At 60.7% G+C, this 56,481-nt stretch carries 53 protein-coding genes and 1 pseudogene (1 of these 54 only partly in view); 25 read left to right on the top strand and 29 right to left on the bottom strand.

All coding sequences use genetic code 11. The annotated features are described in order from the left end of the window. The 3 genes from IB246_RS08270 to gcbA all read right to left on the bottom strand — a co-directional run. Positions 1-551, bottom strand: the beginning of a protein-coding gene (locus IB246_RS08270; protein ID WP_008038729.1) for a protein-disulfide reductase DsbD. It extends 1,189 nt beyond the left edge of the window; the window shows 551 of its 1,740 coding nt (coding positions 1-551); it begins with the start codon at positions 549-551; its stop codon lies off the left edge, out of view. Between the two features lie 173 nt (positions 552-724). After that, the gene (locus IB246_RS29000) at positions 725-1,768 is read right to left on the bottom strand and encodes a methyl-accepting chemotaxis protein (RefSeq protein ID WP_411737528.1); all 1,044 of its coding nucleotides are present in this window, start codon (positions 1,766-1,768) and stop codon (positions 725-727) included. Between the two features lie 955 nt (positions 1,769-2,723). Next, positions 2,724-4,394, bottom strand: coding sequence for a diguanylate cyclase GcbA (gene gcbA / locus IB246_RS08260; protein ID WP_008031270.1), 1,671 nt, complete (start codon positions 4,392-4,394; stop codon positions 2,724-2,726). A gap of 315 nt (positions 4,395-4,709) precedes the next feature. Here gcbA and IB246_RS08255 point away from each other — a divergent pair, with 315 nt between their 5' ends. The 10 genes from IB246_RS08255 to IB246_RS08210 all read left to right on the top strand — a co-directional run bounded on the left by IB246_RS08255 (position 4,710) and on the right by IB246_RS08210 (position 14,429). After that, positions 4,710-5,861, top strand: a complete 1,152-nt coding sequence (locus IB246_RS08255) for a DUF2515 family protein (RefSeq protein ID WP_008038731.1) — start codon at positions 4,710-4,712, stop codon at positions 5,859-5,861. A 44-nt stretch (positions 5,862-5,905) separates the two neighbouring features. After that, positions 5,906-6,487, top strand: coding sequence for a hypothetical protein (locus tag IB246_RS08250; RefSeq protein ID WP_412548147.1), 582 nt, complete (start codon positions 5,906-5,908; stop codon positions 6,485-6,487). A 54-nt stretch (positions 6,488-6,541) separates the two neighbouring features. Further along, positions 6,542-7,048: an Hcp family type VI secretion system effector gene (locus tag IB246_RS08245; RefSeq protein WP_008038733.1), complete on the top strand. Its 507-nt coding sequence runs from the start codon at positions 6,542-6,544 to the stop codon at positions 7,046-7,048. Beyond that, positions 7,045-7,521: a hypothetical protein gene (locus tag IB246_RS08240; RefSeq protein ID WP_008038734.1), complete on the top strand. Its 477-nt coding sequence runs from the start codon at positions 7,045-7,047 to the stop codon at positions 7,519-7,521. Before IB246_RS08245 ends, IB246_RS08240 begins: the two co-directional genes overlap by 4 nt. A gap of 153 nt (positions 7,522-7,674) precedes the next feature. Next, on the top strand, positions 7,675-8,742 hold the full coding sequence (locus IB246_RS08235; RefSeq protein ID WP_008031276.1) for a DUF2333 family protein: 1,068 nt from the start codon (positions 7,675-7,677) through the stop codon (positions 8,740-8,742). Positions 8,743-8,745: 3 nt separating this feature from the next. Further along, positions 8,746-9,303: an NUDIX hydrolase gene (locus IB246_RS08230; RefSeq protein WP_008038735.1), complete on the top strand. Its 558-nt coding sequence runs from the start codon at positions 8,746-8,748 to the stop codon at positions 9,301-9,303. A 291-nt stretch (positions 9,304-9,594) separates the two neighbouring features. Beyond that, the gene (locus IB246_RS08225) at positions 9,595-9,966 is read left to right on the top strand and encodes a translation initiation factor Sui1 (RefSeq protein ID WP_008031278.1); all 372 of its coding nucleotides are present in this window, start codon (positions 9,595-9,597) and stop codon (positions 9,964-9,966) included. A gap of 217 nt (positions 9,967-10,183) precedes the next feature. Continuing rightward, positions 10,184-12,097, top strand: coding sequence for an arginine decarboxylase (gene speA / locus IB246_RS08220; protein WP_008031279.1), 1,914 nt, complete (start codon positions 10,184-10,186; stop codon positions 12,095-12,097). A 233-nt stretch (positions 12,098-12,330) separates the two neighbouring features. Then, on the top strand, positions 12,331-13,647 hold the full coding sequence (locus tag IB246_RS08215; protein WP_008038736.1) for a contractile injection system protein, VgrG/Pvc8 family: 1,317 nt from the start codon (positions 12,331-12,333) through the stop codon (positions 13,645-13,647). Continuing rightward, positions 13,644-14,429, top strand: a complete 786-nt coding sequence (locus IB246_RS08210) for a DUF4123 domain-containing protein (RefSeq protein WP_008038739.1) — start codon at positions 13,644-13,646, stop codon at positions 14,427-14,429. The genes IB246_RS08215 and IB246_RS08210 overlap by 4 nt, the downstream gene beginning before the upstream one ends. Here the strand turns inward: IB246_RS08210 and IB246_RS08205 are convergent. Both IB246_RS08205 and IB246_RS08200 read right to left on the bottom strand, forming a co-directional pair. Then, the gene (locus IB246_RS08205) at positions 14,423-15,772 is read right to left on the bottom strand and encodes an MATE family efflux transporter (protein WP_008038740.1); all 1,350 of its coding nucleotides are present in this window, start codon (positions 15,770-15,772) and stop codon (positions 14,423-14,425) included. The genes IB246_RS08210 and IB246_RS08205 overlap by 7 nt on opposite strands. Before the next feature lie 161 nt (positions 15,773-15,933). Beyond that, a complete protein-coding gene (locus tag IB246_RS08200) occupies positions 15,934-16,227 on the bottom strand; it encodes a hypothetical protein (protein ID WP_008031285.1) in 294 nt (97 codons plus the stop codon). 270 nt (positions 16,228-16,497) lie between these two features. Here IB246_RS08200 and IB246_RS08195 point away from each other — a divergent pair, with 270 nt between their 5' ends. Genes IB246_RS08195 through IB246_RS08180 form a run of 4 tightly spaced genes read left to right on the top strand, consistent with a single transcriptional unit; the run spans position 16,498 to position 18,788 of the window. Next, positions 16,498-16,800, top strand: a complete 303-nt coding sequence (locus tag IB246_RS08195) for a MazG-like family protein (RefSeq protein WP_007951009.1) — start codon at positions 16,498-16,500, stop codon at positions 16,798-16,800. Beyond that, positions 16,800-17,549 (top strand): methyltransferase domain-containing protein, encoded by a 750-nt coding sequence (locus tag IB246_RS08190; protein ID WP_008038741.1) that lies wholly within the window; start codon positions 16,800-16,802, stop codon positions 17,547-17,549. The genes IB246_RS08195 and IB246_RS08190 overlap by 1 nt, the downstream gene beginning before the upstream one ends. Before the next feature lie 12 nt (positions 17,550-17,561). After that, the gene (locus IB246_RS08185) at positions 17,562-18,176 is read left to right on the top strand and encodes a DUF4136 domain-containing protein (RefSeq protein ID WP_008038742.1); all 615 of its coding nucleotides are present in this window, start codon (positions 17,562-17,564) and stop codon (positions 18,174-18,176) included. Positions 18,177-18,230: 54 nt separating this feature from the next. After that, complete coding sequence (locus IB246_RS08180; protein WP_008031292.1) at positions 18,231-18,788, top strand: DUF4136 domain-containing protein; 558 nt, start codon at positions 18,231-18,233, stop codon at positions 18,786-18,788. Between the two features lie 140 nt (positions 18,789-18,928). Here the strand turns inward: IB246_RS08180 and IB246_RS08175 are convergent, their stop codons facing one another. The 4 genes from IB246_RS08175 to IB246_RS08160 all read right to left on the bottom strand — a co-directional run bounded on the left by IB246_RS08175 (position 18,929) and on the right by IB246_RS08160 (position 23,421). Continuing rightward, complete coding sequence (locus IB246_RS08175; protein WP_008038745.1) at positions 18,929-20,917, bottom strand: sensor histidine kinase; 1,989 nt, start codon at positions 20,915-20,917, stop codon at positions 18,929-18,931. Then, on the bottom strand, positions 20,914-21,096 hold the full coding sequence (locus tag IB246_RS08170; RefSeq protein ID WP_008038747.1) for a hypothetical protein: 183 nt from the start codon (positions 21,094-21,096) through the stop codon (positions 20,914-20,916). The genes IB246_RS08175 and IB246_RS08170 overlap by 4 nt, the downstream gene beginning before the upstream one ends. 115 nt (positions 21,097-21,211) lie before the next feature. After that, the gene (locus IB246_RS08165; RefSeq protein WP_008038748.1) at positions 21,212-22,066 is read right to left on the bottom strand and encodes a MaoC family dehydratase; all 855 of its coding nucleotides are present in this window, start codon (positions 22,064-22,066) and stop codon (positions 21,212-21,214) included. Between the two features lie 2 nt (positions 22,067-22,068). Then, a complete protein-coding gene (locus IB246_RS08160) occupies positions 22,069-23,421 on the bottom strand; it encodes a 3-oxoacyl-ACP reductase (protein WP_008038750.1) in 1,353 nt (450 codons plus the stop codon). A 261-nt stretch (positions 23,422-23,682) separates the two neighbouring features. Here IB246_RS08160 and IB246_RS08155 point away from each other — a divergent pair, with 261 nt between their 5' ends. Together IB246_RS08155 and IB246_RS08150 are read left to right on the top strand one after the other, a co-directional pair. Then, on the top strand, positions 23,683-24,960 hold the full coding sequence (locus IB246_RS08155; RefSeq protein ID WP_008038753.1) for an acetyl-CoA C-acetyltransferase: 1,278 nt from the start codon (positions 23,683-23,685) through the stop codon (positions 24,958-24,960). 196 nt (positions 24,961-25,156) lie between these two features. Next, positions 25,157-25,948 (top strand): AraC family transcriptional regulator, encoded by a 792-nt coding sequence (locus tag IB246_RS08150; protein ID WP_008031304.1) that lies wholly within the window; start codon positions 25,157-25,159, stop codon positions 25,946-25,948. A 104-nt stretch (positions 25,949-26,052) separates the two neighbouring features. Here IB246_RS08150 and IB246_RS28995 read toward each other — a convergent pair whose 3' ends face one another. Together IB246_RS28995 and IB246_RS28990 are read right to left on the bottom strand one after the other, a co-directional pair. Then, positions 26,053-26,781, bottom strand: coding sequence for a methyl-accepting chemotaxis protein (locus IB246_RS28995; protein ID WP_371850912.1), 729 nt, complete (start codon positions 26,779-26,781; stop codon positions 26,053-26,055). Between the two features lie 129 nt (positions 26,782-26,910). After that, positions 26,911-27,999 (bottom strand): annotated as a pseudogene (locus tag IB246_RS28990) (cache domain-containing protein); the annotation flags it as partial. Positions 28,000-28,443: 444 nt separating this feature from the next. Here IB246_RS28990 and IB246_RS08140 point away from each other — a divergent pair. Next, positions 28,444-29,337 carry a PA4780 family RIO1-like protein kinase gene (locus IB246_RS08140; protein ID WP_008038756.1) on the top strand — a complete coding sequence of 298 codons (894 nt, stop codon included), beginning with the start codon at positions 28,444-28,446 and terminating at the stop codon, positions 29,335-29,337. Between the two features lie 190 nt (positions 29,338-29,527). After that, a complete protein-coding gene (locus IB246_RS08135; protein ID WP_008038757.1) occupies positions 29,528-30,778 on the top strand; it encodes an MFS transporter in 1,251 nt (416 codons plus the stop codon). Here IB246_RS08135 and cueR read toward each other — a convergent pair. From cueR to IB246_RS08120, 3 genes are all read right to left on the bottom strand, one after another. Continuing rightward, entirely contained in the window at positions 30,732-31,145 is a 414-nt protein-coding gene (cueR, locus tag IB246_RS08130; protein ID WP_008031313.1) for a Cu(I)-responsive transcriptional regulator, read from the bottom strand. The two genes, IB246_RS08135 and cueR, sit on opposite strands and share 47 nt — an antisense overlap. Beyond that, on the bottom strand, positions 31,142-33,535 hold the full coding sequence (locus IB246_RS08125; RefSeq protein WP_008038758.1) for a heavy metal translocating P-type ATPase: 2,394 nt from the start codon (positions 33,533-33,535) through the stop codon (positions 31,142-31,144). The genes cueR and IB246_RS08125 overlap by 4 nt, the downstream gene beginning before the upstream one ends. A 189-nt stretch (positions 33,536-33,724) precedes the next feature. Next, entirely contained in the window at positions 33,725-34,108 is a 384-nt protein-coding gene (locus tag IB246_RS08120; protein ID WP_008038759.1) for a hypothetical protein, read from the bottom strand. A 147-nt stretch (positions 34,109-34,255) separates the two neighbouring features. Here IB246_RS08120 and IB246_RS08115 point away from each other — a divergent pair, with 147 nt between their 5' ends. After that, entirely contained in the window at positions 34,256-34,453 is a 198-nt protein-coding gene (locus tag IB246_RS08115) for a cation transporter (RefSeq protein WP_008031318.1), read from the top strand. 221 nt (positions 34,454-34,674) lie between these two features. Continuing rightward, positions 34,675-35,871 carry a multidrug effflux MFS transporter gene (locus IB246_RS08110; RefSeq protein WP_008031320.1) on the top strand — a complete coding sequence of 399 codons (1,197 nt, stop codon included), beginning with the start codon at positions 34,675-34,677 and terminating at the stop codon, positions 35,869-35,871. An 8-nt stretch (positions 35,872-35,879) separates the two neighbouring features. On the opposite strand, the gene IB246_RS08105 is transcribed toward IB246_RS08110, so the two are convergent. From IB246_RS08105 to IB246_RS08095, 3 genes are all read right to left on the bottom strand, one after another. Continuing rightward, complete coding sequence (locus IB246_RS08105; RefSeq protein ID WP_008038760.1) at positions 35,880-36,050, bottom strand: hypothetical protein; 171 nt, start codon at positions 36,048-36,050, stop codon at positions 35,880-35,882. Between the two features lie 134 nt (positions 36,051-36,184). Next, entirely contained in the window at positions 36,185-37,198 is a 1,014-nt protein-coding gene (locus tag IB246_RS08100) for a zinc-binding alcohol dehydrogenase family protein (RefSeq protein ID WP_008038761.1), read from the bottom strand. A 29-nt stretch (positions 37,199-37,227) separates the two neighbouring features. Continuing rightward, positions 37,228-37,521: a putative quinol monooxygenase gene (locus IB246_RS08095; protein ID WP_008038762.1), complete on the bottom strand. Its 294-nt coding sequence runs from the start codon at positions 37,519-37,521 to the stop codon at positions 37,228-37,230. Positions 37,522-37,639: 118 nt separating this feature from the next. On the opposite strand from IB246_RS08095, the gene IB246_RS08090 reads away from it, so the two are divergent. After that, the gene (locus tag IB246_RS08090; RefSeq protein WP_008038763.1) at positions 37,640-38,569 is read left to right on the top strand and encodes a LysR family transcriptional regulator; all 930 of its coding nucleotides are present in this window, start codon (positions 37,640-37,642) and stop codon (positions 38,567-38,569) included. Between the two features lie 316 nt (positions 38,570-38,885). Then, positions 38,886-39,620 carry an ArsR/SmtB family transcription factor gene (locus tag IB246_RS08085; protein WP_008038764.1) on the top strand — a complete coding sequence of 245 codons (735 nt, stop codon included), beginning with the start codon at positions 38,886-38,888 and terminating at the stop codon, positions 39,618-39,620. Positions 39,621-39,743: 123 nt separating this feature from the next. Here IB246_RS08085 and IB246_RS08080 read toward each other — a convergent pair whose 3' ends face one another. The 6 genes from IB246_RS08080 to IB246_RS08055 form a co-directional block, all read right to left on the bottom strand. Beyond that, entirely contained in the window at positions 39,744-40,697 is a 954-nt protein-coding gene (locus IB246_RS08080) for an adenosine deaminase (RefSeq protein ID WP_008031333.1), read from the bottom strand. A gap of 81 nt (positions 40,698-40,778) precedes the next feature. After that, positions 40,779-41,744 carry an isopenicillin N synthase family dioxygenase gene (locus IB246_RS08075; protein WP_008038765.1) on the bottom strand — a complete coding sequence of 322 codons (966 nt, stop codon included), beginning with the start codon at positions 41,742-41,744 and terminating at the stop codon, positions 40,779-40,781. Between the two features lie 141 nt (positions 41,745-41,885). After that, the gene (locus IB246_RS08070) at positions 41,886-42,968 is read right to left on the bottom strand and encodes a BMP family ABC transporter substrate-binding protein (protein WP_008038766.1); all 1,083 of its coding nucleotides are present in this window, start codon (positions 42,966-42,968) and stop codon (positions 41,886-41,888) included. A gap of 351 nt (positions 42,969-43,319) precedes the next feature. Then, a complete protein-coding gene (locus IB246_RS08065; RefSeq protein ID WP_008038767.1) occupies positions 43,320-44,678 on the bottom strand; it encodes an 8-oxoguanine deaminase in 1,359 nt (452 codons plus the stop codon). A gap of 259 nt (positions 44,679-44,937) precedes the next feature. Next, positions 44,938-45,624: an SDR family oxidoreductase gene (locus IB246_RS08060; RefSeq protein WP_008038768.1), complete on the bottom strand. Its 687-nt coding sequence runs from the start codon at positions 45,622-45,624 to the stop codon at positions 44,938-44,940. Between the two features lie 25 nt (positions 45,625-45,649). After that, on the bottom strand, positions 45,650-46,000 hold the full coding sequence (locus IB246_RS08055; protein WP_008038769.1) for a MerR family transcriptional regulator: 351 nt from the start codon (positions 45,998-46,000) through the stop codon (positions 45,650-45,652). 82 nt (positions 46,001-46,082) lie between these two features. Between IB246_RS08055 and IB246_RS08050 the strand changes: the two genes are divergently transcribed. Continuing rightward, positions 46,083-46,514, top strand: a complete 432-nt coding sequence (locus IB246_RS08050; protein ID WP_008038770.1) for a hypothetical protein — start codon at positions 46,083-46,085, stop codon at positions 46,512-46,514. Positions 46,515-46,563: 49 nt separating this feature from the next. On the opposite strand, the gene IB246_RS08045 is transcribed toward IB246_RS08050, so the two are convergent. The 6 genes from IB246_RS08045 to IB246_RS08020 form a co-directional block, all read right to left on the bottom strand. Then, entirely contained in the window at positions 46,564-47,490 is a 927-nt protein-coding gene (locus IB246_RS08045) for an ABC transporter permease (RefSeq protein WP_008031350.1), read from the bottom strand. Next, the gene (locus IB246_RS08040) at positions 47,490-48,596 is read right to left on the bottom strand and encodes an ABC transporter permease (RefSeq protein WP_008038771.1); all 1,107 of its coding nucleotides are present in this window, start codon (positions 48,594-48,596) and stop codon (positions 47,490-47,492) included. The genes IB246_RS08045 and IB246_RS08040 overlap by 1 nt, the downstream gene beginning before the upstream one ends. 11 nt (positions 48,597-48,607) lie before the next feature. Then, on the bottom strand, positions 48,608-50,173 hold the full coding sequence (locus IB246_RS08035; protein ID WP_008038772.1) for an ABC transporter ATP-binding protein: 1,566 nt from the start codon (positions 50,171-50,173) through the stop codon (positions 48,608-48,610). Between the two features lie 530 nt (positions 50,174-50,703). Then, the gene (locus tag IB246_RS08030) at positions 50,704-51,285 is read right to left on the bottom strand and encodes an IMPACT family protein (RefSeq protein WP_008038774.1); all 582 of its coding nucleotides are present in this window, start codon (positions 51,283-51,285) and stop codon (positions 50,704-50,706) included. Positions 51,286-51,292: 7 nt separating this feature from the next. Further along, positions 51,293-51,943 carry a TetR/AcrR family transcriptional regulator gene (locus IB246_RS08025; protein WP_008031358.1) on the bottom strand — a complete coding sequence of 217 codons (651 nt, stop codon included), beginning with the start codon at positions 51,941-51,943 and terminating at the stop codon, positions 51,293-51,295. A 206-nt stretch (positions 51,944-52,149) separates the two neighbouring features. Beyond that, positions 52,150-53,070: a LysR family transcriptional regulator gene (locus IB246_RS08020; protein ID WP_008031360.1), complete on the bottom strand. Its 921-nt coding sequence runs from the start codon at positions 53,068-53,070 to the stop codon at positions 52,150-52,152. A 124-nt stretch (positions 53,071-53,194) separates the two neighbouring features. On the opposite strand from IB246_RS08020, the gene IB246_RS08015 reads away from it, so the two are divergent. Together IB246_RS08015 and IB246_RS08010 are read left to right on the top strand one after the other, a co-directional pair. Continuing rightward, the gene (locus tag IB246_RS08015) at positions 53,195-54,544 is read left to right on the top strand and encodes an aspartate aminotransferase family protein (RefSeq protein WP_008031362.1); all 1,350 of its coding nucleotides are present in this window, start codon (positions 53,195-53,197) and stop codon (positions 54,542-54,544) included. 64 nt (positions 54,545-54,608) lie between these two features. Further along, positions 54,609-56,102, top strand: coding sequence for a CoA-acylating methylmalonate-semialdehyde dehydrogenase (locus IB246_RS08010; RefSeq protein ID WP_008031364.1), 1,494 nt, complete (start codon positions 54,609-54,611; stop codon positions 56,100-56,102). The last annotated feature ends 379 nt before the right edge of the window (positions 56,103-56,481 follow it).

Genomic DNA, 56,481 nt, shown 5'->3' with positions numbered 1-56,481 from the left:
AGCATCGGCAGCACGCAAGGGGTGAAGGTCAGGCCAAGGCCCGCAAGGAAGAACAATGCCAGTTCCCGCCAGCTCCAGCTCGTGGTTGTGCCGCCACTGCCGTCGATACTCAGGCGTTCGGTCTCGGGCGGATAGCACAGGCCTTTGTCGGCACACCCTTGATAGGTCACCGCCAGCGTGAAGGCGCGTTGATCGCTGCGCGGCAGTTCTACATCGAGAATCCCGTGGTAAACCTCGACGTCGCCGAAGTATTCATCGTGTTTCTGCTCGCCTTTGGGCAGCTGTGCCGGGCCGACTACGATCTCGGCAGGGTCGGCGCGAAACTGAAAGCGATGGCGGTAGAGGTAATAACCCTCGGTGGCGACGAAACGCAGCTTGATCGATTGTGGCGTGCTGTCTATCAGGCTCAGTTGAAAGGCTTCGCGCACCGGCAGGAAGTCGGCGCTGTTGTTGGTCGAGCCCAGTGTGGAACTGGGTCGACTCTCCAGCAAACCGGCGGCGGTGGCCGGCAGGGCGAGCACTAAAAGCAGCAGGCAGAGCAAACGGCGCATGACGATCTCGCGTATCGGAATTGGGGGCATGATAGCGGACAGTCGATTGGATTGCTTTTATGGGTCCTGTAGGAGCGAGGCTTGCCCGCGAAGAACGATGACACGGTTCGCCTGATAAACCGTGTCGTTTGGTTCGCGGGCAAGCCTCGCTCCTACAGGTATGTGGCGGTCTGTCAGACGCGGAATGCCTGAACGGCCGTATGCAACCGCCCGCCCAATACCAACAAATGCTCGCCTTGCTCACGCCCCTCACCGATACGCAGCAAGTTATCCCCGCCCAATTGGTGAATCCGCTCACTGTGATCGCGGATTTCGCTGACGGCTCCGCTCTGCTGAGCCGTGACATCGGCGATGCGTACGGCGGTGTCGGAAATCGTCTGGATCGCCCCGACGATTTTATCCAGCGCGCCATCGGCCGCCTGGGCCTGGTTGGCCGTCGCCTCCGCGTGTTCAACCTGCGCGCGCATGCCTTCCACCGACTCTCGGGCCGCTGTCTGCAGCCCGGCGATCAAGTTCTGGATCTCCGCCGTAGCGCCTGCGGTGCGCTGCGCCAATGACCGAACCTCTTCCGCCACAACGGCAAACCCGCGTCCCATTTCCCCGGCGCGGGCCGCTTCGATGGCGGCGTTCAGGGCCAGCAGGTTGGTCTGGTCGGCAATCGAGCGGATCACCGTCAGCACGCCGCCGATGGTGGCGGACTCCTCGGCCAGGTGTTCGATCATCTGTGCATTGCTTTGTACTTCGCCCACCAGCGCATGCAGCCCGGTGAGGCTCAAACCGATGACTTTCTGTCCATGTTCCACCGCCAATCCAGCATGGCGGCTGGCGTCGGCAGCCTGGCTGGCATCGCCGGCGACTTGTTGAATGGTCGCTTCCAGCTCGCCGAGGGAGTCGCGGATCAGCGCGGTGTCACCCGCCTGATGTTCGGCGCCGCTGTGCAAATCATTGCTCAACTCGGCCAGGGTGCGGCTGCTGCCGGCAACCTGCTCGGCGTTGAGGCGAATGGTTCCGACCAGATCGACGAGGTAGGCGCGCAGTCGATTGAGCGAGGCCTGGATGTCATGCAGTTCGCGATTGGTCTTGCCCAATTCGATGTCGCGGCTGAAGTCGCCTTCGGCCCAGGTCGAGAGTGCCGGCGCGAGGTTGGTCAGCGTCCGGGCCAAGCGCCGCTGCAGGGTATCGATGAGTAATGCGATCAGCAGAATCAGGCCGATCATCACCCCTTGCATCAGCCGCACTTCGCTCTGGATCTGCCCGTGCTGGGCACGGACCACCGGTTCCAGCCCGGCGATGGACTGTTGCACGGCAGCGATTTTCTGGTGAGTCGCGGCGCTGAGGTCGGCGCGTTTCTGGATCTGCTCGCGGGTGCGCGCCAGCTCTGCGGGATAGCGCGTGAGCAGGCCGTTGAGCTCGCGCTTGAGGCCGACGCCGGCATCTTCCGCAACGGTTTTTTCGGTGTTCTCCAGGCCCATCATTGCAGCGAAATCGTCGGTGCCCGATTCACTTTTACTGGTCACGCCCAAGAGCGGCAAGGCGTTCAGAAGCTCGGCTTGCGTGCGGATGTTGGTGACTTCGCGCTCGACATCGGCGGCCAGTTCGCTGCGACCGCTGCTGACCAGTTTGTCCCGCGCCAAAGAGAGTTTGCCCAGGTGTTGGGAGGCTGCGAGCAATGGCGTCAGATAGTTCGCGTTGCTGCTGGCGTATTGACTCAACTGGTCGAGGCTGGCGCCGAGTTCGCGTTCGGCTTGCAGCAACAACGCCTGAGGATCGCCCGCAAGTTTGCCTGCGGCCAACAGGTCGGTTTTGCTGAATTCATCCAGGTTCGACAGGCTCGGGCGCAAGCTGTCGGCCAACGTCGGCGGTAACTCGGCGAGTTCCTTTTGCAGGCCGTCGATGGCTTGGCTGGCGCTGCTCAGGCGCAGCGCATCGCCGCTGGCCAGGTAGTCCTCGATGTTGCGCGCCACTTCATTCTGGAATTGCTGGGACAACCCGAGGTAGCGCTCCATCAATAGATAGGGGCGCTCCAGGGCTTTTTGCGACCACCAAAGCGTGGCGCCGAGGGCCACGCACACGGCGACTAAAAGGAGGGTGTTGAGATTGGTCAGCAGCTTCAGGCGCATCAAGGGACTACCAACGGCGAAATGGTAAGTGCCTGAAGTTATTGCGTTTCTGTTACAGGGTTATGACTGAATGGGTCGATTCCGATGAAAAAGTGGCACTTTGCTTTGACGTCCGTGCGGCTTGTACACGGTTGCGTCCGGCATGCTTGGCACGGTACAGCGCCTCGTCCGCCTGACTGGCCATCATCAGGCCGTCGGAGTCTTCGCACAGCTCGACCACCCCGGCGCTGAACGTGCACCAGAGGTCCTGGGGCTGAGCGGGGTAATGGATTTCGGCGAAGCGCTGACGGATTTCGTCGAGGACTTTACAGGCCGCTTCGATATCGGTGTCCGGCATGACGATGGCAAACTCTTCGCCGCCGTAGCGGCCGATGAAATCGGTCTTGCGCAATCGTTGCTTGAGAAACAGCGCCAGGCTCTTGATCACACGGTCGCCCATGGGGTGCCCGTGGCTGTCGTTGACCCGTTTGAAGTGGTCGATGTCGAGCATCGCGAAGCTCAGCGGCTTGCTCTCGCGGCGGGCGCGGAAGCTGCAGTCTTCGAGCAATTGCAGAATGTGCGTGTGGTTGTACAGCCCGGTGAGGCTGTCGCGGACCATCCGCGCTTTCAGATTGCGCGCCCGCGCCGCGCGGTTGCGCACGGTGGTGATCAGGTGCCGGGGCTTGATCGGTTTGGTCAGGAAGTCGTCGCCGCCCTCGCTCATGGCGTCGAGCTGCTTGTCCAGGTCGTCTTCGGCCGACAGGTAAATGATCGGCACGCTGACATAGCGGTCATTGTGGCGGATCACTTTGGCCAGTTCCGTACCGGTGCAGGCCGGCATGTACATGTCGAGAATGATCAGGTCGGGCTGGAAATCCGCCAGTTCGGCCATGGCCTGGATCGGCTCGATCAAGGTGCGCGTGACGATCCCGGCGCTGTTGAGCAGGCGCTCGGTGTGCAAGGCCTGTGCGCGGGAATCGTCGATGATCAGCACTTTATAAGGTTCGTACTGCGCGACGCAGGTCAGGACTTCGATTTTCTCCAGCAGGCTCGAGGCTTCGAGGGTGCCGGTGAGAAATTCCTGGCCACCGGCACGCACGGCGGCGAGGCGGGTCGGGGTGTCGGTTTCGAGCAGGCTGAAAAACAGCAGCGGCAACGGTTCATCCAGACCGACCTGGGCTTCGGCGGCCAGTTTCAGGCCGACGCCGGGGCCGCTGAAGTCCACGTCCATGACAATCGCGGCAGGCAAACGCTCGACCATCGAGGAGCGAAACGCCGACACGCTGTCGAGGGACTGGGCGCTGAGGCCGAAAAATTCCAGTTGTTTGGCCAGTCGCTCGGCACGGTCGTGATCCTGCAGCATCACGTAGATCGGCTTGCGCAACGGCGGCAGGAAGGTTTGTTCGAGCTGATCGCCATGGCGCAGGCCGGTACGCGACAGGCGCTGCATCAAGCGATTGAGGTCAGTGATCAGGCCGCTGCTGAGGCGTCCGCGATTGGCGTCGACAGCCTCCAGCGACTGGCCGATGTGGCGTGCCAGTTGCGTGTGTTCCGGTTGTTCGAAGCGCTCGGCGAAACGCAGCAGGCGCAGGTTGGCTTCACTCAGTTCCGATAAGTCGGTGGTGGACCACTCACTGCGTTGCAGGCGCTGCCAGATCTCAAGAATTTGACGTGCCTGATGAATTACCCGCTGGGCAAAGTGGTGCTTGAGGCGCTCACGGCTGGGGTCTTCTGGCTCGGTCATATCCTGACTACTAGTTAGGGTGCATGCTGAGATCGACTGGTGGCTCTATGCTAGCACCTCTTTTCAGTCGCATGAGTGTCGTATGTCAATAATCTGCAATGCGACGTCATTCAGTTTCTGACTGGCGGGTCTGAAAATGTGTGTCGGTGATCTGACATTACCCATGATCAGGGCCTCTCCTGTCTGTTTTCGCGAATCGTCTGTCATCCCGGCGAGCGTTACTTGTCAGGGAGTTCTGATTTTTCGCCGGCAGACTTGAACCGGATTTTCGGCTGGTAGGGTGTCAGGGAAACCCTTAGATGCCATCGGCCCATTATGACCCAGTGTTTCAAAGAACATCCCAGCGACGAGCAGCGCCTGAATCAAAACAGCACGCCCGTTGCTGATTGTGAATGCAAAGAGGAACTGCTTTATGGGAGCAAGACGTTTGTTACCGACGTCCCGATTCTGACGTGCGCGGGCCTATGGCGGCACTATCAGCGGGAGGCGGAGGACATCGTCGCACCTGGAGGGGTATTGATTGCCGACCCTGTTGAGCGCAACCGCGTTATCAACGCTGCGTACGCTCGACTCTGGTTGCACGATTCCAGGTTTCAGTGGGCCGGGCTGGCGGCGTTTGCCTCCAAGCAGGTTGGCTGCGGACTGCTCCATGCGGCGGACAGTGTCGAACTCATCCGTGATGAGAATGAGGCCAGGCAGCGATTGAGAGGCAGTCGTCGTGAGTACGGTGTGTTGACTCCGGCGCGGATGCCCGAGCAGGCCGACGCATTGCGTGACTATAGAGAGGCCGTTGCACGTAATCCTGTTCCCTCGGTGGACGTACGCTTTTCGGGGGAGGACCTATCACTGGTACAGGAGCAATTTGGGCATGTGCGCAACATGATGGCGCTGGGAAATACCACGCTGTTTCTAGACATTTTTCCACTACATGCTTTTTATATTAAACGTGGATTGAAAGAGCTGAAGAGGTGCCTGAAGGCACGGTCGGAGATATATGGGCATCCGAGATTTCCTGTGATCTGGCCGGTAGGGCAGGAAAAGCTCAAGTTCGGATTGCTCTATGACGAAGTTTTTCAAGCGTTTGAAGCAATTGACGCAGGGGCGGTGGCCTTAAGCGTTAAGCATTTGGCCGATCATGAGCAGCGAAATATCTTGCAGCCGACTATCTATGAGGATCGGCAACTCGTGGCATTACTGCGGAGTAATCATGCTTCTTTCGTCACGGGCTTTCCCTCAGGCGTGGCCCAGGCCATCGAGCTGACGCTGGCCAACCAATGTGAGCCATTGCAGGATGAACGCACCATTGGTTTTGGCAACAGCCCGCTGGCTAACCTTGCCGATGTTGAGCAGCGTATGACTTTTGTACTTCGGGCTGCCAATCGTTTCGATGAGCTTCTAGGCAATGACAACCGTTCCAAGATAGAGCAATCGATCCGGGAAATTGCCGCCGGCGGCGCACCGCCATGAATCTCCGGAGATGGCTTGATGGATGGCGTTTCGTATTGCTGACTGTGTTGACGGTGGCATTCGTGCGCTGGGCGATTGAAGCAATGTTGGACGATTTCGAAGTGTCCCTGGTTATCAATGAGCCTTGGGAGCACATGCGCCTGCGTTCAAGAGCCGCGATTGGACCTGAACCACCGGGTAACGTCTGGTCCAACCAATCCAAGTCGGGCGTACGCCTACATTTCAATGATCCTGAATATGGGTTTTTAACGCCGCTGGCGCGGGACTTCACCATTAGGACTCGAAATGAGAGGGTGAAAAGCGTTCGCCTGTCTCCTCAGACGGAGCCGCTGTCTCTAGATGATGCACTAGAAGTCGTTCTGGGCTTGCATGGTCAATTGCACAAAAAAGGTTGGGTGGCTGCGCAAGTGCTTGATGATCCTGCCATTGCCGACACTCCCGAATGGCGAGCTTGGTTTCGCAACAAGACTCGACATGCCATGTCGCTCTGGCTGGCTGGCGACAGGTATCAACTGATGCTCGAACTGGAGCCTGTTAATCGTCCTCGTCGTCCGACCGACGAGCGTTACTCGATCATCCTCAGTATTGATGAACCCTGGTTATTTGATCAGACGGGATCTCATTGAGAGGTCACAGCTGTTTCATCGTTGCCGTACCCCAAATAAAAAAGGAGCCCCACCATGCCAACTCCCGCCTTCATGACCCTCGACGGCGAACACCAAGGCCTGATCAGCGAAGGTGCATTCACCGAGGCGTCGGTGGGCAACATCTATCAAAAGGGGCGTGAGGACCAAATCATGATCCAGGCCCTGAGCCACGGTATCTTCGTACCGAAAGGGTCGGGCGCAGGTCGTCGGATGCACAAGCCCTTGATCGTCACCAAGGCCATCGACAAAGCGACACCGCTGATCAACAACGCTTTATGTTCTGGAGAATTGCTAAAAATATGCCGCGTCGAGTGGTATCGCACCTCGGCTCAGGGAATCCAGGAACACTTTTATACGATGGAACTGGAAGACGCGGTGATCATCGGCGCTGAAGTGCTCATGCCGCATTGCCAGGATCCCGGTACCGCTCACCTCACTCAAGTGGAGAAAGTCCATTTCAGTTACCGGCGCATCTACTGGCGGCATGAAGTCAGTCGAACCATGGGTTCCGATGAGTGGAGCACTGAGGTGTCGGGATGAGGTTGGTCAACGAGCTCGATCTGTCCGAATGGGAGCGTCAACATGCCTGGCCCAGTGAGCAAGCGCTGGAGCTTGTGCGCCAGGCGCTGCAAGATCGGCAGCTTATCGATGGAATGGACGAGTTGCGTGCCGGCCTGTTGATCGATATCGAGAGCGAGGTGCTCGACCCGATCGAGCGGGGAGAATGGTGGCTGGTCGGGCCTGAAGCCGATTACGCTGACTGGATAATGCCGGAGCGGGCGTTTGATCCAAAGATAATGGAGCTGATGCAAAATCCGCCCGTCCAGCCCACAAGATCGCCAAGGATCTTTCGCCTCGTAGACAGCGTAACGGGTGAGCCGCTGGCGCTTCATCACTACATCGCGACGGTGGATGGGAACACGGCGCCACGCAGGACCGACGGCAAGGGCATTGCGCATCTTTTTATTTCGGCTGAAGTCCAGCAAATTTCAATGAAGGTCGCTGGCGTTTAACCCTGGCAGGGCGACTAGAATTCATCGGCGCTCGGTTGTCACAGACCTGACGCTAATTTCTGCGGATAACCCGACGACGGGTGCCGGGCAAAGGCACGTTGTTGTATGGTTGTGGTCGAACCGATGAACTCAAGTGATTGAAAGGATATCGCCATGCTGGACTGGAAGAACCGCGCGGGCAGCGCGCCTGAACGTGCCGCTGAACCGAAATCGGCTACCCGCAGTTACATCGGTGGCCTTTTGTTCAGTCGGGCGCTGGCCACGCTGATCGGCCTCTATCTGATTGTGGCCTTTGTGCTTGGCTGGTACTGGAGCCAGGAGCCGGCGCTGTTCCCGGTACAACAGAATGCTCAAGTGGCGGCCGAGAAAGAAGGCAAGCAAATGGTCATCGGCTACACCACGGTCGAAACACTCAAGACCGTCGCCGATACCTTGCTGACCAAACCGGGCGGCTACATCTCCAACGACCGTTTCCCGCCGGGCCTGTGGATGGACAACACGCCGAGCTGGGAATATGGCGTGCTGGTCCAGGTCCGCGATCTGACGCGGGCGCTGCGCAAAGACTTCGCCCGTTCGCAGTCGCAATCGGCCGAAGACGCCGATCTGGCGAAAGCCGAGCCGCGTTTCAACTTCGACAATAAAAGCTGGGTGCTGCCCTCCAGCGAGTCCGAGTATCAGGAAGGCATCAATTCCCTGAGCCGCTATCAGGCGCGTCTGTCCGACCCTTTGCAGAAAAACGCGCTGTTTTATGCTCGCGCCGACAACCTGAACAACTGGCTGGGCGATGTGGGCACCCGTTTGGGTTCGCTGTCGCAACGCCTGTCGGCCAGCGTTGGCCGGGTCAAACTGAACACCGCGCTGAAGACCGAAGTGGTCGCGCCGGGTCAGGTGCCACAGGTTGACGAGGAAATCGTCGAAACCCCGTGGATGCAGATCGACAACGTGTTCTATGAAGCTCGCGGTCAGGCCTGGGCCTTGTCCCACTTGCTGCGTGCCATCGAAGTCGACTTCGCCGATGTGCTGGCGAAGAAGAACGCGACCGTCAGCGTGCGCCAGATCATTCGTGAACTGGAAGCGTCGCAGGAACCGGTCTGGAGCCCGATGATTCTCAACGGTAGCGGCTTCGGCGTACTGGCCAACCACTCGCTGGTCATGGCCAATTACATTTCCCGGGCCAACGCCGCAGTGATCGATTTGCGTCAACTGCTCAATCAGGGCTGAGTCATGGTCGATAACGCCAGAGAGGCCGCCCATCGCGCGGCCTCGGATGCCGAACAGATCGCCTGGGTCGACGAGCAGGACAACCTGCTCGGCGCACTGGTCCGCTCGGACCTGCGCGAGCGCGGGCTGATTGGGCGCGGCACCTACATCATGCTGTTCAATTCGGTTGGCGAACTCTGCGTTCACCGGCGCACCCTGAGCAAAGCGATTTATCCGGGTTACTGGGACGTGGCGGCGGGGGGCATGGTGCTCGCCAGCGAAACCTACGCCGAATCGGCCGCCCGCGAGCTTGAAGAAGAGTTGGGCGTGAGCGGCGTGGAACTGACCGCCCATGACCATTTTTTCTTCGAAGACACCGGCAATCGTTTGTGGTGTTCGGCGTTTTCGGCGGTGTGGGACGGGCCGTTGACCCTGCAACTGGAAGAGGTGCTCGAAGCGCGCTTTTTGCCAATCGATGAAGTGCTTCGGGAAATCGACGAAAAGCCTTACTGCCCGGACTCTCTGGCCGCGTTGAAGCGCTATCTCCGGGCTCGTGGCGGGGACGTCGCAAAAGAGGCATAAATTGGCGCCGATTGGCTCTTAGCAAGTCGGCTTTTTGCCGTTACACTGCGCGACCTTTTCAAGCTGAACCGTATTGCTCTTTGTAGGAGCGAAGCTTGCTCGCGATGGACGTTAACGATAACGCGTGCATCCAGATTGTACGCATCGTCCTTGCGTTCTTCGCGAGCAAGCTTCGCTCCTACAGGGTTGTTTCGGTTCAGTAGCGCTGCCCCTGCCTGAGTGGGGCTTCGCGGTCGATGGCACCTGCCCAGGTTGCCGCGACCAGTCTTTGTCCTCCCAAGAGGATTGCCGGTGGCCAAAAAAGCCGCATCCTTCGCCGCCCTTGGTGGCCTGGTATTTTCCACCGACGCAGGTCGTCATTGCCCGGATTGCAGTAAGCCGGTGGACGCCTGTATCTGCAAACAGACCGTTATCCCGGCCGGCGACGGCATCGCTCGCGTGCGTCGCGAAAGCAAGGGCCGTGGCGGCAAGACGGTGACCACCATCACCGGCGTGCCGTTGGCTGAAGACGCGCTCAAGGACCTGGCCACCACGTTGAAGAAACGCTGTGGCACCGGTGGGGCGTTGAAAGACGGAATCATTGAGATCCAGGGCGATCATGTCGAGCTGTTGTTGGGCGAGCTGATCAAACTCGGTTTCAAGGCAAAGAAGTCCGGCGGCTAGCAGCCTCTGTGAAAACCACCCTCGGCTTGACCCGGTCCTGACTTCTTCTGGCCTGGCGTCGCCTACATGGTTTTCACAGAGCCTGTTCTGACCGGTTTCTAAACTCACTGCGGTCAGCGAGGTCTATCCCCTCGTTGACGAACCGTCATTTTCATCCTTTAGACTGCGCCGGCCTGAACCCAGGCGACGCTCTATGACTTCTTTATAGGGGACTTCAATGTCCGTACGACGCACACGCAAAGACGATGGCAGCCAATGGACAGTTGCGGACAGCCGCAGTGTTTACGGGATTCGCCATTGGGGGGCCGGGTATTTCGCGATCAATGACGCCGGTCGCGTCGAAGTTCGTCCGAACGGTCCGGCCAGTTCGCCTATCGACCTGTTCGAGCAAGTCGACCAGCTGCGTAAAAGTGGCTTGTCCTTGCCTCTGCTGGTGCGTTTCCCGGACATTCTGCAAGACCGCGTGCGTCAGCTGACCGGCGCCTTCGATGCCAACATCGAGCGCCTGGAATACCAGAGCAAGTACACCGCGCTGTACCCGATCAAGGTTAACCAGCAAGAAGCGGTGATCGAAAACATCATCGCCACGCAGAACGTGTCCATCGGCCTGGAAGCTGGCTCCAAGCCTGAGCTGCTGGCCGTGCTGGCACTGGCGCCGAAGGGCGGCACCATCGTGTGCAACGGTTACAAGGACCGCGAGTTCATTCGACTGGCGCTGATGGGCCAGAAGCTTGGCCACAACGTGTTCATCGTGATCGAGAAAGAATCCGAAGTCGGCCTGGTGATCGAAGAAGCCGCCTCGCTGAAGGTCAAGCCGCAGGTCGGCTTGCGCGTGCGCCTGTCGTCCCTGGCTTCGAGCAAGTGGGCGGACACCGGTGGCGAGAAATCCAAGTTCGGTCTGTCGGCGGCGCAACTGCTGTCGGTGGTCGAGCGTTTCCGCGCGGCGGGTCTGGACCAGGGCATTCGTCTGCTGCACTTCCACATGGGCTCGCAGATCGCCAACCTGGCGGACTACCAGCACGGTTTCAAGGAAGCGATTCGTTACTACGGCGAACTGCGCAACCTCGGCCTGCCGGTTGACCACATCGACGTCGGTGGTGGTCTGGGCGTCGACTACGACGGCACGCACTCGCGTAACGCCAGTTCGATCAACTACGACATGGACGATTACGCCGGTGTCGTGGTCGGGATGCTCAAGGAGTTCTGCGACGCGCAGAGCCTGCCGCACCCGAACATTTTCTCCGAAAGCGGCCGTTCCCTGACCGCCCACCACGCCATGCTGGTGGTGCAAGTCACCGACGTTGAAAAACACAACGACGACGTGCCGAAGATCGACAACAAGGAAGAGCTGCCGGAAACCGTGCAGTGGCTGGTTGACCTGCTCGGCCCGACCGACATCGAAATGGTCACCGAAACCTACTGGCGCGCCACTCACTACATGAGCGACGTGGCCACCCAGTACGCCGACGGCAAGCTGACCCTGGCGCAAAAAGCCCTGGCCGAGCAATGCTACTTTGCCGTGTGCCGTCGCCTGCACAACTCGTTGAAGGCGCGTCAGCGTTCGCACCGTCAGGTGCTCGACGAACTCAACGACAAGCTGGCCGACAAGTACATCTGCAACTTCTCGGTATTCCAGAGCCTGCCGGATACCTGGGCCATCGGCCAGGTCCTGCCGATCCTGCCACTGCACCGTCTCGACGAAGAGCCGCTGCGCCGCGCGGTGCTGCAAGACCTGACCTGCGACTCCGACGGCAAGATCAAGCAATACGTCGACGAGCAGAGCATCGAGACCAGCCTGCCCGTGCACGCTCTGAATGAGGGTGAAGACTACCTGCTGGGGATCTTCCTGGTCGGCGCTTACCAGGAAATTCTTGGCGACATGCACAACCTGTTCGGTGACACCGACTCGGTGAACATCTACCAGAATGCCGACGGCAGCGTGTACCACGCGGGTATCGAAACCCACGACACCATCGAAGACATGCTGCGTTACGTGCATTTGTCGCCGGAAGAGCTGATGACCCACTACCGCGACAAGTGCGCCAGTGCGCGCATCAGCGCGGCCGAGCGCACCCAGTTCCTCGACGCCCTGCGTCTGGGTCTGACCCGTTCGTCTTACCTGTCTTCCTGAGGTAAGTCGCCGTTCTCGCCAGGTTGTCTGAAAATGTTCCGCGCGCTGCGGAAATTTCAGATGACCTGGTGCGGCGGTTCTCTGTTTTCAAGCGAAACGTCCCACACTCCCGGCTATCAAAGCCATATGGTCTTCTTTTCGCGTAGGCCATTTCCTAAGTTGTACTTCGGCACTCTACTCGGCCATGTCTCTCGGCGAGAATCCCCGGCCGCCCCTCCTGTAGAGAATCGCCGATGTTCGATCCAGTCAACGAACCTTCATTTCGTCTGGATGTAGCCGGTCTGCCCGACCCTTTCGAAGTCCTGGCCTTTACCGGTAGAGAAGCGATCAGCGAGCCCTTTGTGTTCGATGTGGATCTGCTGATCAATGACCCGAAGCTGGACCTCGCGAGCCTGCTGTACCGTCCGGCCGTTTTGCATTTCGGGCCAGAGGGCAGCGCTTTCCATGGCCAACTGCATGAACTGGTCCAGCGTGACCATGGCCCGAGCGTCAGGCTTTGCCACGTGCGTCTGGGGCCGAAGCTGACGTGCCTGTCCCAGCGTTTCAGCCAGCGGATTTTCAGTACGTTGTCGGTGCCCGAGATCCTCAGCCAGGTGCTCAAGGAACACGGCATTACCGGTAAGGACCGACGCTTCGAATTGACTGGCGATTACCCGCCCCGTGATTTCTGCACGCAGTATCGGGAATCGGATCTGCAGTTTCTCCAGCGTCTGTGTGCCCAGGAACGCCTTCACTACCATTTCGAGCATCAGAGCGATGGGCATTGCGTGGTGTTCGGTGACGGCCACGGGCATTTTCGTCTCGGCGAAAACGCGGTGTTCGCGGTCGGGCAAGCTTCTCCTGCAGTGCGCCGGTTTCAGCTTCAGGCAGAGCAACGCACCGCGCAAAGTGCCGAAGGCTGCACGGACCTGCCGACGCTGCGCAGCGGTCAGTTGATGCCCTTGTCTGGCCATCCGGTCGCCGATTGGAATCATCTGTGGTTGCTGACCCATGTCGACCATCAGGGCAGTCAGGATCCATTGGCCCCGTACAGCAACCAGATCCGTGCGATTCACTGGGAGTTGCCTTTCGTCTCGCCGCATTGCGCGGTGAAACCACGGATGCACAGCCTGCAACGAGCCTGGGTGGTCGACGTGGATGAGCCACGGCCCGATCCTTCCAGACCGATTGCTGTGCAGTTTGACTGGCTCTATCAGGGTGAAGGCGCGACGCCCAGTCATTGTTGGCTGCCGTTGGCGGCTGAGCTGGAAGGGCCGACCGCCTCGCCGCTGAGCGAAGGGACCGAAGTGGTGGTGAGCTTTATCGAGGGCGATCCGGATCAGCCGCTGATTTGCGGGTTTCTTCACGCGCCGTCGTCGCTCGAAGAGGTTGAGGAGCCCAGCCCGACTGAGGACGGATCACCCCATGACGGCTTGCTGGAACTCCTGCGCTCGGGCGAGCCCTTGGTGGTGTTGTGCCTGTTGCCCGGCGGCGGCAGCTTCAGTCACTGCCCGCAGGCGCTTTGCACCTGCCGGGCGGCGACGCTGTTTGGCCAGAGCGGTGCGGCATGATTGGCGCAACCCCGCAATGGCTGTTGCTGGATGTCCCGAGTGCAGCTCAAGCGAGCGCAACACTGCATCAGGTGTTCGCGCAGGCCCAGTGGTTCTGGTTGTTCGAGGGCACCGAACTGCAGGCACTGCGCGAAGACGGCCCGGTACTCATCGACCTTCGAACGTGCCCGGCACTGGCCGAGTTGTGCTACAGCCAAACGCAGGTCTGGCGTGGCTTGCTGATCGTCAGCGAGGTGTCGTCATCGCAGTTGCTGGAGCATTTGCGCCGCATGCTCATCGTCTCTTGCGGGCTGCACCATCGGGCCTTGTTGAGTTATTACAACCCGAACACCGCCAGTTACTTTTTCGATGCCTGTGATGCCCGGGAACTGAGTCGTTGGCTGGGCCCGATCAGCCAGTTGCACTGGTTCGGCGGGACCTGGGCCGATCACGCGATCGGCAGCGAGGGCTGGCAACAGTTGCTCAACCCGGGGCTCGCCGTCAGCCCGCTGGCGGTCGAAGAAAGCCTCAGTTCACGTCAGCGCGAAACCCTGCAAACCTGCCTGCTGGAGCAGCATGCCTGGCACTGGAGCCAATCCATCGGGGCCGATTTCAGCAGCCTGTGGTCCCATGTGCAGGAAGGGCTGGCGCTGGGTTTCAGCGAGCGGCCGGTACTCGATGGCTGGTTATGGCTGCGCCTGCAGAACCCCCGAGCTTCGCTGGTGCAGCCGTTGTCGGGGCTCACGCAGCAGGAGCGCCTCGATAGCCTGCGCAAATGCTGGCAGAACAATCAGCCTCAATGAACCCGACCCGCGAACCAGCCATCGTTGTTGCGCAGCACCCAGGCGATTGTGCCGAGGGTCGCGCTGCGCAACACCATGAACAACAGGAAAGTTATCCACAGCCCGTGGTTGCCCAAACCTTGCAGCGCCCAGGCAAATGGCAGCAGCAGGATCACGGTCAGCAGCATGCCGTTGCGCATTTCCCGGGCGCGGGTTGCGCCGATGAACAGCCCGTCGAGCAAATAGCTCCAGACCGCGATCAACGGCAGCGCGGCGAGGTAGGGCAGGTAGATGAACGCCGTGTCGCGTACGTTCTGAATGTCGGTCTGCATCTCGATGAACAAGTGCCCGGCAAACAGGAACAGCACGGCAAACCCCAGGCTCGCCAACAACGACCATCCGCAAGCGACGACCAATGAACGGCGCAGGGCGTCCCGGTCGCGGGCGCCAATTGCGTGCCCGCACAGCGCTTCCACGGCATGGGCCAACCCGTCGAGCGCGTGGGCCGTCAGCAGCAAACCATTGAGCAGCAAAGCGTTGGCGGCGACCGTGGCGTCACCCAGCCGCGCACCTTGTACGGTGATCAGGAAAAACACCGATTGCAGCAACAGGCTGCGGATGAAGATGTCGCGGTTCACGGCCAGGAGTGGTCGCCAACTCTGCCACAGCGCCAACGCGGCCCAGACGATGTGACCGGGGTAGGCGCGCAGTGCCTTGCGGGTCATCAGCAGGCCGATCAGCGCGCCGGTCCATTCGGCGATCACCGAGGCCCGGGCCGCACCGACCACGCCCCATTCCAGGCCGAGGACGAACCACAGGTTCAGTGCAATGTTGACCAGGTTGGTGCTCAGTAAAATCGCCAGCGGCGCCCGGGCGTTTTGCGTGCCGAGGAACCAGCCGACCAACGCGTAACTGGCCAGCGCCGCAGGCAGACCGAACAATCGCGTGTGGAAGAATTCGCGGGTCAGTTGATCCAGTTCCGCCGAAGGTTGCATGAAGTGCAGCGCGACACCGCTCAACGGAATGCCCAGCGCACCCAAGGCAATGGCCAGTCCCATGGCCAGCAACAGGCCTTGCAACAGGATCTGCCGCAACGCCGCGCCATCCCCGCGTCCGGCGGCCTGGGCGGCAAACCCGGTGGAACCCATGCGCAGAAAGCCCATGGCCCAGGCGAGAAACGTGTACAGACTGGCCCCGACCGCGACTGCGCCCAACTGATGGGCGTGGGGCAAGTGACCGATCACCGTACTGTCGACCAGCGCCACCAGCGGCACGGAAATGTTCGAAAGAATCATGGGCGCGGCGAGCGCCCAGACCCGGCGATGGGTCGGGCGGTCGCGCCAGTCGGCAATCAGGTTGGACATGCAGGCTCCTTGGGGAGCGGGCATTGTAGCGATACATCCGGCATCTGCGCCGATCCATTGTGGGAGCGAGCCTGCTCGCGAATGCGGCGGGTCAGTAAACATTTTTATCGCCTGACACACCGCCTTCGCGAGCAGGCTCGCTCCCACAGGGAACTGAGTTGTTAATGAATTATCCAGCTAAGCAACCACAATCCCAGCAGCAACCAGATGATCCCCATGATGATCGATGCATTCATGAACGCCCGGATCGCCGACCACAACAGCATCAGCCCCAGGATCAGCGCGATGATGCTGATGATCGACGTGTCCATGCCCAGCGCGCTGGACAACCCTTCGACGAAGTTGCTACCGGCGTTGCTCAACTGATTGAACAGGCCGCTTAGGGCGTCAACGATAAAACGGATGACCGAGCCGAGCGCCTGGCCGAGCCATTCGAAAAAACTGTCTACCTGCATGTCGTTAACGTCCTGATGTAAGTGGTTGAGCCTTGGGCCAGTCATCGCAGCGCCGAGTTCCCCGATACGGCAATCGTATGAGTATGACGCAAGATTCTGCTTCGTTGATGCACTTGTAGGAGCAGAGCTTGCTCGCGAAAGCGGTGGAACATCCAACATAAATGCCGCCATTTACACCGCCATCGCGAGCAAGCTCAGCTCCTACAGGAGCTAACGCCACTTGCCATCCCCGGCCATCCCCCCGAAGCTATACGCCTTCAGGAGAGCCCGATGAACCTTGTTGAACTGACCGAACGCCTGCACGCCATCCGTGACCGCAATGACTGGCGGCAATTTCACAGCCCGAAAAACCTGGCCATGGCCGCGAGCGTGGAAATGTCCGAGCTGGTGGAGATCTTCCAGTGGCTGACCGAAGACCAGTCGCGCCAGTTGCCGGCGGACAAACTCGCCCATGCCGGGCAGGAAGTCGGCGACATCGTGCTCTATCTACTGCTGCTGTGCAGCGAGTTGGGGTTGGACATGAATGAAGTGGTGCGCAGCAAACTCGCGGACAGTGAACGGAGGTTCAGCTGATGAGCGACCGTCATTTCGATCAACTGGCGACCCGCTTCGCCGAAAAGATTTACGGTGGTGCCAAAGGTGCGATCCGTCTGGCGGTGCTTCAGGCCGACCTGGCGGAAACCCTGCCGGACCGCCCCTTGCGCGTACTCGACATTGGCGCCGGCCTGGGCCACATGTCGTTGTGGCTGGCCCAGCGCGGGCATGACGTGACACTGGCCGAACCTGCCGAACCCATGCTTGAAGGGGCGCGCCAGCGCTTTGCCGATGCAGGCCAGACGGCCACTTTTATTCAGGCGCCGTGGCAGGACCTGCTCGGTCAGCTCACCGAACCCTACGACCTGGTGCTGTGCCATGCCGTACTGGAATGGCTGGCCGAACCTCACGCGATTCTGCCGGTGCTGCATCAACTGACGAAGCAGGACGGCTGGTTATCCCTGGCGTTTTACAACCGCGATGCACTGATCTACCGCAACCTGCTCAAGGGCCACTTCCGCAAAATGCGCAAGAACGACATGGCCGGCGAAAAGCAAAGCCTGACGCCGCAACAACCCCTTGATCCGCGTGAATTGGCGGTGCAACTTGAAGGTCTGTGGCAGGTCGAAACCCAGAGCGGGGTTCGGGTTTTTCACGACTACATGCCAGTGGAGTTTCAGGCCCGCGCCGAACTGGTGGACTTGCTCGAAATGGAACTGGCCCACCGGCGTCACCCAAGTTTTGCCGGGCTTGGACGCTACCTGCACTGGATCTGTCGGCCGGTCTGATCGGAGCGCGAAATGAAACGTCGTACCGGGTTATTGGTGATCTGCCTGGGATTGGCTGCCTGCCAGGGCAGCAACCCTTATGTGGCGACGTCCAACCCCTTGCCGCCGGCACCGCCCGAGGCCGCCAACACGTTCGACCGCAGCGCCTATCCGGCCCCGCCGCGTGACTATGGCCGCTACCGCAGTTGGGCCTGGCTCAATGGGCAACTGCCGCCGGGTTCGGCGTGGGCGGACTCGGCGCAAGTCGCCGAAGCCGTGAGCAACGCCCTCGATCAGCGCGGCTTGCGCCCGCTGCACGACAATCGTCCGGCGGACCTGTTCGTCAGCGCCAATCTGCATCTGGAAACCCGCTTGCGGCAGGTTCAGGACGACTACGGTTACTACGGCGGCGGGTATGGCGGCTACAACCGCTACGGCAGCGGTTATGGCATGTACAACACGGTGCCGATCGTTCGCACCTATTCGGAACAGGTCGTGGTGGTACAGGTGGACATGTTCGATGCTCAAAGCGGTCAACCCGTCTGGAGTTCGAGCGCCGAAACCAGCAACAAAGGCAGCCAGAGTGCACGCGCCGATGCCATTCGGGAGGCTGTGGAAAAGGCCATGTCGGCGTATCCTCCTAGTTAGCTTCTGTAAAAAAGAAGCGTTTCACAGGTTCATGTCTTCAATCGGAGAATCATCATGTTCCGCCGTCTCGTTTTACTGGCAGTGGCCGCGCTCCTGACAGCTTGCGCCGCCAACCAGGTCAATCATGACTTCGACGCCAGCCGCGATTTTGCCGCCTATCGCAGCTGGAGCTGGAAAGACCCCGCCCTGCAATATCGCCCCGATGACCCACGGATCAAGAGCGACCTGACCGAACAGCGCATCCGCCAATCGGTGGCCGATCAGCTGGACCAGCGTGGCCTTCGTCCTGCCGCTGCGGGCAAAAAGGGTGATGTGAGCGTGCAAACCTACCTGATCGTCGAAGACCGTCAGCAACAAGTGACCACCAACTACGGCGGCGCTTGGGGTAACCCGTGGAATGGCTACTGGGGCGGGCCGATGTACAACGAAACCCGCAACATCAGCTACAAAGTGGCGATCATCCAGATCGACCTGCTCGACGGCAAGGACGGCAAACTGGTGTGGCGCGGCAGTGACGAACAAATCCTCAGCCGCACGCCGAACCCGTCGGACCGCAGCACAGCAATACGTGAGACGGTCGGGCGGATACTCGCCAATTACCCACCCAAATAAACCTGTAGGAGCCGGCTTGCCGGCGATGGCGATGCCAAATTCAACATAGATGTTGAGTGTTGACCCGCCATCGCCGGCAAGCCGGCTCCTACAGGGGTTTTGTTGTCTGGGCTGGCAGTTGGCAGCCAGAAAGACAAAGCCTATCCGGTGATCCGATCATCTACAGCTATCGGCAACTCAATACAGAACCGAGCGCCCTCGGCCGAGTTGCTCGCACGCAGTGTTCCACCCATGTTCTCGATGATGCCAATGCTCACCGACAACCCCAGCCCCGTACCCACACCCACCGGTTTAGTGGTGAAAAACGGTTCGAAAATCCGCTCCAGCAACTGCGGATCGATACCGCCACCGTTGTCCTCGACCCACAGTCGCACTGAATGCTCGTCACGTTCGGTGTGCAGCGAAATCCACGGTTTGAAATCCCCATCCGTTTCGCATTTGCTCAGCAATGCATCCCGCGCGTTGACCATCAGGTTAATCAGCACCTGTTCCAGCTGATCGACATTGCCACGCACCTGAACCTGGAAACCGGTCTCGCTGACCCTGAGCTCGACGCCTTTGCCTCGCAACTCCTCGGCCAGCAGCGACAGCGTGCCCCCGATGGCGTCAACCGGATTGAAGGGATGCTGCTCGGCCTCCGAGCGGCGGCCGAATACCCGCATGTGATCCACCACCCGAGCCGCACGCTGGACCTGGGCATCGATGCGGTTGAGTTTGTCGATCAGGTAGTCGACCTGCACTTCACCGCTGTCCAGGCGCTTGAGCACGTTGACGATGGCCAGACGCATCACGTTCAGCGGCTGGCTGATTTCATGCGCCAGGCCCGTGGCCATTTCGCCAAGGGTGGCCATTTTCGCGCTCTGGGCCGTCGCGGCGTCCTGTTGCTGGTTTTTGATGTCGCTGATGTCGAGCATGAAACCCACCAGCCGCCGGTCTTTGCCGACGCCCATGGCTTGCCCTTGCAGGCGATACCAGGTCGGCGTGTCGGGGTGATGCAGGCGCACGCAGAGCAATAAAGGTGTGCCGTCGTCCTGCAAGTCTTGCAGGCGACTGCGCAGCGCTTTGCGGTCGGCAGGGTGGACTTGCTCGAGCCAGGCGTGCAGCGGCATGCGTGTGCTGATCAGGTTCAGTGTGTTGGCCAGCGACGACGCCAATTGCACCTCGGCGCTGTCGCTGAAAATTTCCCACCATCCGCTGCCGAGCAAGGCTTGCAGCGATTCCAGTCGCTCCAGTTGCAGATGGTGCTGATGCTCACGCAAACGCTCCAGCAATGGCCCGGCGAGCGCGGCGGCGAGCTGCAGCCAGTCGCGCTCTCCGACGTCGGGTGCACGTTGTTGCACCGGGTAAAAACCACAGAGCAACCACGCGACCACGCCTTGGGCATCGTGGTAAGGCACCGCAAGCCCTTCGGCATTACCGAAGAGGCTGTGCAGGCGCGGGTGCTCGCCGAGGGTCAAATGCTGCGGGGCGGAGCCGTTCAAACTGTCGAGCCCGGTGCCCAGGCGTTGACCGTTTTGCCACAGCCGGGGCGCATCAAAGGCCGCGTAATGTTGGTGGATCTGCCAGCCGTCTTCCTGTTCATCCAGCAACGCCACGGCCATGCACGGGATTTGAAAACGCCGAGCCAGATGTTGCAGTTGTTCCAGCAGTACGTCGGGCAGGCGCGCCAGGCTGCACAGGCGCAACTGATCGCCGATCTGTGTCGCGAGCAACTGACAGAGTTCGCGGCTGCGCGCTTGCCGGCGTTCGTACAACAAATCGCCGATATCCAGTAACTGCAACAGCCAGGCATCGGCCAACGGCTGCACCCAGCCGCGCAGGTGCAAGGGGTGCCCGCTGAGGCTGAAAAAGTCCAGATCCAGACTTTGTCCTTGCCAGTCGGCCGGTGAGCCTTGGACGGCGAGGCTGCTGTGCGGCATGAGGTAATCGTGTAGAAGCGGCGCCTGCGCGGCGGGGTGCTGCTGGGCGAGGCCATGGCGCAGCGGACCAGCCAGATGAATGACCCGGCCTTCGGCGTCCAGGCGCATCTGTAAGCCGACACCTGGCACGCTCAGGGTGCTGGGGACTTCCGGTGGCGGCGGTGGATGGCGGTTGAGCAGACGCCCGAACAGCTTGTCCCCGGAACTCAAGGTTGCAGGCTCGAACGGGCGGCAAGGGTCGCCGGCAGATCAGGGAGCTTCAATATCCCGCCCACATAAGTGGCGCGGGAGAGATTGAAATTCAGCTCGGCGGGAATCCAGTCCAATTGCCGGCTCGGTTCCGTGGTGGCCACGGCATTTGTTTGCTTGCGGGGGAGGTTTGTTTTCATGAGTGCGTCTACCCTGACTATCACTATGTAATGTCAGCATAGAATCATTCAGCCAAAACGGACGTTTTTTACCCGATACAGTGCTTTGTCCTACTGATCAGGCTGATGCGAACGATCAGGCAACCGGTCGCCAATGCCCGATCATATGCTCCAGATCACCTGCGCCCAGCAGCTGAAAATCTCCACTGGACCCCGCCGCACTGGCGAGCAGTGTCACCTCGCCGGGCAGGCGTACCGGTTTGCGAAACTGCACGGCAATCTCGACGTTCGCCGTGGGCAAATGATCGGCAAGCGCAGCCAGCGTTCGCGCCTTGTTCCATAACCCATGGGCAATGGCCGTCGGGAAGCCGAACAGTTTGGCGCTCACCGCACTCAGGTGAATCGGGTTGTAGTCGCCGGACACTTTGGCGTATTGCCGACCGATGTCCGCCGGCGCTTTCCAGCGGGTGACTTCGCTCAACGGCAACGTCGGTGTCAGCACGTCCTCGGCCGGTTCGCCTTCGAGTTTGACCCCGCGACAGAGCATCCGGCTTTCAGCCTCCCACAACGGCCCCAACTGATCATCGAGCGTTGTCAGCAGCTCGAACGTCGCGCCCTTCGCATGGGGTTGCAGATTCTGCACCTGCACGCTGATGCGCGCGCGGTTCACGCCGCCCATGGGCCGCAAGACGCGAATGCGGTTGCTCAGGTGAATCAACCCCAGCAGCGGAAACGGAAAATCCCTGGCGGTCAGCAGTTGCATCTGCAGCGCGAACGCCAGGATGTGTGGATAAGTCGGCGGCAACAAACCGTTGTCGGCAAACCCGCAGACGTTGCGATAGGCCGCCAGGCGTTTCGGGTCAACATCGACCCAGCAACGCAAACCCGCATCGGGCAGCGTGGTGCCGGTGATCTTGCGGCGCGTAGCGGCCTGCACATACAACCCTGGCAGGCTCGGTTCGCGGTTGAGTGTGTGCCAATCGGTGATCATCGCTAAGCCCCCAAGACACTTTGTCCACAGACCCGCAGCGCTTGCCCGGTGAACGCGCCGGTGCCAGGCTGCGCCAGCCAGGCCACCGCTTCGGCAACGTCCTGCGGCAGGCCGCCCTGGCCCAGCGAACTCATGCGCCGGCCGGCCTCACGCAAGCCAAAGGGAATGTGCGCGGTCATCTGTGTTTCGATGAATCCCGGTGCCACCGCGTTGATGCTGATGCCGCGCTCATTGAGTAGAGGCGCCCAGGCTTGGGCCAGGCCGATCAAACCCGCCTTGCTCGCCGCGTAATTGGTTTGCCCGCGATTGCCGGCGATGCCGCTGATGGACGCCAGCAGAATCACCCGGCCGTTATCGTGCAAGGTGCCGCTGTCGAGCAGAGCCTTGGTCAGCACTTGCGGTGCATTGAGATTGACCGCGAGCACCGCATCCCAGAATTCCGGGGTCATGTTGGCCAGGGTTTTATCGCGGGTGATGCCGGCGTTGTGCACCACGATATCGACGCCGTCAGGCAACTGCTCGATCAACTGCGTGGCGGCGTCTTCGGCGCAGATGTCCAGGGTGATGCTGCGTCCGCCGAGGCGTGCGGCGAGGGCGTCGAGATCGGTTTTCGCCGGTGGCACGTCGAGCAGGATCACGTCGGCGCCGTCACGGGCCAGGGTTTCGGCAATCGATGCTCCGATGCCACGCGCCGCGCCGGTGACCAGCGCCTTGCGCCCCGACAACGGACGCGTCCAGTCCGTCACGGGCGTGGCGCAGGGGTTCAGGTGAATCACTTGCCCGGAGACGAACGCACTTTTGGGCGAAAGGAAAAACCGCAGCGGGCCTTCCAGTTGATCCTCGGCGCCTTCGCCGACGTGGATCAGTTGCAAGGTGCCGCCGCTGCGCAGTTCCTTGGCCAGCGAACGACTGAAGCCTTCCAGGGCTCGCTGGGCGCTGGCGGCAAACGGATCGCTCAACGTCTGCGGTGCGCGCCCGAGAATGACCAGATGCGCACAGTGATCGAGGTTTTTCATCAGCGGCTGAAAGAACTCGCGCAGTTGCTTGAGCTGATCGGTTTGCACCAGATGACTGGCGTCGAACACCACCGCCTTGAGTTTCGGGCCGTGGCCGGGAATCCACGCGGTGGCGATCGAAGGTTCGCTGCCGTAGCTGTAAATCGCATCGGTCAGGCGGTTGGCGAAGGCGCTGACTTTTTCCGCCAGCGGCCCGCCGCCGATCAGCAGCGCCCCCTCGACAGGCCGTAGCCGGCCCGCCTGCCAGCGTTCCAGCCGAACCGGCGACGGCAGCCCCAAGGCCCCGACCAGACGATGGCCGATGGATGAATTGGCGAAGTCGATATAGCGGTCAGACATGGAACGCGCTCCAGCAGCTGGGGTTCAAAGTGTGGACCACGAATGGCAATCAGTCGTTCGATCCACGAGATAAGGCCTACGCTTGGACATTGCAGATTGGTTTTATCCCGGGATTTTTATGGCGCGATCCTTGTAGGAGCGAAGCTTGCTCGCGAAGGCGGTATATCAGCTACATGGATGTCGACTGACCCAACGCCTTCGCGAGCAAGCTTCGCTCCTACAGGGGTGGCGCGCATTTGGATTTTCATCAGGAGCTTTTTCATGACTCAGCTGCGCCGCGTCGCGATCATCGGCGGTAACCGGATTCCCTTCGCACGCTCCAACGGGCCGTACGCCACCGCGAGTAACCAGGCGATGCTCACCGCCGCACTCGAAGGCCTGATCGAGCGTTTCAACCTGCACGGTTTGCGCATGGGTGAAGTGGCGGCGGGCGCGGTGCTCAAGCATTCCCGGGACTTCAACCTGACCCGCGAATGCGTGCTCGGCTCGCGGCTGTCGCCGACCACGCCGGCCTATGACATTCAGCAAGCGTGCGGCACCGGGCTGGAAGCAGCGTTGCTGGTGGCGAATAAAATCGCCCTGGGCCAGATCGAGTGCGGCATTGCCGGCGGCGTCGACACCACGTCCGACGCGCCCATCGGCATCAACGAAGGTTTGCGCAAAATCCTCCTGCAAGCCAACCGCGCCAAGACCACTGCCGACAAAATTAAAACCTTTTTGCAGCTGCGACCGGGTCATCTCGTCCCGGAATTTCCGCGCAACGGCGAACCCCGCACCGGCCTGTCGATGGGCGAACACTGCGAACTGATGGCGCAGACCTGGAACATTGCGCGCGCCGAGCAGGATCAACTGGCGCTGGAAAGTCATCAGAAAATGGCGGCCTCCTATACCGAAGGCTGGCACAACGATCTGATGACGCCATTCCTCGGCCTGACCCGCGACAACAACCTGCGCCCGGACCTGACCCTGGAAAAACTCGCGTCGCTGAAACCGGCGTTCGAGAAAAGCGCCAAAGGCACGCTGACCGCCGGCAACTCGACGCCGCTCACCGACGGCGCGTCGCTGGTGCTGCTGGGCAGCGAAGAATGGGCGAAGGAACGCGGCTTGCCGATCCTTGCGTATTTGCGCGATGGCGAGGCGGCGGCGGTGGATTTCGTCAACGGTGCCGAAGGGCTGTTGATGGCGCCGGTGTACGCGGTGCCGCGTTTGCTGGTGCGCAATGGCCTGACCTTGCAGGACTTCGATTACTACGAAATCCACGAAGCCTTCGCCGCACAAGTGCTCTGCACCTTGAAGGCCTGGGAAGACCCCGAGTACTGCAAAACCCGTCTCGGCCTCGACGCACCACTGGGTTCCATCGACCGCAGCCGGCTCAACGTCAAAGGCAGTTCACTGGCGGCGGGGCATCCGTTTGCAGCGACGGGCGGGCGCATTGTCGCCAATCTGGCCAAGCTGCTCGACGCTGCCGGAAAGGGCCGGGGGCTGATCTCGATTTGTGCGGCGGGCGGGCAGGGCGTCACCGCAATCATCGAGCGCTGAAGATTTAACTGAATAAAACCGGGAACCTGTGGGAGTGAGCCTGCTCGCGATGGCGGCGTGTCAGCCAAGAGTTTGTCGACTGACACGCCGCCATCGCGAGCAGGCTCGCTCCCACAGGGGATCACCGATATTGAATAGATGAGTGACATGGCATAACGTCCGCCTAATCAGCAACCTCGCGACACAAGGCCAGTCAATGCCGACTAACGGACAACAATCCCTCGAACGGACCATCCCGGCCCTGACCGTGTTGCCGCGTCCGTTGTACGCACGTGCCGAAAGCCTCAACGCCGGTTCATGGACGCCGTCTCACCGCCACGACTGGGTGCAATTCTCCTACGCCATCAGCGGCGTCCTCGGTGTGCACACCGCCGAGGGCAGTTTTTTTGCGCCACCGCAGTGGGGGATCTGGATTCCGGCGGATCTCGAACATCAGGTCGTGACCTCGATGCGCGCCGAAATGCGCAGCCTTTACGTGCGTCGCGAGGATTGCCAATGGGCGGACGGGCGTTGCCGGGTGCTGGAAGTGACGCCGCTGGCCCGGGAGCTGATCAAGAGTTTTTGTGCGCTGCCGGTGGAATATCCACAGGGCGACAGCCCGGAGGCGCGGCTGGTGAATGTGCTGCTGGATCAACTGGCGAATTTGCCGGAGGTCGGTTTCTCGCTGCCCCTGCCGCGCCATGAACGCTTGCTGGGCTTGTGCAACGAATTGATCGAAAACCCGGAACACAACGTGACCTTGCAGGAATGGGCACAACGATTGGGTACGTCGGAGAAGACCCTGATGCGCTTGTTCCAGCGTGAAACGGGGTTGAGTTTTCGTGGTTGGCGGCAACGGATGCGGCTGCTGTCGTCGTTGAATTTGCTGGAGGCGGGGGACAGCGTGACGAATGCGGCGTTGGCGTGTGGGTATGACTCGACGTCGGCGTTTATTGCGGCGTTTAGAGGGTTGTTCGGGTTTACGCCTGGAGAGTTGTTCAGACAGTGACGACCTCTTCGCGGGCAAGCCTCGCTCCTACAAAAACAGCGCAAAACCCTGTAGGAGCGAGGCTTGCCCGCGAATGGCCGCGAAGCGGCCACCGAGGTTCTGGATCAGGTACGGAAACGGCGAACCAACCCATCCAGCTCATTCGACAACCCGGCCAGGCTCTGCGAATCCAACCGCGCCGAGTTCGCCAGTTCTGCCACCAACTGCGCGTCGCCATGAATCTGGCTGATGTGCCGATTGATGTCTTCGGCCACCTGATGCTGCTGTTCAGCCGCCGTGGCGATCTGGGTGTTCATGTCGCGGATCACGTCCACCGATTCACGGATCTGCCCGAAGCTGCTGCGCGCCTCACCGATGCGAGTCACCGACTGCTGGGACACTTCCAGGCTCGCATGCATCTGCTGAGTCACCTGGCTGGTGCGCTTGGCGAGGTTGCCAAGCAGGCCGTCGATTTCCGCTGTGGAGTCGGCGGTGCGCTTGGCCAAGGCCCGCACTTCGTCCGCCACCACCGCAAAACCGCGACCTTGTTCACCGGCCCGTGCGGCCTCGATGGCAGCGTTCAACGCCAGCAGGTTGGTCTGTTCGGCGATTGAACGGATAGTCCCGAGAATCGACTGAATGTCGTTGCTGTCGCGCTCAAGTTGTTGCATCGACTGCGCCGACTGTTCGATTTCCTGGCTCAGGCGATCAACGCTGGTCACGGCGGCATCAATCTGTTGCTGACCTTCGCGTGCCTGGCGCTGGCCACTGTCGGCCGACTCGGCCGCCTGGCTGCACGAGCGCGCGACTTCGTTGGCGGTGGCGACCATTTCGTGGAACGCGGTCGACACCATGTCCACGGCTTCACGCTGACGTCCGGCCGCTTCGGCCATGTCGCTGGAGACCTGGGTCGAGCTCTTGGAGGTGGCGAGGATTTTGGTCGCGGCGCCGCCGATGCTTTGAATCAGGTTGCGGATCGCCGCCAGGAACTGGTTGAACCAGTTGGCCAGTTGCGCGGTTTCGTCGCTGCCACGGATTTGCAGGTTCTTGGTCAGGTCGCCTTCACCTTGGGCAATGCCTTCCAGGCCATCGGCCACACTGCGGATCGGACGCACGATGACGCTGGCGAAACTGGCGCCGACGACGGCGAAGACCACGGCCAGCACGGCGGCGATGATTGCGATCAACCAGGTCAGTTGGGTCGCGGTGCTCATCACATCGCTCTGCTTGATCAGGCCGATGAAGGTCCAGCCCAGTTGCTCGGACGGCCAGACGTTGGCCATGTAGCGCTCGCCATTGAGCTCGACTTCGACCAGGCCTTTGCCGGCCTTGGCCAGTTGCGCATAACCCTCGCCGAGGCTGCTCAGTGCCTTGAAGTTGTGTTCCGGTTGTTTCGGATCGACCAGTACGGTGCCGGAGTTTTCCAGCAGCATCAGGTAGCCGGTTTCGCCGAGCTTGATCTGTTTGACCAGTTCGGTGAGCTGTTTGAGCGACACGTCGATGCTGACCACGCCACCGTTGGTGCCCAGCTTGTTGTCGATGGTGCGTACGGTGCTGACGTAGGACGTATCATTTTCGGCCCAGTAATAGGCCTCGGTACGGAACGGCTTGCCCGGTTTGGCCTGGGCCGCCTTGTACCACGGACGCTGGCGCGGGTCGTAGTTGGCCAGCTTGGCATCGTCCGGCCACGACACGTAACCGCCGGCCGCAGTGCCGAGGATCGCGTAGGCGTAGGACGGATGGGCGTTGCCCAGGTCCTGCAGGAAGCCGAAGACTTTTTTGTCCGCCTCGCCTTGGGGAACGCTGGCGGCGTCGGCCTTCATGTAGGTCTTGAGGCTGTCGTCGGAGTTTGTGATCAGCGGTTGCTTGGCCAGGTATTCGACGTTCTGGCTGATGCCGTCGAAAAACAGTTGCATGGCATTGCTGACCTGACGGATTTCACGACCGCTGTTGTCGACGAACTCGTCCTTGGCATCACTGCGCAAGTTCAACACAACGAGGGTGGCGACCAGCACCACGGGCAGGCAGGCGATGATTGCAAACGCCCACGTCAACTTCTGTTTGATGTTCATCCGCGCTCCAGATTTTCTTGTAGGCCCACGCAGTGCAGATGACTCGCGGATTTATTGGCAGCCGTAAACGTTTTGTTGAACCCGATCCCTTGGGCACGCCATCGTTTTCTGTCGGAACGATCGTCGGACAATTCACTTTGTTACAGATGACTTCGGCTGCTAAAGGAGGAAATTGAGGGCTGTTGAAAAAAATCTTGCGAGCGGTAGGGACCGGTATGTCGGATTCTGTCGCAAATCCCCTCGCATCCCTTCTCCAACAAGTGCTGCCGGCTCGGCTATGATCCTTGGCGGTCGATGAGCATCGGCGGGTTTGCCGGGTTTTTTCGGCACATTGTGTGCATCCGCAACGTTCATAGGTCGGTAACCCCTCCCCCGAATGAGTGGATTGCCGTATAACGAATGACTTTCGCGTGTTTGGTAATAAAGGACCCACAATAAAAGCTGATGAAGACTCCAAAACGCATTGAACCCCTGATCGAGGACGGTCTGGTCGACGAGGTGCTGCGCCCACTCATGAGTGGTAAAGAAGCAGCTGTTTATGTGGTGCGCTGCGGCAACGAGTTGCGTTGCGCGAAGGTCTACAAGGAGGCGAATAAACGCAGTTTCCGCCAGGCGTCCGAGTACCAGGAAGGTCGCAAGGTACGTAACAGCCGTCAGGCTCGGGCGATGGCCAAGGGCTCCAAGTTCGGCAAGAAAGAAACCGAAGACGCCTGGCAGAACGCCGAAGTGGCGGCGCTGTTTCGTCTGGCCGGTGCGGGTGTGCGGGTTCCTCAGCCTTACGACTTCCTTGAAGGTGTGCTGCTGATGGAACTGGTGGCCGACGAGTACGGCGATGCCGCCCCGCGTCTGAACGACGTGGTGCTGGAGCCGGACCAGGCGCGCGAATATCACGCATTCCTGATCTCGCAGATCGTGCTGATGTTGTGTACCGGCCTGGTGCACGGTGACCTGTCCGAGTTCAACGTACTGTTGACGCCAACCGGCCCGGTCATCATCGACTTGCCGCAAGCGGTCGACGCGGCGGGCAACAACCACGCGTTCAGCATGCTGGAGCGTGACGTGGGCAACATGGCGTCCTACTTCGGGCGATTTGCCCCGGAGTTGAAAAAGACCAAATACGCCAAGGAAATGTGGGCCCTGTACGAAGCCGGCACCTTGCACCCGGCCAGTGTCTTGACCGGCGAGTTTGACGAACCGGAAGAGTTGGCCGACGTCGGCGGGATCATGCGCGAAATCGAGGCGGCACGCCTGGATGAAGAACGCAAACAAGCGATACGCGCAGCAGACGATGCGCCACCGAGCAAAACCGAAGAACCGCCTCCACCGTGGATGCAGTGATCGGTTGATGAAAAACCCGGCTTCGGCCGGGTTTTTTTGTTCGGGATGAAGACTCGGGACCGCGTCGTTTGGTTCGCGGGCAAGTCGGATCGCCGCACCGCTCGCTCCTACAGGTTCAACGCTGTCCTTGTAGGAGCGAGCGGTGTGGCGATCCGACTTGCCCGCGAAGACGTCAACCCAGGCAACCCAAATGTGTCATACCCACCACACTCAAGGATTGAATGTGAACACCTCCACCCGCAACGCCCGACTGATCATTGCCGCCCGTCTGGTCTCGGACTTCGGCGCGTTCCTCAACATGGTCGCCCTGGCCACCTACGTCTACCTGCTCAGCAACAGCGCCATGAGCGTCGGTATCTTCCTCGCCAGTCGCGTGGGCGGAGGGATTTTCGCCAGCCTGATCGGCACGAGTTTTTACCGCCGCTGGGCCGGGCGCTTGCCGTTGATCGCGTTCGACCTGCTGCGCGCCGGATTGCTGGGCCTGCTGCTGGTGTTGCCAGTCAGCCAGCAAGCGCTTTTGCTGCCGGTGATCGCTTTTGGCCTGGGCTTGGGCAATTCAATGTTCGCCATCGGCCTCAACAGCCAGTTGCCGCACTTGATCGATGGCGAGCAGTTGCTCAAGACCAACGCCTGGATCACCTCCGCATCGTCGGCGGCGATGGTCGGCGGAAGTCTGGTGGCCGGCTTGTTGGTGGCGGCCTTTGGTTTTGAAACGGTCTTTGCGCTGAACGTGGTCACTTACCTGCTGGCCGCGTTATTCATCCTGCCGCTGCGGTTTGCCGGACCGTCTCCCAGTGCCGGGCCCGATCATGAACGAGGCGAATGGTCAGCGCTGCGCCAAGGGCTGCGCACCACACCGGTGGTGGCCGCGATGCTCGCGGTCACCATGGCCGATACTCTGGGCAGCGCTGCACACAACGTGGGTTTGCCGATCATTTCAAAACTGCTGACACCCGAATCGGCCAGCACCACGTTGGGCCTGATGCTGGCGGTCTGGGCCAGTGGAAAATTGATCGGCGCACGGATTGCCAGTCGCCTGAAAGGCTCGGACAACGTGAACCTGGAGCGACGGTTTTTCTTCGGCGTGTTGCTGATGTCCTGCGGCTTCATCCTGATGTTCCAGCAGCAAACGCTCTACGGTTTGTTGCTGTTCTCACTGCCGGCGGGGCTGGGTGACGGCTTCTCGGAAGTCGGCCTGATGTCGCGTCTGCAACGTGAACCGGACAACCTGCGCCTGCCGATTTTCAGCTTTCTGACGTTGCTGCAAATGACCGGGTTCGGCATTGGCATGCTGGTCGCCGCGCCGTTCTATTCATGGTGGACGCCCGGCGCGGTGGTGCTGTTGTTCCACGGCATTCCCCTCACCACCTTGTTGATGGTGAAGGTGCTCGCGATCAGGGGTGAGCGGGTACGGCGCAGCAACCCGACTCAAGATTTTTGAGGATCGGGCAGTCCGGGCGGTGATCGCCCTGGCAGTGCTCGACCAGGTCCTGCAACGTGTCGCGCAACTGACCGAGTTCAAGGATTTTCTGGTTCAGCTCGTCAATGTGCTGACGAGCCAGCGCTTTCACATCGGCGCTGGCGCGTTGGCGGTCCTGCCAGAGGGTCAGCAGTTTGCCGACCTCTTCCAGGGAAAACCCCAAATCCCGCGAACGCTTGATAAAGGCCAGCGTGTGCAAGTCGTCAGCGCCGTAAACCCGGTAACCGCTGTCGGTGCGATGAGCCGCCTTGAGCAAGCCGATGGACTCGTAATAACGGATCATCTTCGCGCTCAGGCCACTTTGGCGGGCTGCTTGGCCGATGTTCATCGGTTGTCCTCCAGATCCTTGGGTTTCCAGGTTTTCAACAGTAACGCATTGCTCACCACGCTGACGCTCGACAGCGCCATCGCCGCGCCGGCCAGCACCGGGTTGAGGAAACCGAATGCGGCCAGCGGAATGCCGATCAGGTTATAAACGAAGGCCCAGAACAGGTTCTGACGAATCTTCGCGTAGGTCTTGCGACTGATGTCCAGCGCTGCCGGCACCAGTCGAGGATCGCCGCGCATCAGGGTGATGCCCGCTGCGTGCATGGCGACGTCGGTGCCGCCGCCCATGGCAATGCCGATGTCGGCGGCGGCCAGGGCCGGGGCGTCGTTGATGCCGTCACCGACCATCGCTACCACGCCGGTCTTTTTCAGTTCCGCGACAGTGGCGGCTTTGTCGGCCGGCAGTACTTCGGCGTGCACGTCGGTGATACCCAATGCCTCGGCGACCACTTTGGCGCTGCCGCGATTGTCGCCGGTCAGCAAGTGGCTGCTGATGTGGCGGGCGCTGAGTTGTTGCACCGCTTGCAGCGCGCCTGATTTGAGGGTGTCACCGAAGGCGAACAGACCCAGCACCGTCGGCGTGGGGCTTTGCTCGATCAGCCAGGACAGGGTCCGGCCTTCGGTTTCCCATGCGGTAGCAGCGTCGGCCAATGGGCCCGCGCTCAACCCGCTTTCTTCCAGCAGGCGACGATTGCCCAGCGCCAGGCGCCGACCCTCGAGATTGCCGGCAATGCCGCGCCCGGTCAGGGACTGGCTGTCGCTGACATCGGCCACGGTCAAACCGCGTTCGGCGCACGCATCCAGAACCGCCTTGGCCAATGGATGCTCACTGCCGCGTTGCAGCGCGCCGGCCATTTGCAGCAGGGCGGCTTCGTCACCGTCGATGGCGTTCAAATGGGCGATACGCGGTGCGCCCGAGGTCAGCGTGCCGGTCTTGTCGAACACCACCGCGCTGACTTCATGGGCACGTTCCAGTGCTTCGGCGTCCTTGATCAGAATCCCGTGACGCGCCGCCACACCGGTGCCGGCCATGATCGCCGTTGGCGTGGCCAACCCGAGGGCGCAAGGGCAGGCGATCACCAATACCGCGACGGCGTTGATCAGCGCGGTTTCCATCGGTGCGCCGTATAGCCACCAACCGATCAGGGTCGCCAGTGCGATCAGCAGCACCGTCGGCACAAACACCTGGCTGACTTTATCCACCAGTTTCTGGATCGGTGCTTTCGCCGCTTGCGCGTCTTCGACCAGGCGGATGATCCGCGCCAGTACGGTTTCCGCACCCAAGGCCTGGGTGCGAACCAACAAGCGACCTTCACCGTTGATGGCGCCGCCGGTGACCTTGTCGCCGGGTTGTTTCGGCACCGGCAGGCTTTCGCCGCTGATCAGTGCTTCGTCGGCATGGCTCTGGCCTTCGACCACTTCGCCGTCCACCGGGAAACGTTCGCCGGGTTTGACCAGCACCAGATCATTCAGGCGCAAAGCGCTGATCGCCACGTCCTGCTCGCGACCGTCGATGACTTGAATCGCCCGCTCCGGGCGCAAGGCTTCGAGGGCGCGAATGGCACTGGCGGTCTGGCGTTTGGCGCGGCTTTCAAGGTATTTGCCCAGCAGCACCAGCGCAATCACGACGGCGGAGGCTTCGAAATACAGGTGCGGCATGCGCCCGGCGGCGGTGGCCCATTCGTAGAGGCTCAAGCCATAACCGGCGCTGGTGCCGAGGGCGACCAGCAGGTCCATGTTGCCGGCACCGGCGCGTACGGCTTTCCATGCCGCCACATAAAAGCGTGCGCCGAAGATGAATTGCACCGGTGTGGCCAGGGCGAACTGCACCCACGCCGGGAGCATCCAGTGCACGCCGAACGGTTGCAGCAGCATCGGCAATACCAGCGGCAAGGCGAGGGCGATCGCCATGATCAACACCCAGCGTTCGCGGTGCAGGCGCTGATGTTGTGAGTCGGTTGACGGGTGTTCGACTTCCCAGACGCTGGCGTTGTAACCCGCCTTGGTCACGGCCGCGATCAGGGTTTGCGGATCGATCTGCCCGAGCAGTTCGAGGTGGGCACGTTCGTTGGCCAGGTTGACGCTGACGCTTTTGACGCCGGGCACTTTGGCCAGCGCCCGTTCGACCCGACCGACACAGGACGCGCAGGTCATGCCGTCGATGCTCAATTCCAGGCTCTGCTGCGGCACGCTGTAACCGGCTTGCTGCACCGCGTCCATCAACGCCGGCAGGCTGTCGCTGGGCGCTTGAACCCGCGCCTGCTCGGTGGCCAGGTTGACGCTGACCGCCGTGGCGCCGATGACTTTGCTCAAGGCACGCTCGACACGCCCGGCGCAACTGGCGCAGGTCATGCCGGCAATCGGCAGATCAAACGTGGTGGATTCGGACATCGGTCGCACTCCCTGTAGTAGATGTCTACAGGATCAACCTTGCCATGCTGGCAAGGTCAAGCGCAAAGATTGGCGTGGTGATATTTGTAGGAGCGAGGCTTGCCCGCGAAGGCGTCGTATCAGTCGACAAGGATGTGTCTGAAATACCGCCTTCGCGGGCAAGCCTCGCTCCTACAGGATCGTGGTGGATCAGTAGTCGAGGGCTGTCGGCTTGAGGTACATCCCTTCCTGCGTCATCGCAATCCGGAATTTCAACACATCCCCGGCCTTGAGGCTGATGTTCTGCGAGCCCGGCGCCAGCATGCCTGGGTTGCAGCCCGGCGCCTGGCCCGGCAGCAATTTCAGGCGCAGCGAAACGTTGCCTGGCGGCAGGTTGAAGGAGGTGCTTTGTTCCTGAAACAGCCGCGCCGACAGTTGATCCTGGATGTACACGCCGATTTCGCAGTTGGTCGACACTTCCAGGCGCTCGCGGGAAATGATCAATACGCCGTAATCCTCCCCGGCAGCATTGACCGAGGGCACGGCGGCGAAAAGGCTGAGGAAGCCAAACAGGCTGAGAGCTGACCAGCGCATGGCTGAATCTCCTGAAATCGAGTCATAGATGCACGCAGCTTGGCCGAGCGCGACGCCGATTGCCAGCCCGGCAGCTCACTTCAGAACTTGACCTTGCCATGGTGGCAAGCTCGAGACTGTTCGCAACCTCACTAAAGGAGTCATTCCATGCAAGTGTTCAACGTTCAAGGCATGTCCTGCGGTCACTGCGTCAAAGCCATCACTCAAGCGCTGCAAGCCAAGGATCCTGCGGCCAGCGTGCGGGTCGATCTGGCGGCAAAGGAAGTCGGCGTCGAAAGTGCGTTGACCGCGGATCAAGTGATCGCCGCGATCAGCGAGGAAGGCTACGAAGTGAAAGTCGCTTAAGGCCTGACAAAAATCCCTGTAGGAGCAGAGCTTGCTCGCGAATGCGGTGGGTCAGACGACTTTGATGTGGCTGACCCACCGCATTCGCGAGCAAGCTCTGCTCCTACAAGGGCCGGTGTTTTTTCAGGGGTTTTTAATAGTTAGCGAGCTATCGGAATGTTCAAGGCGTCGATGCGCGGCTAGACTGTGTGCCCGCCGACCTCCGTCCCACTGGATACCCGATGAACTTCCGTACCATTTTGATTCTTGGCGCACTTAGCGCTTTTGGCCCGTTGGCAATCGATTTCTATCTGCCGGCGTTTCCGGCCATGGCGCTGGCGTTCGGCACCGATGAACAGCACGTTCAACTGACGCTGGCGGCGTATTTCCTCGGTTTGTCCATCGGTCAGCTGATGTACGGCCCGGTGGCGGATCGTTTTGGTCGGCGTATTCCGTTGCTGACGGGTGTCGGTCTGTTCACCGTCGCGTCCCTGGCGTGCGCCTATGCGCCGAACCTGGAATGGCTGCTCGGTGCGCGGTTCGTCCAGGCGCTGGGCGGTTGTGCGGGGATGGTGATTTCAAGGGCGATCGTCAGTGACAAATGCGATGCGGTGGGCTCGGCGAAAGTCTTTTCACAACTGATGCTGGTCATGGGCCTGGCACCGATTCTCGCGCCGATGCTCGGCGGGTTGCTGGTCAACACCACGGGCTGGCAGTCGATCTTCCTGGTGCTGACCGGTTTCAGTGCATTGGCCGGGCTGGCCGTGGCGCTCGGCTTGCCGGAAAGCATGCCGGCGAATATGCCACGTCAGCCCTTGTCGGGAGCGCTACGTCAGTACGGTCGGCTGTTGTCGGACCCGGTGTACCTCGGCCACGCCCTGACCGGTGGTATTGCCATCGCCGGGATGTTTGCCTACATCGCCGGTTCGCCGTTCGTCTTCATCAAACTCTACGGCGTGCCGGCCGAGCACTTCGGCTGGTTGTTCGGCACCAATGCGGCGGGGTTCATTCTGGTGGCGCAGGTCAACGCACGGTTGCTGGCCAAGCGTGGCCCGGCGTTCCTGCTGGCGCGCACCGTATGGATCTACCTCGCGGCGGGCCTGACGCTGCTCGCGGTCAGTTCGCTGCACACCGAGCAATTGTGGCCGCTGCTGATTCCGCTGTTTATCTGCATCGCCAGCCTCGGTTGCATCCTGCCCAACGCCTCGGCTTGCGCCATGAACGGGCAGGGCGCGCGCGCCGGCAGTGCGTCGGCAATGCTCGGTTGCCTGCAATTCAGCGTCGCCGCCGGAGCCGCGTCGCTCGTGGGTATTTTGTACGACGGCAGCGCCATGCCGATGGCCATGGTCATCAGCCTGTGCGGAGTTCTGGTGGTGAGCATAGCGATGCTCACCCGGCGTCTGCAAAATGCCCGGGCATTGGTGAAAGCCCAGGTGTGAGGAAGGTCTCAGCCGGCAGCGCGTTGCTGCTGGACGGGAATCTGATGAGGGGCGTGCAATCGTGCTTCGAGGGTTCGGGTGAACTCGCGCGCTTCGGCTTCGCTACGGAACGTCACCGCGTGTTGGTCCAGGCGGACCTGCCACTGGGATTTTGCCAATTCTTTTATCAGGATCTTCATTGCTGACCTCCTCGGTTAAAAGATTGCATCGCAGAGGACACGATTGTAGACCCGAATACGACCACAATGATGACAGCGGTCAACCTTCGGACTGACGGTGTCGTCCATTCGGACGACACTTGTATCAATCTGTTTCAGAAGCCTTCGAGGACAATCTTGCCCTTGGATTTGCCGCTCTCCAGCAGCTCATGCGCACGTCGCAAATTCGCCGCGTTGATCGTTCCGAAGTGCTCGCCCACCGTGGTTTTCAACGTCCCGGCATCGATCAGCGCTGCCACGCGGTTGAGCAGTTTGTGTTGCTCGATCATGTCCGCGGTTTCGAACAGCGAGCGGGTGTACATGAACTCCCAATGCAGCGACAGGCTCTTGCGCTTGAGCTTGGTCACGTCCAGCGCCTTCGGGTCATCGATCAGCGCCAGTTTGCCCTGCGGCGCCAACGCCTCGACCAATTGATCCAGATGCTGATCGGTCTGGGTCAGGCTGGCGACGTGGGTCACCGAGTTCACGCCTGCACGTTTGAGCTCTTCGCTCAGCGGTTGGCTGTGATCGATCACCAGATCGGCGCCCAGCTCACGCACCCAACTTTGGGTTTGTGCACGGGACGCGGTGCCGATGACCTTCAGCCCGGTGAGCTGGCTGGCCAGTTGCGTAAGGATTGAACCGACACCGCCGGCCGCACCGACGATCAGCAAACTCTGGCCTTCATCGGTGTTGCCTTCGCGCACTTGCAGGCGTTCGAACAACAATTCCCACGCGGTGATCGCGGTCAACGGCAGCGCGGCGGCTTCGGCGAAACCGAGGGTTTTCGGCATGTGGCCGACGATCCGCTCGTCCACCACGTGCAGCTCGCTATTCCCGCCGGCGCGGGCGATGGAGCCGGCGTAGAACACCTTGTCGCCGGCCTTGAACAACGTCACTTCACTGCCGACCGACTTGACCACACCGGCCACGTCCCAGCCCAGCACTTTGGCCGCGCCACCTTCAGGCTGCACATTCTGGCGGACTTTGGTGTCCACCGGGTTGACCGAGATGGCTTTGACTTCCACCAACAGGTCGCGCGGGCCGGCAACCGGCTCTGGCAGTTCGATGTCTTGCAGGGAGTTGGTGTCGCTGATCGGCAACGAGGCGTAGTAGGCAATGGCTTTCATGAAAGGCTCCGCAAAAGTATTTAAGAAAATCAGGCCACGACGCGCAGGCGTTTGAGATCGAAATGCTCGATCAGGTCGCCGGCCGTGGCACGAAAATGCTGGATGTGTGCACTGGCGTCATGGGCTTGCAGCGCTTCGTCGCTGCTCCACTGCTCGATCATGTAGAAGGCCTGCGGATTGGCCAGGTCCTGATGCAGATCGTATTGACTGCAACCGGCTTCGGCGCGGGTCGGTTCCAGCAGTGCACGCAGGTGCTGTTCGAGGGCGTCTTGCTGACCGGTTTTGGCGATCAGGGTGGCAATGGCGGTAAACGGCTGGGACATGTTCGACTCCGATAACGGGGTGATTTCGATGGGGCAGATGATTGGCTATTTCTCTGCAAGATAAAACCCGCTAAAAGAGCAGTCTCTTTCAATATTTTTTTGATAATCGAGGCTGGAAATGCTGCGTTTCGATGACTTGCAGTTGTTTGTCCGGGCGGCGGACCTGGGCAGTCTGTCGGCGGCGGCGCGGGGGATGGACATGTCGGCGGCGGTGGCCAGTGCGGCGTTGAAGCGCATCGAACAGCAACTCGGTGCGCGGTTGCTCGCCCGCTCCACCCGCAGCCTGCGCCTGACCGCCGAGGGCGAGGGGTTTCTCGAATACGCCCGGGCGGCCCTGAGCAACCTCGATGAGGGTCGCCGCTTGCTGGCCAGCGGTCAGGACCAGGTCAGCGGAGTGTTGCAGCTGTCGGCACCGTCGGATTTCGGTCGCAACCTGTTGCTGCCGTGGCTGGACGAGTTCCAGCGCGAGCATCCGAAGCTCACGGTGCGCCTGCTGCTGGGCGACCGCATCGCCGACCTGTTCCGCCAGCCGGTGGACATCGCTCTGCGCTACGGCGAGCCGGAAGACTCAAGCCTGGTGGCGCTGCCCATCGCACCGAACAACCGCCGCGTGCTGTGTGCCGCGCCGAGCTATCTGGCCCGACACGGCGAGCCGCGGCAACTGGAGCAACTGGCGCAGCACAATTGCCTGCTGTTCATGCTTGGCAGCCGGGTTCACGATCACTGGAGTTTTCACGATGGCAAACGCGAAGTCAGCCTGACCGTCAGCGGTGACCGTTTCAGTGACGACGCCGATGTGGTGCGCCTGTGGGCCGTGGCGGGCGCCGGGATCGCCTACAAATCCTGGCTGGATGTTGCCGCCGATGTGTTGGCCGGTCGCTTGAAAGTGCTGATGCCGGAGCTGATCTGTGAGCGCGCACCGCTGAATTTGCTGTGCGCCCATCGCGCACAATTGAGTAAGCCGGTGAACCTTTTGCGGGAAATGCTCGCCAGCCGATGCGCCGGTTTAAGTAGTCAATTTCCGGTATTGGCGGTCACCGATCATTAGTCGCAGGTAAAAAGCGAAATTTCACTCAGGAACTATCACCACCAAGGGTTTTCAGAGGGCAGGAACCGACGGTTAACACGCATATACTAGCGCTCGCCTCAGGTACGCACGGTCGATCTCGCCTTGGCGAGTCCGCGTTCGAGTCGGCCAGGCCCGCAGTCGATCGCCGAGCCTTTGCAAAACCCTCAAGGCAATGGCTTGTGTGAGTGGGTGGCTTTGCCCGGGTTGTCGCGGTTTCCGCGTCTTGGCCGACGACACATTACTGGTCAAGATGTCTCTGAGCAGTAGACGAAACGATTCAACAGGGAGTGAATACATGGAACATGCACCTTGCATCAGCCAGATCGCCACGTTGCTGGCTGACCCAAAGCGCAGCGCAATGATGTGGGCCTTGATGGACGGCTCTGCGCGACAAACCGAAGAGCTGGCCTTGCTGGCCGGCCTGTCACCGTCTTCGGCCAGTGCACACCTGGGGCGTTTGTCCGCCGGAGGTCTGTTGAAAGTCGAAACCCGTGGCCGCAAGCGGTTTTTTCGCCTGGCCGCGCCCGAAGTCGGCGCTGCGATAGAAGCACTGGCCAGTGCGACGATTGCCAGCACGCCCCGGGGCATGCCGGACGTTTTCAAACGCGCCGCACCTCTCTCCAAACCTCAGGCGGCACCTTCGTCGCTGTTGCGCGCACGACTCTGCGACGATCATTTGGGGGGCACTTTGGCCGCCGATCTTTACCAGCGTTTGCTGGATACGGGCTGGATCGAACAGTTCGAGCAGCGGGTGTCGATCACCCACAAGGGCGCCACGCAATTGGCCAAGCGCGGTGTGTACGTCCAGGCGCTGGCGCACAGCACCCGTCGAGCCGCTTGCGCTTGCCCCGACTGGAGCGAAAGACGTCCGCACATGGGCGGTTCACTCGGCGCGGCGTTGCTGCAATTGTTCATGCAGTCCGGTTGGCTGAGTTTGCCGAACGATTCGCGAGCCTTGCACGTCACCGCGACGGGGCAGCGTGAAATCCATCGCTTCGCCAAGGAAACCGAGCTGGAAATGGCGTTGTAGTACACCAATGTGGGAGCGAGACCGGCTTGCCGGCGATGGCGGCGTGTCAGTGGACAAATTCGTGTCTGACACATCGCCATCGCCGGCAAGCCGGTCTCGCTCCCACAGGGGAACTGCGGAGTTTTACGGTTTGACCAACCGCGCATCCAGGCTGTTTTGCGCCAGGCGTTTGGCCTGATCCTGGGTCATGCCCAGATCGGTGTACAGCGCATGGAAGTTCTCGGTCACATACCCGCCGAAGTACGCCGGGTCGTCCGAGTTCACCGTGACTTTCACGCCGCGCTCAAGCATGTCGAGAATGTTGTGCTGGGACATGTGATCGAACACGCAGAGCTTGGTGTTCGACAACGGGCACACGGTCAACGGGATCTGCTCGTCGATGATCCGCTGCATCAGGCGCTCGTCTTCGATGGCGCGTACGCCATGGTCGATGCGCTGGATTTTCAGCAAGTCGAGGGCTTCCCAGATGTACTCGGGCGGGCCTTCTTCACCGGCGTGGGCGACGGTCAGGAAGCCTTCGTGGCGGGCGCGATCAAACACGCGCTGGAACTTGCTCGGCGGGTGACCCATTTCCGAACTGTCCAGGCCGACGGCCACAAACGCATCGCGGAACGGCAGCGCCTGATCGAGGGTTTTCTGTGCTTGTTCTTCGCTCAAGTGACGCAGGAAGCTCAGGATCAAACCGCTGGTGATGCCCAGTTGCTGCTCGCCATCCTTCAGTGCGGCGGCGATGCCGTTGAGCACCACTTCGAACGGGATGCCACGGTCGGTGTGGGTCTGCGGGTCGAAGAACGGTTCGGTGTGAATCACGTTCTGCGCCTTGCAACGCAGCAGGTAGGCCCAGGTCAGGTCGTAGAAATCCTGCGAAGTGCGCAGCACGTCGGCGCCCTGGTAATACAGGTCGAGAAACTCTTGCAGGTTGTTGAAGGCGTACGCCTTGCGCAGGGTTTCGACATCGCTCCACGGCAGGGCGATCTTGTTGCGTTCGGCCAGGGCGAACAGCAACTCGGGCTCCAGCGAGCCCTCCAGGTGCAAGTGCAGTTCTGCCTTGGGCAGGGCGTTCAGCCAATCGTACATTGTTGAAATCTCATCAGGTGCAATGCCGGCATTCTACAGGTGCTGACTGCAACAATTGGTAAAACCTGACCAAGAGGTTCATTACCCCGCCTCTTGCTCTCGCCGATAAGCATAGGTGTCGGCGAAGCGCGAGAGCAGGAATTCGGCGCAGGTGGTGGCCGGGTATTTCGCCGGGTGAAGGGCATCCTGACAACCGGGCAGGCATTCGATGCGCGTGTCGGGGTGCGGCTCGGCGAAGAACGGCATCGAATAACGGTCCACACCCAGCGGGCTTATCACCCGGTGCGGCGTCGACAGATAACGGTCGTTGCTCCAGCGCGCCATCATGTCGCCGAGGTTGACCACGAAAGTGCCTTCGATGGGCGGGGCGTCGATCCAGTCGCCTTGCACGTTACGCACTTGCAGGCCACCGGCCGCGTCCTGATACAGCAGGGTGATGCAGCCGTAATCGGTGTGGGCGCCGGCGCCTTGCTGATCTGCGGAGCTGGCGGTGTGGCGCGGCGGGTAGTGGATCATCCGCAGCACGCTGACCGGTTCATGGAAGCGCGTGTCAAAGAAGTCGCGCTCGATGTTCAGCGCCATCGTCATCGCGCGCAACAGGGTTTGAGCCAGCGCCTGCATGTCGACGTAATGCTGCTCCATCAGCGCTTCCCAACCGGGCATCGAGGGATGACGGTTGGGGCCGCGCAGCGGTTTTTCTGCCAGCACTTGCGGGTGATCGGCCGGCAGGTGCAGGCCCATGTCGAAGGTTTCTTTCAGGTCGCTGGGCTTGTTCGGGTCGAGCTGTTCGGTGGCGATGGCGCCGTAGCCGCGATGGTGTCGGGTCTGGGTGATGTCGATGCTGAGCTTTTCGGCGGCGGGCAGGGCGAAGAAGCGTCGGGCGTGATCAAGCACGGCGTCGATGCGTGCGGCACTGATCGGGTGACCCTTGATGTAGAAAAAGCCCCACTCGCGGCAGGCGCAGTCGATGCGTGTGGCGACGGATTGCCAGGCGGTCTGGTCATCGCTGTAGAGCGGGGCGATGTCGATGATGGGGAGGCTGTTCATACTGCGTTCCTGAGATGGAATGAGCTTTTGTAGGAGCTGGCTTGCCAGCGATGGCGGCGTCCTGTTCAACATTGATGTTGAATTTTATGGCCTCATCGCCGGCAAGCCGGCTCCTACAGGGGGGGGTGTTGGGCTTGAGGGTTACTTCGGTATCTCGGCCTTCATGCCTTCAACGTAGTAATTCATCGAGGCCAGTTCCGCGTTGCTCGCCGTCGCGCCCGCCGCAATTTTCTCCACGCCCGCCTGATCCTTGATCGGCCCGGTAAACGGATGCAGCGCACCGCTCTTGATGTCTGCGATGATCTGTTCGGCCTCGGCTTTCACCGGCGCCGGCACGAGGTCGCTGATCGGTAGTTCAACCGTGCCTTCCTTCAAGCCGCCCCAGTAATCCTGCGACTTCCACGCATGCTCGATCACGCTTTGGGTCGCCTGAATGTAGTGCGGAGCCCAGTCGTTGACGATCGAGGTCAACACCGCTTTCGGCCCGAAGTGCGCCATGTCCGAAGCGTAGCCCACGGCATACACCCCGCGACGCTCGGCGGCCTGGATCGGCGCCGGGCTGTCGGTGTGCTGGAACACCACATCCACGCCTTGATCGATCAACGCGTTGGCGGCGTCGGCTTCCTTGCCCGGGTCGAACCAGGAATTGACCCACACCACTTTGATCTCGGTACCGGGGTTGTATTTGTTCAGGGCCAGTTGAATGGCGTTGATGTCGCGGATCACTTCCGGAATCGGGAACGAGGCGACGTAGCCGATCTTTTTGGTCTTGGTCATTTTCGCCGCGAGGAAGCCGCCGACGTAGCGACCTTCATAGGTGCGCGCCAGGTAGGTGCCGAGGTTCTTGTCCTGCTTGTAGCCGGTGGCGTGCTCGAAGGTCACCTTGGGAAACTGTTTCGCGACTTTCAGGGTCGGGTTCATGTAGCCGAAGGAGGTGGTGAAGATCAGGTCGTAGTTGTCCTTGGCCATGTTGCGGATCACCCGCTCGGCGTCGGCGCCTTCGGCGACGTTTTCCACGTACTGGGTGGTGATCTGCGAGCCGAATTTTTCGGCCAGCGCCTTGCGTCCCTGTTCATGCTGATACGTCCAGCCATGATCACCGATCGGGCCGATGTAGACGAAGCCGACTTTCAGCGGGTCAGCGGCGCTGGCGGTCAGGCTGGCGCTCAGACCGAAGGTTGCAGCGACGGCGCACAGCAGCTTCTTCAACGGACGTTTATGCATGAATTCCCACTCCATTTTGTTTTGAGGTTGGAGGGGGTAATGCAAATTACTGACCAACAGGACAACAAATATCCGAAGCCGTGCGATGGCCTTCGCGGGCAAGCCTCGCTCCTACAGGTCGGCGTTGCTTTTGTAGGAGCGAGGCTTGCCCGCGAAGAGGCCCGCAAGGCCAATAAAGTGCACAGGCCAAACCGGCTGCCATCCACTGGTGCGCTGAGGTGTCACGAAACGCCCGCAGTCAGTCGGTGGTCAACATCACCATTGGGGCTTTAAAAAGCATCGCCGGCAAGCCGGCTCCTACAGTTATCGCGCATAACCTGTAGGAGCCGGCTTGCCGGCGAAGGCGTCCGATCAGACGCCAGCGATCAACTGCCGGGCCGCCTGGCTGTGATCGGCGATCAAGCCTTTGAGATCCAGCCCCTCAACCTGCCCGTCGATCACTCGCCACTTGCCTCCCACCATCACCCGATCCGCCCGATCCGCACCACACAACAGCAATGCCGAAACCGGGTCATGGCTACCGGAAAACCGCAGCTCATCCAGCTTGAACAACGCCAGGTCCGCCTGCTTGCCCACCGCCAGTTCACCGATATCGGTGCGCCCGAGCAAACTCGCCGAACCCTTGGTCGCCCACCCCAATACCAATTCCGGCGTGATCTTCTCGGCGCCATAACGCAGCCGCTGGATGTACAGCGCCTGACGGGTTTCGAGCATCATGTTCGACGCATCGTTGGACGCCGAGCCATCCACGCCGAGGCCCAGCAACGCGCCGGCGGCGGTCAGCTCCAGCGTCGGGCAGATGCCGGACGCGAGGCGCATGTTCGAGCTCGGGCAATGGCAAATGCCAGTGCCGGCCGCGCCGAGGCGGGCGATTTCATCCGGGTTGAAGTGGATGCCATGCGCCAGCCACGTGCGCGGGCCGAGCCAGCCGACGCTGTCCAGATAATCCACGGTGCGCAGGCCGAAGCGTTGCAGGCAGAAGTCTTCTTCGTCGAGGGTTTCCGCCAGGTGCGTGTGCAGGCGCACGTCGAGTTTGTTCGCCAGTTCGGCGCTGGCCGTCATGATTTCCGGGGTCACCGAAAACGGTGAGCACGGCGCCAGGGCGATCTGGATTTGCGCGCCATCGCCACGCTCGTGGTACTCGGCGATCAGGCGCTGACTGTCATCGAGGATCACTTCACCTTCCTGTACGGTCTGCTGCGGGGGCAGGCCACCGTCCTTCTCGCCCAGGCTCATGGAACCGCGCGTCAGCATGGCGCGCATGCCAAGGTCGCGGACGCTTTCGACTTGCACGTCTATGGCGTTTTCCAGGCCTTTCGGGAACAGGTAATGGTGATCGGCTGCGGTGGTGCAGCCGGACAGCAGCAACTCGGCCAGCGCGACTTTCGTGGCAAGGGCGAGTTTTTCAGGGGTGAGGCGTGCCCAGACCGGGTACAGGGTTTTCAGCCAAGGGAACAACGGTTGATTGACCACCGGCGCCCAGGCGCGGGTCAGGGTTTGATAGAAGTGGTGATGGGTGTTGATCAGCCCCGGCAGGATCACATGCTCGCGAGCATCGAATACTTGTCCACAGGGGGCGGACGGTTGCTGGCCGGCGGCGAGCACTTCGACGATCAAGCCGTCTTGCACAACCAGGCCGCCACGGGCATCGAGGCCATTGGCAGTGAAGATCGCGAGGGGGTTTTTTAACCAGGTACGGGTCGCAGGCATGTTGGCCGGCTCCTCTGAAAGTTGGGTTCAGGTTAGCCAGCTCAGTGATTACCCTGTCTGCTGATCCAGGGTCGCCGCGAGGACGAGGTACGCAGTGTCAAACAAAACCCAGTTGCAGGCAAGTCCGGCCAGACGACTGAACCTCGTGTGGAACGCGCACCTGTGGGAGCGAGCCTGCTCGCGATGGTGGGTCAGCTGCATCGGCGTAGACTGACACTCCATCGCGAGCAGGCTCGCTCCCACAGTGGATTGACGGCGTTTACCAGGGAATGTTTTCACCCCTGTAGTTCACGAAGTGGTGCCCGCCCTTGCCGGTGTAAGCATTCACCTGATCCACCAACCCGCGCACACTGGTTTCCACGTCGATATCGGCGCCTTCACCGCCCATGTCGGTTTTCACCCAGCCCGGATGCAGCGACAGCACCGTCAGTTTCTGATCGCCCAATTGCGTCACAAAGCTGTTGGTCATCGAGTTCAATGCCGCCTTGCTCGCCTTGTACAACGCCAGTTCCGGCGCGTCCGGCATGGTCACGCTGCCGAGCACCGAACTCATGAACGCCAGCACGCCGCTGTCCGGGCGAATCTGCCCGACAAAACGTTGTGCCAGGTTGATCGGCGCCACCGCATTGGTGAAGAACAACTGACCCACTTCAGCCAGCGTCGCACCGCCCGGCGTCTGCACGTCAGGGCCTTTTACCCCGGCATTCACGAACAACAGATCAAACACTTCGCCCTTGAGTTGCTGACTCAGGGCAATGACGGCCTGCTGATCATCCATGTCGAGTTTTTCGATCCGCACCTTGCCCAGCGCCTGCAAGGCGTCGGCGTTCTGCGGGTTGCGCACGGTGGCGGTGACTTGCCAGCCGTCGGCCAGCAGGGTTTTCACCAGACCGAGGCCCAGGCCCCGGGAGGCGCCGATGATGAGTGCGGTTTTTGCCGTGGACATGTGTGGCTTCCTTGATGAATGAGGATCACGGATTTAATGGACAACGTTGCCCGAGCCGTTGCTGCAACTCGTTGCGCAACGCGCCGAGTTCGTCCATTCGGGTTTCGATCAGTTTGAGTTTGTCTTGCAGCAATTGCGTGACGGCGCTGTCCGGATCGGGCGACCGCCACAACGCGGCGACGCTGTTGCCGATCTCGCCGAGGGTAAAGCCCAGCCGTTGAGCGGTCTTGATGTAGAGCACCAGTTGCACCATGTCATCCGGATATTCGCGATAACCGTTGGCGCTGCGTTGCGCCGCGATCAATCCGCGCTGCTCGTAGAAGCGCAGCGTGTCGCGGCTGACGGCGCTGGCCTGGGCTAATTCACCGATGCGCATGTTGATGTCTCGAGAGGGCTTGACCCTGGAGCATACTCCAGGCTTTAGGCTTGTTGCTCCCTGAATTTATGGAGCAGTGCCGATGTGGACTTCAACGCAATATCGCCGCGTGGTGCGGGGCAGCGCCTGGTATGACTTGATCGTGACGGCGGCGTTTGTCACGCCGTGGAGTTTTACTGCGTTGCATGGGTTGTTGGCGGGTTTGAGTCAGGCTTTGAATTTGCCCGGCGAACTGCCGGCGTTTGAGCCGATGCACATGTTGATGGCGAACCTGTTGGGCTCGATCGTGTGCGTGTGGTCGGTGCTGCGGATTCGTGATCCGCAGCAGGTTTATGGCCGGTATGACGCGGTGGGCAGATTCCTGTTCTCTACTTGGCAGCTCTATGCCTTGCTCCATGGCGCCAGTTCGCTGTTGGTGATTTTTCTGGTTTTTGAATTGGCGTGGGGCGTGGCTCAGGTGTTGCCAGTGCGGACGCCTTCGCGGGCAAGCCACGCTCCTACAGGATTTGCATAACACCCGTAGGAGCGAGGCTTGCCCGCGAAGGGGCCGGAGCAGACAACCCCTAATGCCCACCCTGCCAAGGCTGCCCCAACGACACCGGCGCATACAACCGTGTGCGCACGGCATCCCGCGACAGCAGCACCAACACCACAATCGTCGCGACATACGGCAGCATCGCCAGCAGACTCGACGGGATCGCCAGCCCCAACCCCTGCGCCACCAGGTGCAGGATGCTGGCGAGCCCGAACAGATACGCCCCCAGCAGCAATCGCCACACCCGCCAACTGGCAAACACCACCAGCGCCAGGGCAATCCAGCCGCGACCGGCGCTCATGTTCTCCGCCCACATCGGCGTGTAGGCCAGCGACAGATACGCCCCGGCCAAACCCGCCATCGCGCCGCCGAACAGCACCGCCAGCGTCCGTACGCCCAACACCGGCAAGCCCATCGCACTGGCCGCATCCGGGTTTTCGCCGACGGCCTGAATGATCAGCCCGACACGACTTTTCACAATCACCCACGCCACCAGCGCAAACAACGCGAACGACAGATACACCAGCAGATCCTGTGCAAACAGCATCCGCCCGATCAGCGGGATCTCGCTCAGTAAAGGGATCGCCACCGGCTCAAAACCCGCCAGCGGTTTACCGACCCACGCCGCACCGACAAAGGTCGACAGGCCCACACCAAAGATCGTCAGCGCCAACCCGGTGGCCACCTGATTGGCGTTGAACACCAGCGCCACCAACGCAAACAGCGACGACAGCAACATTCCGGCGAGCATCGCCAGCAACACGCCCAGCCACAGGTTGCCGCTGTTCAGCGCGACGATAAAACCGATCACCGCGCCAAACAGCATCATGCCTTCCTGGCCGAGGTTGAGGACGCCGCTCTTCTCACAGATCAATTCACCCAGCGCCACCAACAGCAACGGCGTGCCGCAGCGCACCATGGCGTAGAAAATATTGCTCAACAGATCGATATCCATCACAGCGCTCCTGCTTGTACGACGGTGGCTGATGCACGACGCGTCCAGCGCAAATGCAAACGCGGTCGGTAGAGAATCAGCACGTCACTGGCCAGCAGGAAAAACAGCATCATGCCCTGGAACAATTGCGTGATCGCTTGCGGCAGATTCATGCTCATCTGCGCGTTCTCGCCACCGATGTACAGCAATGCCATCAACAGGCTGGAAAACAGAATGCCGATCGGATTGAGCCGCCCGAGAAATGCCACGGTGATCGCGGCGTAGCCATAGCCGGGCGAGACTTGCGGCACCAACTGACCAATCGGCCCGGTGACTTCACACACGCCGGCCAGCCCCGCCAATCCGCCGCTGACCAACAGCGCCAGCCAGATCAGCCGTTTCTCGCGGAACCCGACAAAACCCGCCGCACGCTTGTCCAGCCCGAGCACTTTGATCTGGAACCCGACAAAGCTTTTCTGCAGCAACACCCACACCGTCACCAACGCGAGCAGGGCAAAATAAACGCCGGCATGCACCCGACCGTCCTCCATCAACAACGGCAAACGGCTGGCATCGCCGAACATCGCCGACTCCGGAAAGTTGAACCCGGCCGGATCCTTCAGTGGCCCGTGCACACAGAACAGCAGCAGGTTCAGGGCAATGTAATTGAGCATGATGCTGGTGAGGATTTCATTGGCGTTGAAGCGCGTGCGCAGCCACGCCGTCAGCCCGGCCCACGCCGCGCCGGCCAGCGTGCCGACGAGCAGGATCAACACCAATGCCCAGCGACTTTGCAGACCGATGATGTTCACCGCCAACGCACTGCCGGCCAGCGCGCCGAGCAGCAACTGGCCTTCGGCGCCGATGTTCCAGATCCGCGCCTGATACGCCACGGCCAGACCCAAGGCGCAGAGCAGAATCGGCAACGCCTTGACCAACAATTCGGAGACGCCATACAAGTCGCTGACCGGGGCGATCAGTAAGGTGTGCAAGGTCAGCAACGGGTCATGGCCTAGCGCGAGAAACAGCAGCGAGCCGCAGGCCAATGTCAGGGCCGCCGCCAGTAACGGCGAGCACCACAGCATCAAGCGCGATTGCTGGCCACGGGGTTCGAGGGAAAGCAGCATGTGAAACTCCGTTAAACCGTTGCGGGGGCAAGTGATTGAGGGGCGTCGAACTGGCCGGCCATCCAGCCGCCGACGTCGATCAGTCGGGTGTCGACGGTCGCCCTGAGCGGCGACAAGCGTCCGCTGCACAAGGCGCCGAGGCGGTCGCTGATCTGGAACAGTTCGTCGAGGTCTTCGGAGATCACCAGGATCGCTGCGCCGGCATCGCGCAAGGCAATCAGCGCTCGGTGAATGGTCGCGGCGGCGCCGACGTCCACGCCCCAGGTCGGGTGTGCGGCCACCAGCAGTTTCGGTTGCTGAAGAATCTCCCGACCGAGGATGAATTTCTGCAAGTTGCCACCGGACAGACTGCGGGCCGGCGTTTGCGCATCGGGTGTCTTGACGCCAAAGCGGCGGATGATTTCTTCGGCCAGTGCTTTGACCTTGGTCCGCCGAACCAGCCCGTTGCGCACCAGGCCTTGTTGAAAGGCGCTGAGCAGGGCGTTGTCGGCCAGGCTCAATTCCGGCACCGCACCGTGCCCCAACCGTTCGGCAGGGACGAAGGCCAAGCCGAGTTTTCGGCGGGCATCCGGCGGCAAATGAGCCACCGCTTGCCCGCCAAAACGCAGGGTTGCACCGTCATTGCGGTGCAGGCGTTGTTCGCCACTGAGCAGCGCCAGCAGCTCATCCTGGCCATTGCCTGCCACCCCGGCGATGCCGACGATTTCGCCACGGCGTACGTGCAGGTCGATGTCCTTCAGCGAGCAGCCAAACGGATCGGGGTTGTGCCACGACAATGCGCTCACGTTCAAAAATGCATCACCGCCCACGACCTTCGGATAATCGGTGATCAGATCGGCCGCTTCCCCGACCATCAACTTCGCCAGTTGCTGATCCGAGCACTGCGCCGGCACGCAATGCCCGGCCACACGACCGCCGCGCAGCACCGTGGCGCTGTGGCACAACGCGCGCACTTCACCGAGCTTGTGGCTGATAAACAGGATGCTGCAGCCCTCGGCCGCGAGCCGGCGCAGGGTGACGAACAATTCGTCGGCCTCTTGCGGGGTCAGCACCGAGGTCGGTTCATCGAGAATCAGGAGGCGGATGTCCTGCATCAGGCACCGAATGATTTCCACCCGCTGGCGTTCGCCTATCGACAGGCTGTGGACCAGTCGCTCCGGTTCCAATGCCATGCCGTAGCGCCGGGACACTTCGCGAATTTTTGGCTCAAGTTGTTTCGGTGTACCGGCGGCCGCGCCCATCGCCAGCGCAATGTTTTGCGCCACGCTGAGGGTTTCGAACAACGAGAAGTGCTGGAACACCATGCCGATTCCCAAACCGCGAGCCTGAGCCGGGTTGCGCATGGTCACGTGCTGGCCTTGCCAGATCACTTCGCCAGAATCAGCGTGGGTGACGCCGTAGATGATTTTCATCAGCGTACTTTTGCCCGCACCGTTTTCGCCGAGCAGCGCATGGATTTCGCCGGGCGCAATGCTCAGGTCGATGGCATCGTTGGCCAGGCAACCCGGGTAGCGTTTGCTGATTCTGCGCAGTTGCAGGCGAGGCGTTTGGTCGGGGATCGGCACGGGGTTGGGCATGACAGGCTCGGGTCGATGGAGTTGTGCCTGTGGATAAAGCAATTTCCTGGCCATTGAGTCAGGAAAATTGAAAATGCTTGCCGGCCAAGGCATCGGGCGCGCCGCTTCGCCACATTTCGATCCCGACGCAGCACCACATAAGGGCGAAGCAGTAGATCAGGCTCCGGTTTTGCGCAGGCCGATTTGGTCAAAAAACGAGCAACCCTTTGCAAGCCATGCCGGATATGGGGTCGCGCCAGCCATGAACGGGTTATCCACAGATTGCTCCACAGTATTTGTGCGCAAGCGCAAAGCTCGGGCATAAGCACTGAGCGGCTTTCTTCTAAAGGCGATAAACCACGCTAACTGATTGTTTTTACGTGGATTTAGTCTTTTTGAAGGCGTATTGGACAAAAAGTGAGCAATGCCCGCAAAGCCGCATGACAGAAGGGTTACAGCGGTATGTGCTCAGGTTATCCACAGCCGGGTGCACAGTAGATGTGGGCAAATACACGGGATCGATGGAAGGGCGTTGAGCGTTGTTGGTGCGCTCAGCGCTGCAACAGAATGCGCCCGCGACTCAAATCGGCCAGTTGCGTTTGCAGGGTGTTGATCTGCGCTTCGCCCATCGCCAATTTCAGCTCCACACCGTTGGCCGTGAACGTTTCCTCCACGACCAACCCGCCAAGTTCGGCCACCCGCAGTTTCACCAGCGTCAGTTCGCCAAACCCGCAGGCGCAACTCAGCGGTACGCGGCTGATCAGCTCAATTTTCGGTGCCGCTTGCAGGCACTTGTTCGCGCCGCCGCCATACGCCCGGGCGAGGCCGCCGGTGCCGAGTTGAATGCCGCCATACCAGCGGATCACCAGCACCGCGACCTGGTCGCAATCCTGTGCATCGATGGCCGCCAGAATCGGGCGCCCGGCGGTGCCGCCAGGCTCTCCGTCATCGGTGCTGCGGTATTGGGCACCGAGTTTCCACGCCCAGCAATTGTGCGTGGCGTTCAGATCGCTGTGCTGCTCGATGAACACCTGGGCTTCAGCAGGGCTGCTGATCGGTGCGGCGAAGGTGATGAAGCGGCTTTTGCGAATCTCTTCGCGGTATTCGCAAAAGTCGCTGAGGGTAAAAGGCATAAGAGTCTTAAATGGCTGGAGTCAGGCCGCAGCCTTTGAGAATGATGCGGATCAGGTTGTCGCCGGCGTCTTCCATGTCTTGCTTGGTCAACTTGGTGCGGCCGCTGACCCGGCAAATCTGCGTGGCAAAGTCGGCGTAATGCTGGGTGCTGCCCCACAACAGAAAGATCAGGTTGACCGGGTCGACCGGGTCCATTTTGCCAGCGTCGATCCACGCTTGAAACACCGCCGCCCGGCCCTGGAACCAGGCGCGGTAATCCTGGTTGAAATATTCGGTCAGGCACTCACCGCCGCTGATCACTTCCATGGCGAAGACTCGCGAGGCTTGCGGCTGGCGGCGGGAGAATTCCATCTTGGCGCGAATGTAGCGCGTCAGCGCTTCGGCCGGATCGTCCTCGGCGGTGAGGGTGTTGAAGGTGCTGTCCCACAACTGAAGGATGTTGCTCAACACCGCCACGTACAACCCCAGCTTATTGGTGAAGTAGTAATGCAGGTTCGCCTTGGGCAACCCGGCATTCAGGGCGATGGTGTTCATGCTCGTGCCTTTGAACCCGTGACGGGCGAACTCGTCTTCGGCGGCTTTGATGATGGTCTCTTCGTTCTTCTGACGAATGCGGCTGGCAGGTTTGCCGCCGTGAGCGGGGACTTCAAAGGTCATAGGCACTTCCGAACAGGTGGGTGGGTGCAACCAATGCGTTGATAGCGCAACCACAGGCTCCAGACAAGTCCCGACACGATAAAACCTGACCACCAAAATCCCTGTGGGAGCGAGCCTGCTCGCGATGGCGGCTTAACATTCAGCATTGATGGTGGCTGAACTGACGCCATCGCGAGCAGGCTCGCTCCCACAGTTTCTTCGGTTGTTCAACGGGTCGCGGCCAGGCTTTCGAGGAAGCTTTCCAGCACCAGATGCGGGCGACGTCCCTTGCGTGTCACCGATGCAAGGCTCAAGTCATAAAACCGTGCTGTCGGTTTCAGCGCACGCAAGCGCCCTTGCTGCACCCAGAGGCTGGCGTAGTGGTCCGGCAGGTAACCGATGTAGCGCCCGGTGAGAATCAGAAACGCCATGCCTTCGCGGTCTGACGCACTGGCGGTGCAATTGAGTGCCTGGTAATGCGCCTGAATCTCGGCCGGCAAGCGGAAGGTCGGGGCGATGGCGTCCTGACTGTTGAGGCGCTCATCGTCCAGTTGTTTGTCGTCGACATAAAACAACGGATGACCAACCGCGCAATACAGCAGCGAACGTTCGCTGTAGAGCGGCTGATATTCCAGCCCCGACAGGGCGCTTGCCTGCGGCACTACGCCGACATGCAAGCGGCCGTCGAGCACGCCTTGCTCGACTTCATTGGGCGCGATCATGCGGATCTGAATCTGCACGTCCGGCCCGCGCTCCTTCAATTGCGCCAACGCGTGAGTGATGCGCATGTGGGGCAGGGTGACCAGGTTGTCGGTCAGGCCGATGGTCAATTCGCCGCGCAGGTGTTGGTGCAGGCCGTTGACCTCGGTGCGGAAACTTTCCAGCGCACTCAATAGCTGCAATGCCGATTGATACACCTCGCGGCCTTCTTCGGTCAGGGAAAACCCGGCGCGACCTCGTTGGCATAGGCGCAGGCCGAGGCGCTGTTCCAGGTCGCTCATCTGCTGGCTGATCGCCGAGCGGCCGATCCCGAGCACCGACTCCGCCGCCGAGAAACCGCCGCATTCCACCACGCTGCGAAAAATCCGCAGCAAGCGGATATCAAAGTCGCTGACTTGTGCCAGCGGATCGGGGCGTCGAGTGCTCATAGTTTAGCGCTGGCCTGACTGAACGTTAGAAAAGTTGGATTTCACCGACTTTATCCCCGTGGCAATTTAGCTGCAAGAACGCTTTTCATCTCCACGCCGCTTATTGCCTTGCGAGGTTTTGCCCATGAACTTGCCTGAAAACGCCCCGAACTCCCTGGCCAGCCAGCTCAAGCTCGATGCTCACTGGATGCCCTACACCGCCAACCGAAATTTCCAGCGCGATCCGCGACTGATCGTGGCGGCTGAAGGCAGTTGGCTGACGGACGACAAGGGTCGCAAGGTCTACGATTCGCTGTCCGGTCTGTGGACCTGCGGCGCCGGGCACACCCGCAAGGAAATCCAGGACGCGGTTGCCAAGCAACTGGGCACGCTCGATTACTCGCCGGGCTTCCAGTACGGTCATCCGCTGTCGTTCCAACTGGCGGAGAAAATCACTGACCTGACGCCGGGCAATCTGAATCACGTGTTCTTCACCGACTCGGGTTCCGAGTGCGCTGACACTGCGGTGAAGATGGTCCGCGCTTACTGGCGTCTGAAAGGCCAGGCGACCAAAACCAAAATGATCGGCCGCGCCCGTGGTTACCATGGTGTGAACATCGCCGGCACCAGCCTCGGCGGCGTCAACGGCAACCGCAAAATCTTCGGTCAGGCGATGATGGACGTCGATCACCTGCCGCACACCTTGCTGGCGAGCAATGCTTACTCGCGCGGCATGCCAAAAGAGGGCGGTATCGCTCTGGCCGATGAGTTGCTCAAACTGATCGAGCTGCATGACGCTTCGAATATCGCCGCTGTATTCGTCGAGCCAATGGCCGGTTCCGCTGGCGTGCTGGTTCCGCCTGAAGGCTACCTCAAGCGTCTGCGCGAGATCTGCGATCAGCACAACATCCTGCTGGTGTTCGACGAAGTGATCACCGGTTTCGGCCGTACCGGTTCGATGTTCGGTGCTGACAGCTTCGGCGTGACCCCGGACCTGATGTGCATCGCCAAGCAAGTCACCAACGGTGCGATCCCGATGGGCGCAGTGATTGCCAGCTCCGAGATCTACCAGACCTTCATGAACCAGGCGACGCCTGAGTACGCCGTGGAATTCCCGCACGGCTACACCTATTCCGCGCACCCGGTGGCTTGCGCTGCTGGTCTTGCCGCACTCGACCTGCTGCAGAAGGAAAACCTGGTGCAGAGCGTGGCCGACGTCGCACCGCATTTCGAAAATGCACTGCACGGCCTGAAGGGCTCGAAAAACATCATCGACATTCGTAACTACGGGCTGGCCGGTGCTATCCAGATCGCGCCTCGTGACGGCGATGCCATCGTGCGTCCGTTCGAAGCGGGCATGGCACTGTGGAAAGCCGGGTTCTACGTGCGCTTCGGCGGCGACACCCTGCAGTTCGGCCCAACCTTCAACAGCAAGCCGCAAGACCTTGATCGTCTGTTTGACGCGGTCGGCGAAGTGCTGAACAAAATCGACTGATTTCCCCTTCTATATAGAGGCGCCCGTTGACGGGCGCCTGTGGACAACTTTTCTGGAGCCCCGCATGAGCCTTATCCCGCATTTGATCAACGGTGAACTGGTGACCGAAGACGGTCGCACGGCCGACGTGTTCAACCCGTCTACTGGCCAGGCGATTCACAAACTGCCATTGGCCAGCCGCGAAACCATCCAGAAAGCCATCGACTCGGCCAAGGCTGCGTTCCCGGCCTGGCGCAATACTCCGCCGGCCAAACGTGCGCAGGTAATGTTCCGCTTCAAGCAACTGCTGGAACAGAACGAAGCACGTATCGCCCAACTGATCAGCGAAGAACACGGCAAGACGCTGGAAGATGCTGCCGGTGAATTGAAGCGCGGTATCGAGAACGTCGAGTTCGCGTGTGCGGCACCGGAAATCCTCAAGGGTGAATACAGCCGTAACGTCGGCCCGAACATTGATGCCTGGTCGGACTTCCAGCCATTGGGCGTGGTCGCCGGTATTACTCCGTTCAACTTCCCGGCGATGGTGCCGCTGTGGATGTATCCGCTGGCAATCGTCTGCGGCAACTGCTTCATCCTCAAACCTTCCGAGCGTGATCCAAGCTCGACGCTGTTGATCGCTCAGTTGTTGCTGGAAGCCGGTCTGCCGAAAGGCGTGTTGAGCGTGGTGCATGGTGACAAGGCTGCAGTGGACGCGCTGATCGAAGCGCCGGAAGTCAAAGCGTTGAGCTTTGTCGGTTCGACGCCGATTGCCGAATACATCTACGCCGAAGGCACCAAGCGCGGCAAACGCGTTCAGGCACTGGGCGGCGCGAAGAACCACGCGGTGCTGATGCCGGATGCGGATCTGGATAACGCCGTCAGCGCTCTGATGGGTGCGGCGTACGGTTCTTGCGGCGAGCGTTGCATGGCGATTTCGGTAGCCGTGTGTGTTGGCGACCAGGTGGCCGATGCGTTGGTGGCCAAGCTGACTCCGCAGATCAAGGCATTGAAGATTGGCGCAGGTACCACTTGTGGTCTGGACATGGGGCCGTTGGTTACCGGTCAGGCTCGTGACAAAGTCAGTGGCTATGTAGAAGACGGCGTTGCCTCCGGTGCAACCCTGGTCGTGGATGGTCGTGGTCTGAGCGTCGCCGGTCATGAAGAAGGTTTCTTCCTGGGCGGTTGCTTGTTCGATAACGTCACGCCAGAGATGCGTATCTATAAAGAAGAGATCTTTGGGCCAGTGCTGTGCGTTGTCCGGGTGAACAGCCTGGAAGAGGCGATGCAACTGATCAACGATCACGAGTATGGCAACGGCACCTGCATCTTTACCCGTGATGGCGAGGCGGCGCGGTTGTTCTGCGATGAGATCGAAGTCGGCATGGTTGGCGTCAACGTGCCGTTGCCGGTGCCGGTGGCTTATCACAGCTTTGGCGGCTGGAAGCGTTCGCTGTTCGGCGATCTGCATGCGTATGGCCCGGATGGCGTGCGCTTCTACACCCGTCGCAAGGCCATTACTCAGCGCTGGCCACAGCGTGCGAGCCATGAAGCATCGCAATTCGCATTCCCTAGCTTGTAAGTAGAAGGGAAGAAGGCCGAGCCCCTTGGGGCTCGGTCTTCGTGTTTTCGGGCTTTTTTGACCCGTATGACAGAAATGTGAAAATAGGTGTTGACGGCAGATTCTGGAAGTCTATAATTCGCCCCACTTCCGGCGCAGTCGAAACGGAAAACTCCTTGGTAAACAAAGAGTTACGCAGTTTTCGGCAGTGAGTTGCTTCAGGTCATCGAAGCCCAGAAGGAGTTGAAAGAGCGGTGTTGTGTGGCTCTTTTAACGGTTCGATCTTCTCGGTCGAAAGCGGAGAAAAAGAGGTGTTGACAGCAGCGAGTAACGCTGTAGAATTCGCCTCCCGCTAACGAGAGATCGGAAGCGCAAGTGGTTGAAGTTGCAAAGGAAACTT

Source organism: Pseudomonas sp. PDM01 (assembly GCF_014852325.1).
GTDB lineage: Bacteria > Pseudomonadota > Gammaproteobacteria > Pseudomonadales > Pseudomonadaceae > Aquipseudomonas > Aquipseudomonas migulae.
This window is presented reverse-complemented; position numbering and strand designations above follow the sequence as displayed.

Excerpts from the sequence above, each read along its gene's own strand:
- IB246_RS29000 (WP_411737528.1), bottom strand. The coding sequence starts at position 1,768 with ATGATCGGCCTGATTCTGCTGATCGCATTACTCATCGATACCCTGCAG.
- gcbA (WP_008031270.1), bottom strand. The coding sequence starts at position 4,394 with ATGACCGAGCCAGAAGACCCCAGCCGTGAGCGCCTCAAGCACCACTTT.
- IB246_RS08255 (WP_008038731.1), top strand. The coding sequence starts at position 4,710 with ATGACCCAGTGTTTCAAAGAACATCCCAGCGACGAGCAGCGCCTGAAT.
- IB246_RS08245 (WP_008038733.1), top strand. The coding sequence starts at position 6,542 with ATGCCAACTCCCGCCTTCATGACCCTCGACGGCGAACACCAAGGCCTG.
- IB246_RS08240 (WP_008038734.1), top strand. The coding sequence starts at position 7,045 with ATGAGGTTGGTCAACGAGCTCGATCTGTCCGAATGGGAGCGTCAACAT.
- IB246_RS08235 (WP_008031276.1), top strand. The coding sequence starts at position 7,675 with ATGCTGGACTGGAAGAACCGCGCGGGCAGCGCGCCTGAACGTGCCGCT.
- IB246_RS08230 (WP_008038735.1), top strand. The coding sequence starts at position 8,746 with ATGGTCGATAACGCCAGAGAGGCCGCCCATCGCGCGGCCTCGGATGCC.
- speA (WP_008031279.1), top strand. The coding sequence starts at position 10,184 with ATGTCCGTACGACGCACACGCAAAGACGATGGCAGCCAATGGACAGTT.
- IB246_RS08215 (WP_008038736.1), top strand. The coding sequence starts at position 12,331 with ATGTTCGATCCAGTCAACGAACCTTCATTTCGTCTGGATGTAGCCGGT.
- IB246_RS08210 (WP_008038739.1), top strand. The coding sequence starts at position 13,644 with ATGATTGGCGCAACCCCGCAATGGCTGTTGCTGGATGTCCCGAGTGCA.
- IB246_RS08205 (WP_008038740.1), bottom strand. The coding sequence starts at position 15,772 with ATGTCCAACCTGATTGCCGACTGGCGCGACCGCCCGACCCATCGCCGG.
- IB246_RS08200 (WP_008031285.1), bottom strand. The coding sequence starts at position 16,227 with ATGCAGGTAGACAGTTTTTTCGAATGGCTCGGCCAGGCGCTCGGCTCG.
- IB246_RS08195 (WP_007951009.1), top strand. The coding sequence starts at position 16,498 with ATGAACCTTGTTGAACTGACCGAACGCCTGCACGCCATCCGTGACCGC.
- IB246_RS08190 (WP_008038741.1), top strand. The coding sequence starts at position 16,800 with ATGAGCGACCGTCATTTCGATCAACTGGCGACCCGCTTCGCCGAAAAG.
- IB246_RS08185 (WP_008038742.1), top strand. The coding sequence starts at position 17,562 with ATGAAACGTCGTACCGGGTTATTGGTGATCTGCCTGGGATTGGCTGCC.
- IB246_RS08180 (WP_008031292.1), top strand. The coding sequence starts at position 18,231 with ATGTTCCGCCGTCTCGTTTTACTGGCAGTGGCCGCGCTCCTGACAGCT.
- IB246_RS08170 (WP_008038747.1), bottom strand. The coding sequence starts at position 21,096 with ATGAAAACAAACCTCCCCCGCAAGCAAACAAATGCCGTGGCCACCACG.
- IB246_RS08165 (WP_008038748.1), bottom strand. The coding sequence starts at position 22,066 with ATGATCACCGATTGGCACACACTCAACCGCGAACCGAGCCTGCCAGGG.
- IB246_RS08160 (WP_008038750.1), bottom strand. The coding sequence starts at position 23,421 with ATGTCTGACCGCTATATCGACTTCGCCAATTCATCCATCGGCCATCGT.
- IB246_RS08155 (WP_008038753.1), top strand. The coding sequence starts at position 23,683 with ATGACTCAGCTGCGCCGCGTCGCGATCATCGGCGGTAACCGGATTCCC.
- IB246_RS08150 (WP_008031304.1), top strand. The coding sequence starts at position 25,157 with ATGCCGACTAACGGACAACAATCCCTCGAACGGACCATCCCGGCCCTG.
- IB246_RS28995 (WP_371850912.1), bottom strand. The coding sequence starts at position 26,781 with ATGGTGTCGACCGCGTTCCACGAAATGGTCGCCACCGCCAACGAAGTC.
- IB246_RS08140 (WP_008038756.1), top strand. The coding sequence starts at position 28,444 with ATGAAGACTCCAAAACGCATTGAACCCCTGATCGAGGACGGTCTGGTC.
- IB246_RS08135 (WP_008038757.1), top strand. The coding sequence starts at position 29,528 with ATGTGTCATACCCACCACACTCAAGGATTGAATGTGAACACCTCCACC.
- cueR (WP_008031313.1), bottom strand. The coding sequence starts at position 31,145 with ATGAACATCGGCCAAGCAGCCCGCCAAAGTGGCCTGAGCGCGAAGATG.
- IB246_RS08125 (WP_008038758.1), bottom strand. The coding sequence starts at position 33,535 with ATGTCCGAATCCACCACGTTTGATCTGCCGATTGCCGGCATGACCTGC.
- IB246_RS08120 (WP_008038759.1), bottom strand. The coding sequence starts at position 34,108 with ATGCGCTGGTCAGCTCTCAGCCTGTTTGGCTTCCTCAGCCTTTTCGCC.
- IB246_RS08115 (WP_008031318.1), top strand. The coding sequence starts at position 34,256 with ATGCAAGTGTTCAACGTTCAAGGCATGTCCTGCGGTCACTGCGTCAAA.
- IB246_RS08110 (WP_008031320.1), top strand. The coding sequence starts at position 34,675 with ATGAACTTCCGTACCATTTTGATTCTTGGCGCACTTAGCGCTTTTGGC.
- IB246_RS08105 (WP_008038760.1), bottom strand. The coding sequence starts at position 36,050 with ATGAAGATCCTGATAAAAGAATTGGCAAAATCCCAGTGGCAGGTCCGC.
- IB246_RS08100 (WP_008038761.1), bottom strand. The coding sequence starts at position 37,198 with ATGAAAGCCATTGCCTACTACGCCTCGTTGCCGATCAGCGACACCAAC.
- IB246_RS08095 (WP_008038762.1), bottom strand. The coding sequence starts at position 37,521 with ATGTCCCAGCCGTTTACCGCCATTGCCACCCTGATCGCCAAAACCGGT.
- IB246_RS08090 (WP_008038763.1), top strand. The coding sequence starts at position 37,640 with ATGCTGCGTTTCGATGACTTGCAGTTGTTTGTCCGGGCGGCGGACCTG.
- IB246_RS08085 (WP_008038764.1), top strand. The coding sequence starts at position 38,886 with ATGGAACATGCACCTTGCATCAGCCAGATCGCCACGTTGCTGGCTGAC.
- IB246_RS08080 (WP_008031333.1), bottom strand. The coding sequence starts at position 40,697 with ATGTACGATTGGCTGAACGCCCTGCCCAAGGCAGAACTGCACTTGCAC.
- IB246_RS08075 (WP_008038765.1), bottom strand. The coding sequence starts at position 41,744 with ATGAACAGCCTCCCCATCATCGACATCGCCCCGCTCTACAGCGATGAC.
- IB246_RS08070 (WP_008038766.1), bottom strand. The coding sequence starts at position 42,968 with ATGCATAAACGTCCGTTGAAGAAGCTGCTGTGCGCCGTCGCTGCAACC.
- IB246_RS08065 (WP_008038767.1), bottom strand. The coding sequence starts at position 44,678 with ATGCCTGCGACCCGTACCTGGTTAAAAAACCCCCTCGCGATCTTCACT.
- IB246_RS08060 (WP_008038768.1), bottom strand. The coding sequence starts at position 45,624 with ATGTCCACGGCAAAAACCGCACTCATCATCGGCGCCTCCCGGGGCCTG.
- IB246_RS08055 (WP_008038769.1), bottom strand. The coding sequence starts at position 46,000 with ATGCGCATCGGTGAATTAGCCCAGGCCAGCGCCGTCAGCCGCGACACG.
- IB246_RS08050 (WP_008038770.1), top strand. The coding sequence starts at position 46,083 with ATGTGGACTTCAACGCAATATCGCCGCGTGGTGCGGGGCAGCGCCTGG.
- IB246_RS08045 (WP_008031350.1), bottom strand. The coding sequence starts at position 47,490 with ATGGATATCGATCTGTTGAGCAATATTTTCTACGCCATGGTGCGCTGC.
- IB246_RS08040 (WP_008038771.1), bottom strand. The coding sequence starts at position 48,596 with ATGCTGCTTTCCCTCGAACCCCGTGGCCAGCAATCGCGCTTGATGCTG.
- IB246_RS08035 (WP_008038772.1), bottom strand. The coding sequence starts at position 50,173 with ATGCCCAACCCCGTGCCGATCCCCGACCAAACGCCTCGCCTGCAACTG.
- IB246_RS08030 (WP_008038774.1), bottom strand. The coding sequence starts at position 51,285 with ATGCCTTTTACCCTCAGCGACTTTTGCGAATACCGCGAAGAGATTCGC.
- IB246_RS08025 (WP_008031358.1), bottom strand. The coding sequence starts at position 51,943 with ATGACCTTTGAAGTCCCCGCTCACGGCGGCAAACCTGCCAGCCGCATT.
- IB246_RS08020 (WP_008031360.1), bottom strand. The coding sequence starts at position 53,070 with ATGAGCACTCGACGCCCCGATCCGCTGGCACAAGTCAGCGACTTTGAT.
- IB246_RS08015 (WP_008031362.1), top strand. The coding sequence starts at position 53,195 with ATGAACTTGCCTGAAAACGCCCCGAACTCCCTGGCCAGCCAGCTCAAG.
- IB246_RS08010 (WP_008031364.1), top strand. The coding sequence starts at position 54,609 with ATGAGCCTTATCCCGCATTTGATCAACGGTGAACTGGTGACCGAAGAC.